Annotated in this window: 44 protein-coding genes, 1 tRNA gene and 1 rRNA gene (1 of these 46 running past the window's edge); 19 read left to right on the top strand and 27 right to left on the bottom strand. The window is 68.7% G+C overall.

Annotation, left to right across the window (positions count from 1 at the left end; genetic code table 11):
* Both AXK60_RS25090 and murA read right to left on the bottom strand, forming a co-directional pair.
* A 16S ribosomal RNA gene (locus AXK60_RS25090) occupies window positions 1-209 on the bottom strand; the annotation flags it as partial.
* A gap of 822 nt (window positions 210-1,031) precedes the next feature.
* On the bottom strand, window positions 1,032-2,285 hold the full coding sequence (gene murA / locus AXK60_RS25085) for a UDP-N-acetylglucosamine 1-carboxyvinyltransferase (protein WP_068575221.1): 1,254 nt from the start codon (window positions 2,283-2,285) through the stop codon (window positions 1,032-1,034).
* A gap of 48 nt (window positions 2,286-2,333) precedes the next feature.
* Between murA and AXK60_RS25080 the strand changes: the two genes are divergently transcribed.
* A complete protein-coding gene (locus AXK60_RS25080; protein ID WP_068575220.1) occupies window positions 2,334-2,906 on the top strand; it encodes a cob(I)yrinic acid a,c-diamide adenosyltransferase in 573 nt (190 codons plus the stop codon).
* On the opposite strand, the gene AXK60_RS25075 is transcribed toward AXK60_RS25080, so the two are convergent.
* The 11 genes from AXK60_RS25075 to AXK60_RS25025 form a co-directional block, all read right to left on the bottom strand.
* Window positions 2,903-3,325, bottom strand: coding sequence for a DUF2550 domain-containing protein (locus AXK60_RS25075; RefSeq protein WP_068575219.1), 423 nt, complete (start codon window positions 3,323-3,325; stop codon window positions 2,903-2,905). The two genes, AXK60_RS25080 and AXK60_RS25075, sit on opposite strands and share 4 nt — an antisense overlap.
* Before the next feature lie 93 nt (window positions 3,326-3,418).
* Window positions 3,419-3,802, bottom strand: coding sequence for a F0F1 ATP synthase subunit epsilon (locus AXK60_RS25070; protein WP_068575218.1), 384 nt, complete (start codon window positions 3,800-3,802; stop codon window positions 3,419-3,421).
* 6 nt (window positions 3,803-3,808) lie between these two features.
* Window positions 3,809-5,254 carry a F0F1 ATP synthase subunit beta gene (atpD, locus tag AXK60_RS25065; protein ID WP_068575217.1) on the bottom strand — a complete coding sequence of 482 codons (1,446 nt, stop codon included), beginning with the start codon at window positions 5,252-5,254 and terminating at the stop codon, window positions 3,809-3,811.
* 18 nt (window positions 5,255-5,272) lie between these two features.
* Window positions 5,273-6,190 (bottom strand): F0F1 ATP synthase subunit gamma, encoded by a 918-nt coding sequence (locus AXK60_RS25060; RefSeq protein WP_068575216.1) that lies wholly within the window; start codon window positions 6,188-6,190, stop codon window positions 5,273-5,275.
* Window positions 6,183-7,817: a F0F1 ATP synthase subunit alpha gene (gene atpA / locus AXK60_RS25055; RefSeq protein WP_068575215.1), complete on the bottom strand. Its 1,635-nt coding sequence runs from the start codon at window positions 7,815-7,817 to the stop codon at window positions 6,183-6,185. Before atpA ends, AXK60_RS25060 begins: the two co-directional genes overlap by 8 nt.
* Before the next feature lie 48 nt (window positions 7,818-7,865).
* Window positions 7,866-9,212: a F0F1 ATP synthase subunit B/delta gene (locus AXK60_RS25050; protein WP_068575214.1), complete on the bottom strand. Its 1,347-nt coding sequence runs from the start codon at window positions 9,210-9,212 to the stop codon at window positions 7,866-7,868.
* Window positions 9,213-9,734: a F0F1 ATP synthase subunit B gene (locus AXK60_RS25045; RefSeq protein WP_068575213.1), complete on the bottom strand. Its 522-nt coding sequence runs from the start codon at window positions 9,732-9,734 to the stop codon at window positions 9,213-9,215.
* 37 nt (window positions 9,735-9,771) lie between these two features.
* Entirely contained in the window at window positions 9,772-10,026 is a 255-nt protein-coding gene (locus tag AXK60_RS25040) for a F0F1 ATP synthase subunit C (RefSeq protein ID WP_068575212.1), read from the bottom strand.
* Between the two features lie 79 nt (window positions 10,027-10,105).
* Complete coding sequence (gene atpB / locus AXK60_RS25035) at window positions 10,106-10,852, bottom strand: F0F1 ATP synthase subunit A (RefSeq protein WP_068575211.1); 747 nt, start codon at window positions 10,850-10,852, stop codon at window positions 10,106-10,108.
* A complete protein-coding gene (locus AXK60_RS25030; RefSeq protein ID WP_068575210.1) occupies window positions 10,849-11,265 on the bottom strand; it encodes an ATP synthase subunit I in 417 nt (138 codons plus the stop codon). Before AXK60_RS25030 ends, atpB begins: the two co-directional genes overlap by 4 nt.
* A 206-nt stretch (window positions 11,266-11,471) precedes the next feature.
* Entirely contained in the window at window positions 11,472-12,629 is a 1,158-nt protein-coding gene (locus AXK60_RS25025; RefSeq protein WP_082778275.1) for a glycosyltransferase family 4 protein, read from the bottom strand.
* Window positions 12,630-12,954: 325 nt separating this feature from the next.
* On the opposite strand from AXK60_RS25025, the gene AXK60_RS25020 reads away from it, so the two are divergent.
* From AXK60_RS25020 to AXK60_RS24975, 10 genes are all read left to right on the top strand, one after another.
* Entirely contained in the window at window positions 12,955-13,812 is an 858-nt protein-coding gene (locus AXK60_RS25020) for an MlaE family ABC transporter permease (RefSeq protein ID WP_068575208.1), read from the top strand.
* Between the two features lie 7 nt (window positions 13,813-13,819).
* On the top strand, window positions 13,820-14,683 hold the full coding sequence (locus tag AXK60_RS25015) for an ABC transporter permease (RefSeq protein WP_068575207.1): 864 nt from the start codon (window positions 13,820-13,822) through the stop codon (window positions 14,681-14,683).
* A 72-nt stretch (window positions 14,684-14,755) separates the two neighbouring features.
* Window positions 14,756-15,832, top strand: coding sequence for an MlaD family protein (locus AXK60_RS25010; protein WP_231855631.1), 1,077 nt, complete (start codon window positions 14,756-14,758; stop codon window positions 15,830-15,832).
* Between the two features lie 14 nt (window positions 15,833-15,846).
* Window positions 15,847-16,872: an MCE family protein gene (locus tag AXK60_RS25005; protein WP_175400103.1), complete on the top strand. Its 1,026-nt coding sequence runs from the start codon at window positions 15,847-15,849 to the stop codon at window positions 16,870-16,872.
* The gene (locus AXK60_RS25000) at window positions 16,857-17,876 is read left to right on the top strand and encodes an MlaD family protein (protein ID WP_082778242.1); all 1,020 of its coding nucleotides are present in this window, start codon (window positions 16,857-16,859) and stop codon (window positions 17,874-17,876) included. Before AXK60_RS25005 ends, AXK60_RS25000 begins: the two co-directional genes overlap by 16 nt.
* Window positions 17,876-18,979, top strand: coding sequence for an MlaD family protein (locus AXK60_RS24995; protein ID WP_068575203.1), 1,104 nt, complete (start codon window positions 17,876-17,878; stop codon window positions 18,977-18,979). Before AXK60_RS25000 ends, AXK60_RS24995 begins: the two co-directional genes overlap by 1 nt.
* A gap of 32 nt (window positions 18,980-19,011) precedes the next feature.
* Window positions 19,012-20,025, top strand: a complete 1,014-nt coding sequence (locus AXK60_RS24990; RefSeq protein ID WP_175400102.1) for an MlaD family protein — start codon at window positions 19,012-19,014, stop codon at window positions 20,023-20,025.
* Complete coding sequence (locus AXK60_RS24985; RefSeq protein WP_068575201.1) at window positions 20,022-20,984, top strand: MlaD family protein; 963 nt, start codon at window positions 20,022-20,024, stop codon at window positions 20,982-20,984. The genes AXK60_RS24990 and AXK60_RS24985 overlap by 4 nt, the downstream gene beginning before the upstream one ends.
* A 73-nt stretch (window positions 20,985-21,057) precedes the next feature.
* Window positions 21,058-21,954, top strand: a complete 897-nt coding sequence (locus AXK60_RS24980) for a hypothetical protein (protein WP_068575200.1) — start codon at window positions 21,058-21,060, stop codon at window positions 21,952-21,954.
* Window positions 21,955-22,055: 101 nt separating this feature from the next.
* Window positions 22,056-22,682, top strand: coding sequence for a hypothetical protein (locus AXK60_RS24975; RefSeq protein ID WP_139058127.1), 627 nt, complete (start codon window positions 22,056-22,058; stop codon window positions 22,680-22,682).
* A gap of 1 nt (window position 22,683) precedes the next feature.
* On the opposite strand, the gene AXK60_RS24970 is transcribed toward AXK60_RS24975, so the two are convergent.
* From AXK60_RS24970 to rpmE, 4 genes are all read right to left on the bottom strand, one after another.
* Window positions 22,684-23,334, bottom strand: a complete 651-nt coding sequence (locus AXK60_RS24970; RefSeq protein ID WP_068575198.1) for an L-threonylcarbamoyladenylate synthase — start codon at window positions 23,332-23,334, stop codon at window positions 22,684-22,686.
* Window positions 23,331-24,170 carry a peptide chain release factor N(5)-glutamine methyltransferase gene (gene prmC / locus AXK60_RS24965; protein ID WP_068575197.1) on the bottom strand — a complete coding sequence of 280 codons (840 nt, stop codon included), beginning with the start codon at window positions 24,168-24,170 and terminating at the stop codon, window positions 23,331-23,333. Before prmC ends, AXK60_RS24970 begins: the two co-directional genes overlap by 4 nt.
* Window positions 24,171-24,177: 7 nt before the next feature.
* On the bottom strand, window positions 24,178-25,266 hold the full coding sequence (gene prfA, locus AXK60_RS24960; protein ID WP_068575196.1) for a peptide chain release factor 1: 1,089 nt from the start codon (window positions 25,264-25,266) through the stop codon (window positions 24,178-24,180).
* A gap of 84 nt (window positions 25,267-25,350) precedes the next feature.
* Entirely contained in the window at window positions 25,351-25,590 is a 240-nt protein-coding gene (gene rpmE / locus AXK60_RS24955) for a 50S ribosomal protein L31 (protein ID WP_068575195.1), read from the bottom strand.
* A gap of 285 nt (window positions 25,591-25,875) precedes the next feature.
* Here rpmE and AXK60_RS24950 point away from each other — a divergent pair, with 285 nt between their 5' ends.
* Entirely contained in the window at window positions 25,876-27,561 is a 1,686-nt protein-coding gene (locus AXK60_RS24950) for a serine/threonine-protein kinase (protein WP_139058126.1), read from the top strand.
* Window positions 27,562-27,831: 270 nt separating this feature from the next.
* On the opposite strand, the gene rho is transcribed toward AXK60_RS24950, so the two are convergent.
* From rho to argS, 6 genes are all read right to left on the bottom strand, one after another.
* A complete protein-coding gene (gene rho, locus AXK60_RS24945) occupies window positions 27,832-29,853 on the bottom strand; it encodes a transcription termination factor Rho (protein WP_068575193.1) in 2,022 nt (673 codons plus the stop codon).
* A gap of 334 nt (window positions 29,854-30,187) precedes the next feature.
* Complete coding sequence (gene thrB / locus AXK60_RS24940; protein ID WP_068575192.1) at window positions 30,188-31,198, bottom strand: homoserine kinase; 1,011 nt, start codon at window positions 31,196-31,198, stop codon at window positions 30,188-30,190.
* An 8-nt stretch (window positions 31,199-31,206) separates the two neighbouring features.
* Window positions 31,207-32,298 (bottom strand): threonine synthase, encoded by a 1,092-nt coding sequence (gene thrC, locus AXK60_RS24935; RefSeq protein ID WP_068575191.1) that lies wholly within the window; start codon window positions 32,296-32,298, stop codon window positions 31,207-31,209.
* Window positions 32,291-33,628 (bottom strand): homoserine dehydrogenase, encoded by a 1,338-nt coding sequence (locus AXK60_RS24930; RefSeq protein WP_068575190.1) that lies wholly within the window; start codon window positions 33,626-33,628, stop codon window positions 32,291-32,293. Before AXK60_RS24930 ends, thrC begins: the two co-directional genes overlap by 8 nt.
* Window positions 33,628-35,088, bottom strand: a complete 1,461-nt coding sequence (gene lysA / locus AXK60_RS24925; RefSeq protein ID WP_414930017.1) for a diaminopimelate decarboxylase — start codon at window positions 35,086-35,088, stop codon at window positions 33,628-33,630. Before lysA ends, AXK60_RS24930 begins: the two co-directional genes overlap by 1 nt.
* The gene (gene argS, locus AXK60_RS24920) at window positions 35,000-36,652 is read right to left on the bottom strand and encodes an arginine--tRNA ligase (protein ID WP_068575188.1); all 1,653 of its coding nucleotides are present in this window, start codon (window positions 36,650-36,652) and stop codon (window positions 35,000-35,002) included. Before argS ends, lysA begins: the two co-directional genes overlap by 89 nt.
* Before the next feature lie 76 nt (window positions 36,653-36,728).
* Here argS and AXK60_RS24915 point away from each other — a divergent pair.
* A tRNA-Arg gene (locus tag AXK60_RS24915) sits at window positions 36,729-36,801 on the top strand.
* A 19-nt stretch (window positions 36,802-36,820) separates the two neighbouring features.
* On the opposite strand, the gene AXK60_RS24910 is transcribed toward AXK60_RS24915, so the two are convergent.
* Entirely contained in the window at window positions 36,821-37,012 is a 192-nt protein-coding gene (locus tag AXK60_RS24910) for a hypothetical protein (RefSeq protein ID WP_068575187.1), read from the bottom strand.
* A 53-nt stretch (window positions 37,013-37,065) separates the two neighbouring features.
* On the opposite strand from AXK60_RS24910, the gene AXK60_RS24905 reads away from it, so the two are divergent.
* The 3 genes from AXK60_RS24905 to AXK60_RS24895 all read left to right on the top strand — a co-directional run bounded on the left by AXK60_RS24905 (window position 37,066) and on the right by AXK60_RS24895 (window position 39,773).
* Window positions 37,066-37,764 (top strand): hypothetical protein, encoded by a 699-nt coding sequence (locus AXK60_RS24905; protein WP_139058125.1) that lies wholly within the window; start codon window positions 37,066-37,068, stop codon window positions 37,762-37,764.
* Window positions 37,765-37,834: 70 nt separating this feature from the next.
* The gene (locus AXK60_RS27475) at window positions 37,835-38,104 is read left to right on the top strand and encodes a hypothetical protein (protein WP_068575185.1); all 270 of its coding nucleotides are present in this window, start codon (window positions 37,835-37,837) and stop codon (window positions 38,102-38,104) included.
* Between the two features lie 31 nt (window positions 38,105-38,135).
* Window positions 38,136-39,773, top strand: coding sequence for an FUSC family protein (locus AXK60_RS24895; protein WP_068575184.1), 1,638 nt, complete (start codon window positions 38,136-38,138; stop codon window positions 39,771-39,773).
* A 120-nt stretch (window positions 39,774-39,893) separates the two neighbouring features.
* Here AXK60_RS24895 and AXK60_RS24890 read toward each other — a convergent pair whose 3' ends face one another.
* Entirely contained in the window at window positions 39,894-40,607 is a 714-nt protein-coding gene (locus AXK60_RS24890) for an O-methyltransferase (protein WP_068575183.1), read from the bottom strand.
* Window positions 40,608-40,756: 149 nt separating this feature from the next.
* On the opposite strand from AXK60_RS24890, the gene AXK60_RS24885 reads away from it, so the two are divergent.
* On the top strand, window positions 40,757-41,209 hold the full coding sequence (locus AXK60_RS24885; protein ID WP_068575182.1) for a hypothetical protein: 453 nt from the start codon (window positions 40,757-40,759) through the stop codon (window positions 41,207-41,209).
* A 37-nt stretch (window positions 41,210-41,246) separates the two neighbouring features.
* Here AXK60_RS24885 and AXK60_RS24880 read toward each other — a convergent pair whose 3' ends face one another.
* Window positions 41,247-43,703: an HAD-IC family P-type ATPase gene (locus AXK60_RS24880; protein ID WP_068575353.1), complete on the bottom strand. Its 2,457-nt coding sequence runs from the start codon at window positions 43,701-43,703 to the stop codon at window positions 41,247-41,249.
* Between the two features lie 94 nt (window positions 43,704-43,797).
* On the opposite strand from AXK60_RS24880, the gene AXK60_RS24875 reads away from it, so the two are divergent.
* Together AXK60_RS24875 and AXK60_RS24870 are read left to right on the top strand one after the other, a co-directional pair.
* Window positions 43,798-44,286: an SRPBCC family protein gene (locus AXK60_RS24875; protein ID WP_244881172.1), complete on the top strand. Its 489-nt coding sequence runs from the start codon at window positions 43,798-43,800 to the stop codon at window positions 44,284-44,286.
* A 126-nt stretch (window positions 44,287-44,412) separates the two neighbouring features.
* Window positions 44,413-45,936, top strand: coding sequence for an acyl-CoA synthetase (locus AXK60_RS24870; RefSeq protein ID WP_068575180.1), 1,524 nt, complete (start codon window positions 44,413-44,415; stop codon window positions 45,934-45,936).
* Window positions 45,937-46,013: 77 nt separating this feature from the next.
* Here AXK60_RS24870 and AXK60_RS24865 read toward each other — a convergent pair whose 3' ends face one another.
* A protein-coding gene (locus tag AXK60_RS24865) for an AAA family ATPase (protein ID WP_068575179.1) crosses the window boundary here: on the bottom strand, window positions 46,014-47,060 show its end. It continues 1,593 nt past the right edge of the window; the window shows 1,047 of its 2,640 coding nt (coding positions 1,594-2,640); the start codon falls outside the window, past its right edge; its stop codon occupies window positions 46,014-46,016.

The following is a 47,060-nucleotide window of genomic DNA, read 5'->3' as shown; positions in this document are numbered from 1 at the left end:
AAAAGCTTTCCACCAAACCCCATGCAGGGAAAGGTCATATCCGGTATTAGACCCAGTTTCCCAGGCTTATCCCGAAGTACAGGGCAGGTCACCCACGTGTTACTCACCCGTTCGCCACTCGTGTACCCCGAAGGGCCTTACCGTTCGACTTGCATGTGTTAAGCACGCCGCCAGCGTTCGTCCTGAGCCAGGATCAAACTCTCCATAAAAAACACTAGAAACACAAGGTTTCAGCATAATCCAGGAAATCCTGAACAAAACGAAACCACTGACAAAAATCAATGATTCCAGAAATACATCTCGCAAAGAAATAAACGAGAAAAGCCACAACACAAACAACCAAAAATTTGATTGTCCATGCGTGCCAAAAAATTTTGGCACTGACAATTTCATCGACACACTGTTGAGTTCTCAAAGAACACGCCAAACGCGGCCGCCCACACCACACAAACCGAAGCCCGTGCCTATCGTGTGAACCGCACCTTCGCAGGCAGTCCATGTTACTCTCTCCAAACCACCCAGTCAAAAACCCTGGCCGGCCCGCTCGGAGCAACCGTTCAAGCTTAGCAGATCGGATTTCCGTGTGCAACTCGCTCTCGCGAGCCACCCTCGGAAGCACTTCGAACCGCTCAGTCCCACGCCAGAGCCCTCTCGACCGCGCTGGGCGCTCGAAAGTGGCTTGCTTTCGTGGGGCTGGCTGCTCGGAGCAACCGTTCTAGCCTAGCAGGTCGGAATTTCGTTCGCAACTCGCTCTCGCGGGCCGCGTTTCGGCATTCCGAACCGCTCACCACATGGAGGAACCACACGATCTCGCACAGCGAGTTCGAGGAGAAGGTTTCTCTTCCGTGGCGGTCAGCGCGATGATCCTTGCGAATCTTCCCGGTTTCCGAACTTCCGGCGGCACGTCGAGATCCAGATTCATTGGACTGCTGTGGGCCTTGCCGGGCGGCGCCTGGGCGCTGCTGACTCGATATAAGTTACACACGTCGAACTCCGAACACAAATCGGCAGGTGGTCCCACCGATCCGCGGTCAGGAAACGCGTTCGATCCGCCCGCCGAGCGCCGTCACGTTGCCGACGAAGTTCGGGTAGCCGCGGTCGATGTGGAAGACGTCGTGCACTTCGGTCACCCCGTCGGCGCAGAGGCCGGCCAGGACCAGGCCCACGCCGGCGCGGATGTCGGTCGACCACACCGGCGCACTCGAGAGCTGCTCCACTCCCCGGATCACCGCGTGATGCCCGTCCGTCCGGGCATCCGCACCCAGGCGCACCATCTCCTCGACGAATCGGAACCGCGCCTCGAAGACGTTCTCCGTGATCATCGACGTGCCGTCCGCGACGCAGGCCATCCCGATGGCCATCGGCTGCAGATCCGTCGGGAACCCCGGGAAGGGCAGGGTCGCCACGTTCACGGCGTGCGGACGCTCCGGCGACGCGATCCGGAACCCGTCCGCGCGTTCGGTCACCGTCGCCCCCGCGTCCTGCAGCTTCTGCAGAACGACTCCGAGCGTGTCCGGCGCGATGCCGTTGACGGTGATATCCCCCCGCGTCATCACCGCGGCGAAGCCCCACGTGGCCGCGACGATGCGGTCACCGATCACCCGGTGCTCCGTGGGATGCAGCTTCTCCACCCCACGCACCATCAGCGTGTCGGTCCCGATCCCCTCGATGTCGGCACCCATCTGCACCAGCATCGAGCACAGATCGACGATCTCCGGCTCCCGCGCCACGTTGCTGATCACGGTCAGCCCCGTCGCCAGGACCGCGGCCATGAGGATGTTCTCCGTCGCGCCCACCGACGGGAACTCGAGCGTGATCTCCGCCCCGGTCAGTGAATCCGCCTGCGCGACGACACAGCCGTGCTCGATCGAGCTGGTCGCGCCGAGCGCGCGCAGCCCGGACTGGTGCATGTCCAGCGGGCGCGAGCCGATCGCGTCACCCCCCGGAAGAGCCACCACGGCCCGGTGCTCGCGCGCCATCAACGGGCCGAGCACGCAGACGGAGGCACGGAACTGCTTGACCGCGTCGAAGTCCGCACGGTGGTTCAGCACCGCGGGCGTCGTGATGCGCGCCGTGTCCCCCTCGAGCTCCACCTCGGCGCCGAGCCCCCGGAGCACGTCCGCCATCAGCGGCACGTCCAGGATCTCGGGACAGTTCGTCAGCACCGAGGTGCCCTCGGCGAGCAACGTGGCCGCCATCAACTTCAGGACGCTGTTCTTCGCGCCACCCACGGTGACCTCGCCCGTCAGTCGGGCTCCACCGCGCACCAGAAACTTCTCACCCACACGGGTCAGCCTATGGCACGGCGCCACACCCTGTGACAGCCTGTGACCATGGCTGTCCACCTCACCCGCATCTACACCCGCACCGGCGACGACGGGACCACCGGACTGGGCGACTTCTCCCGCGTCCCCAAGTCCGACTCGCGCCTGCGCGCCTACGCCGACTGCGACGAGGCCAATGCCGCACTGGGGGTGGCGGTCACCGTCGGGAATGCCGAACCCGGCCTGCGCGACGTGCTGGTGCGGATCCAGAACGAGCTCTTCGACGTGGGCGCCGATCTGTCGAACCCGATCGTCGACGATCCCCAGTACCCGCCCCTACGCGTGACCGGTGATTACATCGAGCGGCTCGAGGCCTGGTGCGACGAGTACAACGCCGACCTGCCCAAGCTCGACTCGTTCATCCTCCCGGGCGGCACTCCCCTGGCCGCCTACCTGCACGTCGCGCGCACCGTCGTCCGGCGGGCCGAGCGTGCGGCGTGGGATGCGGTCGCCGAACACGGCGACTCCGTGTCGGTGCTGCCGGCGAAGTACCTCAACCGGCTCTCGGATCTGCTGTTCATCCTGTCCCGGGTCGCGAACCCGGGCGGGGACGTGCTGTGGGTGCCCGGAGGCGAACGCTAGCGCTGACGGCGCGGGCTGGGCCTGGACTCGAGCCAGGACTGGAACGCCGTCAGGCCGTCGCGGGCGAAGGCGAGCTCGGTCTCCCCGTCGGGTGTGACCGCGTGCACGATCACCATGTCGGGATCGATCACATCGAGCTCCGTGCCGTGCGGTGCCCGACGTCCGACGATCTCCGTCTCGCTACGCGGCAGCGTCCAGCTGGGACCGAGCCGCACACTGGAGAGCCGGTAGTACCGCAGTTCGTGATCGTCGTACCGGAGCGTCCCGTGCCGCCAGCCGTGCTCGTCCTGGGCGGGCAGGTACCGCAGGATGATCGGGACACCCGCCACGCGCAGGCTGTACAGGCGCAGGACGACGACCGCGCCGACGAGGACCAGCACGAGGACCACGACCGTCACGCCGAACACCACGGCGGCCATCGCGATCCTCCCTCACTCCGTCTCGGGTACGAATAGCAGAAAGCCGGCGGCCCGTTTCACCGGGCCACCGGCTTTCACGCTGCTACTTCCAGCCTACTTGTTCGCGAGGAACTCGATCGCGCGCAGTTGCCCCTGCGCGACCGCCTGCTCGTCCGAGCCGTCCGCGGCACTCTCGAGTGCGCGCCGGACATCGGTCTCGACCAGCGACGAGGCCCACTCGGCCCCGTCCGCCAGTACCGTCACCTTCTCGCCGGTCACCGACAGGAACCCACCGCGGATCGCCGCGGAGAGTCGCTCGCCGCTCACCGTGTCGATGGCGACGGCGCCACCGGAGATGAGCTGGCCGAACAGCGGCTCGTGGTGCGCCAGGACACCCAGCTCACCCTCCGTGGTCTGGGCGATGACGAAGGTCGCCTCGCCCGACCACAGCCGCTCCTCGACGGAGACGACCTCTACCTGAAACGCCGTGTCAGCCACAGAGAACTACTTTCCGGCGATCTTCTTCGCGGCCGCCTCGACGTCGTCGAGACCACCGCAGGAGTTGAACGCCTGCTCGGGCAGGTGATCGAACTCGCCCTTGCACACGCGGTCGAAGGCCTCGATGGTGTCAGCCAGCGGCACGACGGAGCCCTTCTCACCCGTGAACTTCTCGGCGACGATGAAGTTCTGGCCGAGGAACTTCTGGAGACGGCGAGCGCGCTGCACCGTGACCTTGTCCTCTTCCGAGAGCTCGTCCATACCGAGGATGGCGATGATGTCCTGCAGCTCCTGGTACTTCTGCAGGATGCGCTTGACCTCGTTGGCGACGCGGAAGTGCTCGTCGCCGACGATCGAGGCCTCGAGGATGCGCGAGGTCGAGGTCAGCGGATCCACGGCGGGGTAGATACCCAGCTGCGAGATCGGGCGCGAGAGCTCGGTGGTCGCATCGAGGTGCGCGAACGTGGTGGCCGGCGCCGGGTCGGTGTAGTCGTCGGCGGGCACGTAGATGGCCTGCAGCGAGGTGATCGACCGGCCCTTGGTCGACGTGATGCGCTCCTGGAGCTCGCCCATCTCGTCGGCCAGGGTGGGCTGGTAACCCACGGCGGAGGGCATACGACCCAGCAGGGTCGAGACCTCGGAGCCCGCCTGCGTGAAGCGGAAGATGTTGTCGATGAACAGCAGCACGTCCTGGTGCTGGACATCGCGGAAGTACTCGGCCATCGTCAGGGCCGAGAGGGCGACGCGCATACGCGTGCCCGGCGGCTCGTCCATCTGGCCGAAGACCAAGGCGGTGTCCTGCAGAACGCCCATCTCCTCCATCTCGAGGTGGAGGTCGGTGCCCTCACGGGTACGCTCGCCGACGCCCGCGAACACCGAGGTGCCCGAGAACTCGCGCGCGATACGGGTGATCATCTCCTGGATGAGGACGGTCTTGCCGACGCCGGCACCACCGAACAGACCGATCTTGCCGCCCTTGACGTACGGGGTCAGCAGGTCGATGACCTTGACGCCGGTCTCCAGGATCTCGGTCTTACCCTCGAGCTGGTCGAAGGCCGGGGGCTTGCGGTGGATGCCCCACTGCTCGCCGTCGCGGCCGAGTCCGGGGGTGTCCAGGCAATCGCCGAGGGCGTTGAAGACGTGGCCCTTGACGACATCGCCGACGGGGACGCGGATCGGGAAGCCCGAGTCGGTCACGTCGGTGCCGCGGACGAGGCCGTCGGTGGGCTGCATCGAGATGGCGCGCACCAGGTTGTCACCCAGGTGCTGCGCGACCTCGAGGGTCAGCGTCTTGGCCACGGACGGGAGGGTGATCTCCGCCTTCAGCGCGTTGAACAGGTCGGGAACGGCGCCGCGCGGGAACTCGATGTCGACGACCGGGCCGATGACCCGCGTCACGCGACCAGTGGCCGCAGCGGTGCCCGCCGAGGCGGGCTGCGTTGCTGTAGTCATGTGTCTGCTTTCCGGTTTCTAGTTCGCGAGGGCGCCGGCGCCACCGACGATTTCGCTGATTTCCTGGGTGATCTGCGCCTGACGGAGCTGATTCGCCTCGCGGGAGAGCGAGACGGTCAGATCGTTGGCGTTGTCGGTGGCCGCCTTCATGGCCGTACGACGGGCCGCGTTCTCCGACGCAGCCGAGTCGAGCAGCGCCGCGAAGACGCGGGTGGCGACGTACTTGGGGAGCAGGGCCGACAGCAGCGTGTCCGCACCCGGCTCGAAGGTGAAGTTGCGGTCCGGGGCGTCCGACGATGCCTCGTCCGACTCCTCCACCACGAGCGGCGCCATGCGACGCACCTCGGGGTTCTGGGCCAGCATCGACACGAAGCGGGTGTACACGATGTGCAGCTCGTCGACGCCGTGCGTCTCGACACCGTCGATCGTCACGTACTCCTGCGAGCCCGCCTCGAACAGCTTCACCAGCGTCTCGGTCGCAGCGGCGGCGTCCGAGTGATGCGGCAGCTGCGAGAAGCCGGTCCAGGCCCCCGCAACGTCCTGGCCGCGGAACCGGAAGTAGTCCAGCCCCTTCTGGCCCATCACGTAGAGCACCGGCTCCTTGCCCTCGTCCTTGAGCAGCTGGAGCAGCTCACGCGTCTCCCGCAGCACGTTGGAGTTGTAGCCACCGCACATGCCGCGGTCCGAGGACACGACGAGCACGGCCGCGCGCTTCGGGTTCTCCCGCTCGGTGAGGAGCGGGTGATCCAGCGAGCCGGTCTTGCTGGCCAGCTCCGAGAGCACCGAGGTCATCTCCTCGGCGTAGGGCTTGGCCGCGGCGACCCGCGCCTGCGCCTTGGTGATCCGCGAGGTCGCGATCAGTTCCTGCGCTTTGGTGATCTTCTTGGTCGAGTTGACCGACCGGATCCGCGAGCGCAGCTCTCGGATACTAGCCATTGCGCTTGACCTTGATCGTCTCCTGCTCCACGTCCTCGGCGGGCAGCGCGCCGGCCTCGGCCTCGTTGACGACCCGCGAGCCGTCGGAGGCCAGGAAGCTCTCCTTGAAGCGGTTGGTCTCCGCGACGAGCGCTGCGGCCTGGTCCTTCTCGAGGACCTTGCCGCCCGCGATCGACTCGTAGACACCGGCCGCCGCGTGGTGCAGGTGGCTCAGCAGCTCACCGTCGAACCGGCGTACGTCCTCGACGGGCACCGAGTCGTAGTGGCCCTCGCCGCAGAGGTAGATCGAGACGATCTCGTCCTCGACCGACGACGGGCTGTACTGGTCCTGCTTGAGCAGCTCGACCCAGCGGGCGCCGCGCGCCAGCTGCGCCTTCGAGGCGTCGTCGAGGTCCGAAGCGAAGGCCGAGAAGGCCTCCAGCTCGCGGAACTGGGCGAGCTCCAGACGCAGCGAGCCCGAGACCTTCTTGAGGCCCTTGGTCTGCGCGGCGCCACCGACGCGGGACACCGAGGTGCCGACGTTGATCGCGGGACGAACACCCTTGTTGAACAGGTCGGACTCGAGGAAGACCTGGCCGTCGGTGATCGAGATGACGTTGGTCGGAATGAACGCCGAGACGTCGTTCGCCTTGGTCTCGATGATCGGCAGGGCCGTCATCGAGCCGCCGCCGAGGGCGTCGGACAGCTTCGCCGAGCGCTCCAGCAGACGGGAGTGGAGGTAGAAGACGTCGCCGGGGTACGCCTCGCGGCCCGGCGGGCGGCGCAGCAGCAGCGAGATCGCGCGGTAGGCCTCGGCCTGCTTCGACAGGTCGTCGAACACGATGAGGACGTGCTTGCCCTGGTACATCCAGTGCTGGCCGATGGCCGAGCCCGTGTAGGGGGCGAGCCACTTGAAGCCGGCCGAGTCGGACGCGGGGGCCGCGACGATGGTGGTGTACTCCATGGCGCCGGCCTCGTCGAGCGCGGCCTTCACACCGGCGATTGTCGAGCCCTTCTGGCCGATGGCGACGTAGATGCAGCGGACCTGCTTCGTCGGATCGCCCGTCTCCCAGTTGGACTTCTGGTTGAGGATGGTGTCGATGCAGACCGCGGTCTTGCCGGTCTTGCGGTCGCCGATGACCAGCTGGCGCTGGCCGCGGCCGATGGCGGTCATGGCGTCGATGGCCTTGATGCCGGTGGCGAGGGACTCCTCGACCGGCTGGCGCTCGAGCACCGACGCGGCCTGCAGCTCGAGGACGCGCTGCTCCTCGGCCTCGATGTCGCCCAGGCCGTCGATCGGCTGGCCGAGCGGGTTCACGACGCGGCCGAGGAACTTGTCGCCGACGGGCACGGACAGCACGTCGCCGGTGCGGCGGACCTGCTGGCCCTCCTCGAGCTCCTCGTAGTTACCGAGGATGACGGCGCCGATCTCGTCCTCGTCGAGGTTCAGTGCCACGCCGAGCACCCCACCGGGGAACTCGAGCAGCTCGTTCGCCATCGCGCCGGGCAGGCCCGTGACGTGGGCGATGCCGTCGGCGGTATCGGAGACGGTGCCGATCTCCTCGCGGGAGGCGTCGGCCTCGAACGTCGAGACGTACTGTTCGATCGCGCCCTTGACGTCGTCGGTTGAGATCGTCAACTCAGCCATGAGTACTCGTTTCCCTCTGTGTGGTTCCGGGTGGAAGTTTGTGTGTGATTAGCGGGGCAGCTGGTCTGCGGCCCGGTCGAGGCGGGAGGCGATGTCACCGTCGATGACCTCGTTGCCGACGGTGATGCGCAGTCCGCCCAGGAGCTCGGGCGCGACCTCGGTCTGCACCGTGATCTTGCGCTGGTAGATACGGGCCAGCAGGTCCGCGGCGCGGGTCTGCTGCGCGTCCGTCAGGGCGACGGCCGACTCGACGATCGCGACCGACTCGCCGCGGCGGGCGGCGGCCAGATCCGCGATCGAGGCGACGCCCGCGTCGACGCGACCGCTGCGGATGAGGCGCACCGTCTGGCGGAGCAGGGCCGCGGTGAACTCGTTCACCTTGCCCCCGAAGACCTTGTCCAGCAGCGCGACTCGGCCGGCGGCCGGAACACGCGTGTCGGAGAGCATCGCGGTGAGCTTCGGCTCCGCTTCGAGGATGCGACCGGCACGGAACAGTTCGTCCTCGGTCTCGTCGAGCTTGCCGGCGCGCTCGGCGCCGAGCAGGATCGCGACGCGGGCCTGCCGCTCGACCGCGGTGGCGAAGTCCGCCGGAGCCGACCACTTGCTCGCCGCCGCGTCCTGGACGAACGCCACGGCGTCGTCGGAGATCTTGCCGCCGAACAGGTTCGCGACCAGGCTGCGCTTGCTCTCCGGCGCGTCCGAGGACTCGGCGAGGTGCTTGCGCAGCGTGGGCTGCTCGGTGATGACGCCCACGACGTTCGCGAGGTCCTCGGCCGTACGGGCCAGGGCCGCGTCGTCGACCGACGCGGTGCGCTGGTCGAATCCGGCGGAGAGGGCCCGGATCGAGTCCCGGCTCGAGGCGCGCATGGAGCGCGATCCGATCCGGTCGACCTCGGTGATCCGAGCATCGTCGGCGCCCTGCGACATCTGCTCGAGCTCGTCGAGCGAGCGGTCGACGGACGCGCTCTGGTTGGCCGGGTCGGCCAGGTGACCGCGCACCAGCTTCGCCGCGGCGTCGACCGCCTCGGCGCCCAGCCTCGCACGGAGGCCGCGGATCAGGTTGCTGCGGTTGAGCGCCGTCTGCCCCGCGCCGTGCTCGCCGATGCGCACGACCTCGCGCTCGGTCTGCGAACGCAGCTCGTCGCGGATCGAATCCGCGTCGCCACGGGCCTCGTCGCGGATGCGGCTCCCCTCGCGGGCCGCGTCCTCACGCGCCCGCTCCCCCGCCGCGCCGGCCTCGGCGAGCTTCGTGCGCGCGGCCGCGGAGGCCTCGAGCTCGAGGCGCACCGTCTCCTGACGCTGCTGCATCGCCTTGCGGACGACGGGGACGACCCACTTCCACAGGATGAACAGGACCAGGAGGAAGCCGACGAACTGTCCGATAAAGATTTCCATTTAGTTCTTCACCACCGAGTCGCGGTTGATCTGGTCGAGTTCAGCCTTCAGCTTCGGGTCCTGCGTCACGTCGAAGCCCAGCACGCGGCTGGCGAGTGTCGCCGACAGCGGCGCGAGATCGCCTCGCGCCGCTGCGGCCGAGGCTTCGCCTTCGCCGCGCAGCTGCTCGGTCTCCTGCCGAGTGAGAGCCTCCGCGTCGGCGGTCGCTCGCTGCTTCTGCTCCTCCATCGCGGCGCGACCGGTCGCCCGGGCGTCGTCGCGAATGGAACCGGCCTCGGCACGTGCGGTGCGGACACCGTCGTTGTACTCCGACTCGGCGTCGGAGAACCCCTTGGCGGCGCCCCGCTGGTCCTTGACCGTCTGATCGATCATGGACTCGCGCTCGTCCAGCACCTTGGTGATGGACGGGACGACGAAGAACCAGATGATCCCGAGCACCACCAAGAAGATGATGAGCTCGACGAAGAAGGTGCCGTTGGGGACGAGGAAGTTACTCTGCTTTTCAGCCTCAGCGAGCTGCATGACGTCAGTTCCCGTTTCTAGCGAGGGCGGTCAGGGTTTAGGACGCGCCCGGGGTCGCGAACACGAACAGAGCCATGAACGCGAGGTTGATGAAGTACGCGGCCTCGACCAGGCCGACGGTGATGAAGAACGGGGTGAAGAGGCGACCCTGCGCCTCGGGCTGGCGGGCGATGCCCGCGATCAGCTGAGCGCCGGCCAGGCCGTCGCCGACACCGGCGCCGATGGCGCCGCCACCCATGATCAGGCCGCCGCCGATGAGCGCACCCTGAACGATCTGCGGATCTGCTGCCATTGTTACTTTCCCTTTCGTTTCTGGTAGTACGCCTACCAGGGTCTGTGGTCGCGTCGGCCGGGCCGGCCGGGCGAGGTTTCTAGTGCTCTTCCGTCTCCATGGCCTGCGAGAAGTACAGGATGGTCAGGAGCGAGAAGATGAAGGCCTGGATCAGACCGACGAACAGGTCGAAGGACTTCCAGATCGCGTTCGGCAGCCACAGGATGTACGCCGGGAAGAGCGCGATGAGCGCCACCATGACGGTGCCCGCGAACAGGTTGCCGAAGAGACGGAGGGTGAGCGAGACCGGCTTCGCGATCTCCTCGATGATGTTGATCGGGGCGAGGCCGATGGCGTGACCCTTCACCAGTGCGACCGGGTGGCCGATGATGCCGCGCTTCTTGACGCCGGCGGCATGGATCCAGACGAAGACCACGGCCACGAGCGCGAGCACGAAGTTGATGTCCGAGGCCGCGGGGGCGAAGAGCTCACCCGACCCCTCCCCCTTGCCGTACTGCACCGGCAGCACCGCGAGCCAGTTGGCGACGAGGATGTAGACGAACAGCGTGACCGCCAGCGGCAGCACGAAGGGCGCGACGCGCATGCCGATCGACGACTCGATCTGCTGGCGCATCTGGATCGTGATCGTCTCCCAGAACAGCTGCACGCCCGACGGCACACCGGTCGAGGTGACCTTGGCCTTGAGCACGAACGCGAGAGCGATCACGACGAGTGCGGCGAGGACCGTGGACAGAATGGTGTCCGTGTTGAAGGTCATCCCGAGCCACTCGGCCTGGCGGTGATGTCCGGGCGAGATGGCGCCCTCGGCGAGGAGATTCGTGCTCATGACTGCTGACGTAGTCCTTTCAGAACAGGGATCACGGTGTTGAGGACGAGCACGATCTGTCCGACCGCGAGTCCGAAGATCATGCCCAGGCCACCGATGGACTGGAAGAAGTAGGCCGTCGCGAGCGCGATCACGGAGACCACGGCGAGCCGGACCACCGAGTTCACGGCGACGGGGGCCTTGCGCGGCTCGTCCTCAGCGGTCGCGTTGGCGACCTTGATGACGACCAGCTTGGCGTTGAGCAGGGCCAGCAGCCCGCCGAGGAAGAACCACGCGGCGAACCAGACCTGGCCGAAGGACGCGGCGATGCCGGCCACGACGACGGAGATGCCCGCGAGGATCACGAACGGGTTGGTGAACGTCACGACGCCGCGCGCGGCGGCACCATCGACCTCAGGGGCTGGCGTCGTCAAGGCCCCTCCTCAGGGTCGGGGTCGCACTGCGATGGGTTCGCGGCGACCGGGCGGCGTCTGCCGAATCCGTAGCGTGGGTCACATCACGGATTCTTTGTGATTAGCTGAGACTCTACCAAGAAGTAGGGGCGCTCCCCACATCGGGGCTCCGCCTGTATCCCGCCTATCAACTACACACGATAGTACAACAGGACGGGCGTTATGCGTTACCGGGTTCGATTGTTCGACGACGCATGTGACCTCGCGCTTTCGGAGTAGCGCTCCCGCAGGCGCGGCAGGATCCGCGGCACGACGGTGAACACGAGCGCGCACAGCAGGCCCGCTCCGAACAGCGGAGCGATCAGTGCCGGCCGCAGCATCGTCGAGGCCGCGGCACTCAGGCCCAGCACACCGACCCACAGGTAGATGACCACGACCACGCGGCGCTGACTGTGACCGAGGCCCAGCAGCCGGTGGTGCAGATGCATCTTGTCGGCCGTGAAGGGATGGACCCCGGCACGGGTCCGCCGGACCACCGCGAGCAGCAGGTCGAGCATCGGTACGAACATCACGGCGACGGCGAGCAGCAGCGGGAGCAGCAACGCGAAGATGTCCGTGCTGCCGTAGGCGTTCTGCGAGATCCGGCCCGAGGCGGACGTGGACGCCGCGGCCAGCGTCAGGCCGAGCAGCATCGACCCCGAATCCCCCATGAAGATGCGTGCCGGCTGGAAGTTGTGCGGCAGGAAGCCGACGCAGGCGCCGAACAACGCCGCGGAGATGAGTGCGGGAGGGTACGACGGCGCATCGCCGCCCGAGTCGAACATCAGCCCCACGGAGAAGATGAGGATGGCCAGCGCCGCGAGCGCCGCGACACCGGCGAGGAGGCCGTCGAGCCCGTCGATGAAGTTCATGGCGTTGACGGTCGCCACCGCGACCACCACGGTCAGGAGCCCGGCCTGCAGTTGGTCGAGGACCACCGTCGTATTGATCCCCGGGACGTAGACGACGTTCCAGGCCACCCCCAGCACCACCAGGAGCGCCGCGGCGAAGATCTGGCCCACGAGCTTGGTCAGTGCGTCGACGCCCCATCTGTCGTCGATGATCCCGACCACCACGATCACCGCTCCGGCGACGAGCACCGCGACCGCATCCTTGGAGTAGGCGAAGCCTCTTGTCAGAGCCGGCAGCTGGGCCGCCAGGAAGATCCCGGCGACCATCCCCGTGTAGATGCCGACGCCGCCGAGCCGGGGAGTGGGAACGACGTGCACGTCGCGCGCGCGGGGCACGGCGACGGCGCCGAACCGGGTGGCCACGACCCTGACCAGGGACGTGGCGAAGAATGTGACAACCGCAGCTGTCAGTCCCACTACCAGCAATTCTCGCATCGGTACCCCGGCAGACCCGGCCCCGATGACCGCCCCGCCCGACGCCTCGATGTGCACGCGTGCGAATCTACTCGCACCCCCGTCGCGCGCCGATCCCCCCGGCTCGGCGTTGCGATTTCATCTCAGCGGAACACGTTCTGACCTGAGACGATGGACGATCACCGCCGATCCATCGAAATGTTACTGACGAGTCGCTCACCCTGCGGTCGCGAAGCACGCCAATGACGCACATCACCCGTCGGGCCGTTATAGTGTCCTCGGTCATACACCTGAGAACGCAGTATGTGGGTCACAGCGTGGCCACAGTCGAGAGGAGACGTTCGCGGTGACGGAATCCGTTGTGCAGGGCGCAGGAAGCGCTAAGCGGCCAACCTATTGGTCGATCATCAGCAAGAACTTCTCCAGTACCGTGGTGGACTCGTTCCGCACCATCGGCCGGAACGTCCGGATGCTGATCATGACCCTGGTGGCGATGGTCACCGACACCGTCCGCGGGAAGCTCCAGTGGAAGGAGACGCTGAATCAGGTCTGGTACATGATCGGCGTCACTACCTTCCCTGGCATCCTGATCGCCATCCCGTTCGGCATCGTCATCGCGATCCAGGTCGGCAACATCATCGCGCAGCTCGGTGCCGATTCCCTCCAAGGCGCGGCCGGCGGCATCGCGGTGATCTCCCAGGGCGCCCCGATCGCGACCGGCCTGCTGCTCGCCGGCGCCGGTGCATCCGCCATCGCCGCCGATCTTGGCGCCCGCACCATCCGCGAGGAGACGGACGCGATGCGAGTGATGGGAATCAACCCCATCAACCGCCTGGTGGTGCCCCGCATGCTGGCCGCGTGGATCGTCGCGCCCTTGCTGAGCATTCTCGTGATCACCGTCGGCACCGTGGCCGGCTACCTCGTGGCCGTCGGCGCACAGGGTGTGACGCCCGGTGCGTACTGGCTGTCCTTCGGGTCCTTCGCGCACCCCGTCGACGTGTGGATCTCCATCTTCAAGTCGTTCATCTTCGGCACGGTCATCGCGTTGGTCGGCTGCCAGCGAGGCCTTGAGGCCCGCGGCGGTTCCCGTGGTGTCGCCGACGCCGTGAACGCGACCGTCGTCCTCTCGTTCGTCGTCATCTTCGCTCTGAACCTGCTGATCACGCAGATCGCGACGATGTTCTTCCCCATGCAGGTTGGCTAGGAGAGACATGGCAACCGTTTACCGCCCGCGGGGCACACGCTGGTTCTTCAACCTGTTCGGAACCTCCGGCTCCGCATGGAGTGTCTTCGACACAATCGGCCATGTGATGTCGTTCATCGCCGAGGTCATCCGGACGATTCCCCACGCGATCAAGCACTACCGCTCCCAGATCATGTTCATCCTCACCGACATCACCTGGGGCCGTGGCGCTCTCGTGGTCGGCGGCGGTACCGCCCCGGTTCTCGCGGTGCTCGGTATCACGGTCGGCGGCATCGTCGCCGTGCAGGGATTCGCGATCCTCAACATGCTGGGTATGGGTCCGCTCACAGCCGTCATCGCGAGTTTCGCCAACACCCGCGAGTTCGCCCCGATGCTCGCGGGCGTCGGCTTCGCAGCGCAGGCCGGCTGCCGTATGACGGCCGAGATCGGCGCCATGCGCATCAACGAGGAGATCGACGCGCTCGAGTCCCTCGGCCTGCGCTCCGTCTCCTTCGTCGTGACGACGCGTGTGATCGCCGGGCTCATCGCCGTGGTCCCGGTGTACCTCATCACACTGATCCTGTCCTGGGCGTCCTGCGCGTGGGTAGTCAAGTCCGTCTACGGCATGCCGTCCGGCACGTACGACCACTACTTCAATCAATTCGTCAGTGCCTCTGACATCACGTTCTCCGTGATCAAGGTGGCGGTCTTCCTCACCGCGGTCATCATCATCCACTGCTACCAGGGCTTCTTCGCCTCCGGTGGCCCTGAGGGTGTGGGCACCGCCTCGGGGCGTGCCATCCGCGCCAGTCTCGTGGCTGTCGTCGCGCTGAATCTCATCATGACGATCGTGCTGTGGGGCATCACCGCTCCCGTCTACTTCAAGGGGTAAGAAATGGGAGTCGTCTCCGTACCCGGTATGTCGATCGATCGATCGGTGCTTCGGCGCCGAGGATTGATCGTCGTGGCGGTAATCCTCGTGCTGGTCCTCGTCGGGTGGCTGATCAAATCGCTTCTGCCGAAGGACGAGTTCTCGTTCACTCTTCGATCGGCGGCGGTTGCCGCCGGCGTCAAAGACGGCGCGCCGGTTCGAATCCAGGGTGTCCAGGTGGGCCATGTCACCGGCGTGTCTGCGCTGGGTAACGGCCAGCAGGGCGTCACGGTCACGCTGACCAAGGCCGAGGCCGCATCCCTGACCAACAACCTGGAGGCCGCATACTCGGCCGGCAACCTGTTCGGTATCACCGAGGTCATCCTGACCCCGCACGACGGGGGCGGAGCGCTGCGTGAAGGCGCGCAGATCACGCCGACCAAGGCGATCACCGACAACACCGTGTCCAACATGATTGCCACGATCGGTGACGTCAACCGGGACGCATTGCGACCGCACATGAGTCAGATCCTGCTCAACTTCGACGCCTCGTCGAAGGCCATGCTGCCGCTGTTCACCGCACTCGGCAGCGTCGCCCAGGCGGTCCAGGACACCCAGAAGCTGTCTACCGCGCAGACCTTCCCGACCATCACGCAGTCGATCCAGAACGCCGATAGTGCGGTCACCGCGGTGATCCCGGCGATCAAGTCGCTGTACGACTACGGGAACGTGCACGACAAGGGCTGGGTCAACCGCGGCAATGCAACGATGAATGCGATCACCGACGAGAAGAACAGCCTCACGGCGGCCCTGCAGAAGATCCTGTCGCCTCAGGCGCTCGGCGGACTCAAGACCGCGACGCCGATGCTGGTGAACCTCATGCAGCCGATCCTGACGTCCTTCCCCAACGGGAGCGCCACCGGCGTCGGCATCCAGCTCGGCCAGCTCATGGACAACGTGCGCAAGGCCATGCCGAACACCCCGAACGGCCCTGTGCTGAACCTGCGTTTGTCGGTCGACTACCCCGCCATCGGCGCGATGCTGCCGCCCGCACCGACCTTCCAGTACATCCCGCCGAAACCGGGCGACAAGCCGGCCACGCCGAGCGGAGCACCGTCGTCCGCGAAGCCGGCTCCGTCGAGCACCCCGACCCCGAAGCCAGGGAGCTAGTCACGATGAAAGCAATGTCCAGGACCATTGTGAAGATCGCGGTGTTCGCCGTGATCATGATCTTGATGCTGGTAATGGTGATGCAGGCGCTCACGCGCCCGCCCGGGGGCAACCTGGAGACGTATCACGCCAAGTTCAAGGACGTCTCAGGACTCAAGGTCGGCGACGACGTCCGCATGCTCGGCGTACAGGTCGGCAAAGTTACGGACATCGAGGTCGCGCAGTCGTCCGATCACCGCATCTCGAACGCGGCTGTCTCGTTCACCCTGCAGGACAATCGCAAGGTGCGCGTGGATGACACGCTCGCGATCAGGTACCAGAACCTCACGGGCTCGCGCTTTCTCGAGGTGCAACAGAACCCGAAGAGCACGGGATCGAATGTCAAGCCGGGCGCGACCATCGACGAGAAGCACACCCAGGCGTCGTTCGACATCACCACCGTGTTCGTCGGCCTGAAGCCGGTGCTGTCGACACTGAACGCCGATGACATCAACCACTTGACCCAGTCGGTGCTCGGCGTCATCCAGGGCAACGGACAGGGTCTCGGTCCGCTGCTGGGGTCGCTCGACAAGCTGATGGCGGTCTCCAACGATCGGCAGAAGGTACTCACTCAGCTGATCACGAACCTGGGATCCGTGTCTCAGTCCATCGGCGGTGCTTCCCCCGGGTTGACCAAGGTGTTGCAGCAGCTCGACCTGTTCGCCCGAACCCTGGCGAGCAACGTGGATTCGCTGCGCGACTGGTCGGACAACACGTCGGGAGTCGTGAGCCGCGTCAATGCGCTGCTTGCAGCATTGGGATTGACGCAGAACGAGAACCCGCCGCTCGACGCGATCGTCGCCAACGCGATGCCGATCGCAGAGCAACTGGTCAACGCACTTGCGACGCTCCCCGGCATCGTCCAGCTCCTCAATGAGGGCACCAAGCCGCAAGCAAACGGTGCAGTTTCCCTTACTTGTTCGAACGGCCAGGCCAAGCTGCCCGGCATGATGAACCTGTTCGTCGCAGGCCAGAAGGTGACGGTATGCAATCAAAAGTGAGTTTGTTCAACCGTCCGATGCCGACGGCGGCCCAGGACCGTCGCTATCAGTTGAACTGGGGCATCGTGGGCGCCTTGATCGGCGTGATCGTCCTGACGATCTGCGGTTACCTGTTCATCTTCCAACCGGGCACCAAGGAGTACTCGGCCGACTTCACAGAAGCGCAGGCAGTGCGGACGGGCGTAGACGTCCGCGTCGCCGGCATCAGCGTCGGATCGGTGTCCGACGTCAAACTGCTCGACGACCGCGTGCGGGTGAAGTTCCGCGTCGACAACGACATCTTCCTCGGCGATGCGACCACGGTCTCGATGAAGATGCTCACGACGGTCGGCGGCTACTACATGGCGCTGACCCCGATGGGCACCACGGATCTCGGTGATAAGCCGATCCCGCCGGAGCGCGTGAACATGCCGTACAGCCTCCTCGAGACCTTCCAGCAGGCGACACCGAAGATCGACAAGATCACGTCGACCCCCATTCGGCAATCGATGAGCCAACTCAACGATGCACTTGAGAGTCAGCCCGAGTCGATCCGGAACACGGTCGGTACCTTCAACCGGATGTTCGACAACATTCTGCGCCAGCAGGATCAGGCCGGCGACTTCGTGAAGGTGATGGGCGAGTACTCGACGACTGTCAATAAGAACGGTGACCTCCTGCTCTCGCTGATGCGGAACATGGCGACGTTCTTCTCGGCGGCCGAAGTGAACCTGTCCGGCTTCAAGACCTACCTCTCCGGGCTCACCGAGCTCACTTCCCGCCTAGAACCGGTGCTGAACGTGTACCTCAATAACATCGATCCGCTGGCCAGCCGGTTCGACGCCCTGGTCGCCAAGGCCAAAGACGTCGTCAAGCAGATCGAGCCGGCGATCGCCAACGCCAAGGAAATGCTTGCCGGGCTGCAGAAGACGATCGCGCCGGACGGCACGATCCAGCTCAACCAGTCCGAGAAGACCTTCCTCGCCACCAATGTCTGCATTCCGTCTCCGGGGGTGACCTGCTGATGCGTAAGTTCCTCGCTTCGCGCGGCGCCATGTCCGCGTTCGTGGTCCTCGTGGCCGTGGCGCTGGTCTTGGGCGGCGTCGCCTTCAAGGGCCTGACCGAGAAGACAACGGCGTACTGCGCCGAGCTCGACAACGCCGTGGGCCTGTACAACGGTAGCAAGGTCGCCCAGTTCGGCTATCCGGTCGGTGAGATCACCAAGATCACTCCGAACGGTGCTACGACCCGGATCGACTTCGATCTTCCGTCCGACCGCAAGTTGCCCACCAATGTGGGTCTCGTTGCGATCGCGGATTCGCTGGTCGCCCAGCGTCGCCTCGAGCTCCTTGAGACCTACAAGGGCGGCCCCACCTGGCAGCCGAGCAAGTGCATCACCAACACCAAGACCCCGCTGTCGATCACGGAGTCACTGCAGGCGGTGTCCAAGGTCGTGGACGACCTGACGACCGCGGGGGGCGACGACGAGTTCCGCAGGGCGATGGCGTCCATCCCCGCGCTGAACAAGGCCACTGCGGGCACCGGCCCGCAGATCTCGGAGCTGACCAACAAGCTCGGAGAGCTCATGCGCAACCCCGGCCCCGGCATGGGTGACGTCGCGGCCATCCTCGACGCGTTCGCGCCGGCTTCGGACGGCCTGGTGCAGAACTGGGGCGAGATGCGGGACTTCCTGACCAAGTACGCCTTCCGCATCAAGAACGTCGGCGAGCCGCTGATGGACGTCGGAATCAACGCCTTCCCGAAGCTGGTCCCGCTGGTTCAGGTGCTGGCCAAGGTGCTCGACAAGTACGGTGCCTTCATCGCTCCCCTGCTCGAGGTGACGGTGCCCGCGACGACCCTGCTCGCGGCGACCTCCAAGCAGTTCGGTGACCTGCTCAACATCCTGCCACCGCTGATCCACGCCTTCCAGGTCAGCGTCGACAAGAAGACCCTTGCCACCAAGATCACGTACCGGCCGCCGTCAGCGCTGGTGCCGTCCAACAACCCCGCCCAGACCTGCAACAACCTGAACCGGTTCGCACCGGGCCAGTGCAAGGTCGCCGACGCGGGCCACGTCAACGTGGAGCTCATCTCCACGGTCCTGCGCGCGACGGGAGCGGCCTACTGATGCGCAAGCCATTCACCACACGATCAATGAAGATGGGCGTTGCGATCGCGGCGACCGTCACGCTCGCGGGGTGCTCGACATCCCTGATCAACCCCTCGGCGATCCCCGCACCGGGGCAGCCGGGCGGCGGCTCGGGTTACATCGTGCATCTCGACTTCACGAACGTGCTGAACCTCCCGGACCGCGCGCGGGTCGTCTTCGACGGCGTCGTGTCCGGCCGGCTCGACAAAGTCACGCTCGAGGACAACAAGGCCGTCGTCGACATCAAGATCCTCGACGGCGTCAAGGTTCCCAACACGGTGACCGCGACCCTGCAGCAGGACACGATCCTCGGTGACACCTACGTGGCCCTCAAGACCTCGCCCGGCAAGCCCGGCACGCCGCTCAAGGGTGGCGATACGCTACCCACCACCCAGACCAAGCCGCCGACGCAGATCGAGGACATCCTCAGCGACCTGGCGAACTTCCTGGGCAGCGGAAGCCTGATGCAACTCCAGGACACGTTCAGCCGGATCAACAACAACCTCCCGGCCGACCCGCAGAAGCTGTCCGGCCTCGTGAAGACGGTCTCGCAGACAGTCGTCGACCTCGGCAAGCAGAGCGACAACGTCAGCCAGGCGATCACGTCGGTCGGCAATCTGGTGAACACCGTCAACTCGAACGACGATGTCCTGGTGGCCCTGTTGAAGCCCCAGGATGATTGGCTCCCGGATGCCCTCAACCTGACGACCGGTGCGATCAAGGTGCTCAGCCGCCTGTCGGACACGCTGTCGCCGCTTGTCTTCACCGCGCCGCTGCTCGACTCGGCGACTGCGGTGGTGGCGACCGTAATCAAGCCGCTGATGTTCCCCGGCTGGCCCAATATGAACGGGCGCCAGGCCAACCTGGCGAACCTCGAGGATCTGCTCAAAAACAAGATCCTGCCGTTCCTGAGCAGCGGCGCCAAGGTCAATGTCAAGGAGCTGGGCACCAACGGGAACGTGCCCACCGCCGAGGCCGCCCGGCAGGCGGTCAACAACCTCCGGATGGTGGGAGCAGTTCCGTGAAAAAGAGCACCTTCTTCAGCCTCCTGACCTTCGCAGTGGTCATGGTGCTGGGTACCGCATATCTCGCCTTCTCCGTGGTGCAGTGGCGTCCCCTGACGGACTACCGCTCGGTCACGATGAAGCTCGATGACGCCAACCAATTGCTGCCCGGCTCCTCCGTGCTGGTGCGCGGCGTCAAGATCGGCGACATCGAGTCCATCGGCCGCGCCGACGGCAAGGTCGTGGTGAAGTTCCGGTATGACAGCAAGTACAAGATCCCCGCGGACACCAAGCTTCGGATCGAGCAGCTGTCGGCCGTCGGTGAGCCCTACGTGGACTTCCGGCCGGACACTCTGTCGGGTCCGTACCTTGCCGATGGGTCGACGATCGACATCGCCAAGGTCAAGCAGCCGCTATCGCTACCGGAGACGTTCAAGTTGATCTCCCAGCTGACCACGAGCATCAACTCGACCGATCTCGGCGGCATCACCGAGACGCTCTCCGATGCGACCAGCAACACGCAGGCATCGCTGCCGAACCTGTCTCAGGCAGGCGACCTCCTGGCGGCCACGATCACGTCGCGGATGCCGAACCTCCGCCGGATGTTCGAGAACACCCAGAACTACCAATCCGACATGAGCTGGCTCCCCGGCGCGATCGACGAGTTCGGCCCGTCGACTCGGACCTTCGTCATGAAGGACATTGGTGTGCTCAAGGCACTCGACACCCTCATGAAGGGCATCGACGGCCCGAACATGCTGGCCCAGACGGTGAATCCGAACCTGTTCAAGATCGCTCCGAACACCAGCAAGCTGCTCGCGAACCTGGGCCCGATCACGGAACCGCTGGTTCCGGTGGTGCAGGCCCTGACCGACGTCCTGCCGCAGATCGACATGGCCGCGCTACTCTCGCAGGCGTTGAACACTGTCGGTTCAGACGGTGCAGCGAACCTCACGGTGGTCATCCCGCCGCGGAAGTAGCGACCGGCCCGACCGCCCGCAATGGCCGCCCCGGCGGCCGAGACGAACCACGACACGATTGGCAACGCGACAAGTGACTGATTCCAACCCGGACGACAAGAACCTCGGCGACGAGGCCGCGACGACCGAGGAGATCGTGCAGGACGCCGCTGCGGAGGCCGTGGACGCGGCCACCACAGCGGAGGACGAGGCCGACGCGCCCACCGAGAAGGTCTCCACCGCCAAGAAGGCGGACGTCGTCGGCTCGGCTGTCAAGAAGCGCCCCGCTTCCCCGGTGGATGAGGACGACGACGAGGCGGAAACCGTCCCGGTGCGCCGGAGCCGTCCCGCTCCTCGCGCCGCCGCGGCACGGCAGGGCGCAGGCCTCGCCGCCGGTGCGACGGTCATGACTGTGGTGGCCACCGTCGTGGTGATCGCGCTGCTCGCCGGCACGATCGTGTTCGGCCTGCTCTGGAACAGCAAGCGCGGCGAGCTCAACGACCTCAAGACCGCCGCGGCGGACAGGGCGCAGGCCGAGAAGGTGGCCTCGGACTACGCCGCGGGCGCGTCGACCTTCGACTTCCACGATCTCGGACCCTGGCGCACCGCCCTCACCAAGGGCGTCTCCCCGGAGCTCAAGACCAAGCTCGAGGCCACCGTCGGTGCGATGAACCAGCTGTTGCAGCCGCTGCAGTGGGTGTCCAAGGGCACCGTCCTGGACGCGGTGGTCAACTCGGAGTCCGGACCGGTCTACAAGGTCAGCGCGTACGTCAAGGTCGAGGCCACCAACGTCCAGGCGGCGAGCGGCCGAGAGGTGATCACCGTCTACAACGTGACGCTGGACAAGAGCAAGGACTGGCAGGTCACCGATGTGGGCGGCGTGGGCGGTGGTGTGCCCGCCAGTGCCGCGGCCGAGTCGGCGGACCCCACTCCGGGAACCCCGACCACGCCCGGTGCGGCACCCGCGGCGACGCCGGCACCCGGCAACTGACGGACCGACGTTCCCCGGCGAAGCGCCGAGGCCCCTCCCGGGCCTCGGCGCTTTGTCGTTGCCGGAAGGCGTCGTCGGTGAGCATGTGCGACTATCTGATCGTGAACCAGCCACAGCCCCCGCCGCCAGGCTTCGTCCCCGCCGGGTACGGGAACCCCACTCCCCCACCGCGCCGCTCCGCCGGGCTCGTCGTCGGGCTGGTGGTCGCCTCGGTCCTGGCCGTCGCGCTCCTCGTGTCGACGGTGACCTTCGCCGTCCTCTGGTCGGGTGCGAACGGCCGCGCGGACGAGGCCGAGCAGAAGCAGCACGCCGCCACCGCCCAGCGCGATGCCCTCAAGCAGACCGCCTCCGACACGGCCCGCGCGGAGAAGGTCGCCGCCGACTACGCGGCCGGTGCCTCCACCTTCGACTACCGCGACCTGGCTCCCTGGCGCACCGCACTCGTCAAGGGCGTCTCACCCGAGCTCAAGACCAAGCTCGAGGCCACGGCGGCCGCGATGAACGACCTCCTCAAGCCGTTGCAGTGGGTGTCCAGGGGCACCGTGCAGGACTCGGTGGTGAACTCGCAGTCCGGCTCGGTCTACAAGGTCAACTCGTACGTGAAGGTCTCCTCCACGAACTCTCAGGCCACGGCGGGCCGGGAGATCATCACGGTCTACACCATCACGCTCGACAGTGCGAAGGACTGGCAGATCACCGACGTCGGCGGGGTCGCGCCCGGAAAGTAGCTCAGCCCAGGGATTCGACGGTGACGCCGAGGACCTCGGCGATCCGGGCCTTCGTGACCGCGCCCTCGCGCAGGACCCGCGGCTGCGGGCCGGACAGGTCGACGATGCTGGACGCGACGGCGTGCTCGGACGGGCCGCCGTCGAGGTAGACCTCGACCGAGTCGCCGAGCTGGTCCCGCGCCTCGTTCATGGTGGCCGCGGGCGGCCTGCCGGAGACGTTCGCGCTGGACACGGCCATCGGCCCGACCTCGCGGAGGAGTTCGATCGCGACGGGGTGCAGCGGCATCCGCAGCATGACGGTGCCGCGGGTGTCGCCGAGGTCCCAGGCGAGGCTGGGCGCCTGTTCGACGACGAGCGAGACGGCTCCGGGCCAGAACGCGCGGGTCAGCTCGCGCGCCTGGTCGCTGACGCGGCTCACGAGCCCGTCGATGGTGTTCCAGGAGCCGACGAGCACGCCGATGGGCATGTCGGGCCCCCGGTGCTTCGCGGCGAGCACATCGGCCACGGCGCGGCTGTCGAAGGCGTCGCAGCCGATGCCGTAGAGGGTGTCCGTCGGCATGACGACGAGGCGGCCCCCCTTCAGCGCGGCGCGGGCCGCGCTGATGCCCGCGGCGCGGGAGTCGGGATCGGTGCAGTCGTACGCGATGCTCACGCGTCCATCCTGCCAGTGACGTAGCGCGGCCTCCCCGCGAGGTCCCGGTGCTCCGCGACGTCGGAGAAGCCCGCCCGGCGCAGCAGCTCCGCGGTCCCGGCGCCGTTGGTGTCGTCGTGCTCGATCCCGACCTCTCCCCCGCCCGCCAGCAGACGGGCGGCGAGCGGTGCGAGATCGCGGATGAGGTCGAGGCCGTCGGGACCGGAGAACAGCGCGAGAGCGGGGTCGGCCGCGGCCTCCACGTCGAGCGGCGCGTCGTCGGGAACGTAGGGCGGGTTGCTCACGACCAGATTCACGGTGCCGAGTAGCTCGGTCAGGCGCGCCGGAAGTCCCGGGTCGCGGACGTCGGCGGCGAGCACCGTCGCCCCCGTTCCCGCGGCGTTGCGCCGGAGGTAGGCCAGGGCAGCGGGGTCGCGTTCGACGAGCACGACGCGGGAGTCGGGCACCGTCGCCGCGAGGTACAGCCCCAGGGCGCCGGAGCCGGCGCAGAGGTCGACGATGCCGGCTCCGCGGCCCGCCTGCCGGGCGGCCCGGACGGCGAGCAGCTCGGTCTCGGGGCGCGGGACGAAGACTCCGGGCCCCACGGCCAGCGTGAGCGGACCGAAGTACGCGCGGCCCAGGATGTGCTGGAGCGGCTCGCGCGCCGCCCTGCGGGCGATGAGGGCCTCGTACGCGGCCTCCTGCGCGGCGGTCGCGTCGTCGGCGACCGGGATGCGGCCCCGGTCGATGCCAAGGGCCTCGGCGAGCAGGATCTCCGCGTCGACCCGGGCGGACGGTACGCCGGCCTCCGCGAGGCGAGCCGTCGCGACCGCGGCGAGTCGGGTGGGCCTGCTCACGGGGGACCTACTCGGCCTCGAGGCGGGCCTGCCGGTCGGCGACCTGCAGGGCGTCGAGCAGCCCGTCGAGTTCGCCGTCGAGGACCTGGTCGAGGTTGTGCGACTTGTAGCCGATGCGGTGGTCCGCGATCCGGTTCTCCGGGAAGTTGTAGGTCCGGATCCGCTCGGACCGGTCGACGGTGCGGATCTGTGCGGCCCGGGAGTCGGACGCGGCGGCCTCGGCCTCCTCCTCCTTGAGGGCCTGCAGGCGCGCGGCGAGCACCTGCATGGCGCGGGCCTTGTTCTGCAGCTGCGAGCGCTCGTTCTGGCAGGTCACGACGATGTTCGTGGGGAGGTGGGTGATGCGCACGGCCGAGTCGGTGGTGTTGACGCCCTGGCCGCCCTTGCCGGAGGACCGGTAGACGTCGATGCGCAGGTCGCCCTCGTCGATCTGCACCTCCTCGACCTCGTCGGGCTCGGGGTAGACGAGCACCCCGGCGGCCGAGGTGTGGATGCGGCCCTGGCTCTCGGTCGCCGGGACGCGCTGCACGCGGTGCACGCCGCCCTCGAACTTCATCCGGGCCCAGACGCCGTCGATCGAGCCGTCGGCGCCGGGGCCGCGGGACTTGATCGCGAAGGTGGCGTCCTTGAAGCCGCCGAGGTCGGAGTAGGTGGCGCCGAGGGTCTCGACCTTCCAGCCGCGCCGCTCCGCGTAGCGCAGGTACATGCGGGCCAGGTCGCCGGCGAACAGGGCCGACTCCTCGCCGCCCTCACCGGACTTGACCTCGAGCACCACGTCGTCGGAGTCGTGCGGGTCGCGCGGGGCCAGCAGGTCGGTGAGCTGCTGCTCGAGGACGTCGATCTGCTCGGTCAGCGCGGTGACCTCGTCGGCGAAGGACGCGTCGTCGGCGGCCAGCTCCTGGGCCGCGACACGGTCCTCCCGGGCCGCCTCCAGCTTGCGGTGGGCGGCCATGATCGGCGCGAGTTCCGCGAACCGCTTGCCCACCCTGCGCGCCGCCCCGGCGTCGTTGTGCAGCGCCGGGTCGGACATCTGCTGCTCGAGACCGGAGTACTCGGCGAGGATGTCGTCGATGGCGGAGGGGGACGAGGCGCTCATGAGGGGACTTTCCGTGAGGGGTGAACGGGCCGTGAAACGCGCCGACGCCCGGCCTGCTGGGCAGGACGGGCGTCGGTGGGGCGACTACTCGGAGGCCGCAGCCTCGGTGGCCTTGCCCGCGCGCTTGCCGTAGCGCTTCTCGAACCGGGCGACGCGGCCGCCGGTGTCGAGGATCTTCTGCTTGCCCGTGTAGAACGGGTGGCACTGCGAGCAGACCTCGACGTTGATCCGGCCGTCGGCCTTGGTGCTGTGCGTCTCGAACGTGTTGCCGCAACCGCAGACGACGGTGGTGGCCACGTACTCGGGGTGAATACCCTGCTTCATGTTTGCCGTTCCTTCTCAGTTCAGTGGTCGCCGGGTCGACCCTGGCTGCGCCAGGACCGTGAACCGGAACCCATACCGACGTTCCAGTATGCCAGAACGCCCTGGCCGTCGAGAAATTCCCGGACGGATCCGGGGACGGTACGCGGCCGACGCCCGCGAGGCGCGACCCGTCGGTCCCCTCTTTGGTGGTTGACTGGCGCGCCGCAAGTCGCCCGGTGTTAGCTTCCAGCAGGAATCCACGCCGGTGCGAGCGGGCCGGACAGTCATGGAGCGGGAGTACAAGACGTGAGCGAGTCAGGGAGTGGATCGGCGGGCACCGAGCCCCCCGGCACCGTGATCGGCGGGTACGTGGTCGAGCGCCTACTGGGCGCGGGCGGCATGGGCGCGGTGTACGCGGCCCGGCACCCGCGACTGCCGCGCGTGGACGCGCTCAAGGTGCTGCCCGCCGCCTTCTCCGACGATCCGGTCTACCGCGCGCGCTTCGAGCGCGAGGCCGACATGGCCGCCGGCCTCGACCATCCGAACATCGTGCCCGTCTACGACCGCGGCAACGACGAGGGCCGGCTGTGGATGTCGATGAAGCTGGTCCCCGGCCAGGACGCGTCGGGGCTCCTCGCGAGCAATCCGCGCGGCCTTCCCGTCGACCAGGTCCTCACGATCGTCGACGGGGTCGCCGCGGCGCTGGACTACGCGCACGACGCCGGGCTGCTGCACCGGGACGTCAAGCCGGGCAACATCATGATCGACACGACCGGTGCGACGCCGCGGATCATGCTCGGCGACTTCGGCATCGCGCGGCAGCAGCAGGAGCACAGCGACCTCACGCAGGTGGGGATGGTCGTCGGCACCCTCGACTACGCCTCCCCCGAGCAGCTCGCCGGGGATCCGGTGGACGGCCGCAGCGACGAGTACAGCCTGGCCGGGACGACGGTGCAGCTGCTGACGGGCGCCAAACCCTACGGCGTCAGCAGCGGCACCGCGGTGATCCGCGACCACCTCATGGCGCCGCCGCCCGTGCCCTCGCGGTTGCGCCCGGAGCTACCGCCCGCCATCGACGCCGTGATCGCCCGCGCGATGGCGAAGCAGCCGCAGCAACGGTTCGCCACGTGCCGCGAGTTCGCGCACGCGCTGCGCGCCGCCGCGTACGGCACCTACGCGCAGGGGCAGGCACCGTCGAACCCGCACCGGGTGCCGACGCCCCCGCCGGGCCCCGCGCTCCGTCCCCCGACGCCCCCGCAGACGGCCCAGCTCTTCCAGGGCGCACCGTCGCAGCCCTTCCAGCGCCCGTCCGGCCCGATCCCGGGCCCCGTGCCGCAGGGCAACGGCACCTGGCAGGGTGCGCCCGTCGGGCTGGCCGCGCAGGGGCAGCAGCAGGCCGGTTCGGGTCCCAAGCGCGGCGTCCTCATCGGCGCGGTGGCGGCGGTCGCGGTCGTGGCGGTGGCGGGGATCTCCGTACTGGCGCTGCGCCTGTCCGGATCCGACGACGCCGCGGTGGCAGCGCCGAGCAGTTCGAGCAGCGCCGCCCCGGTCTCCACCACCACGCCCGTGCCCGTGAACAACACCTCCACGCTGCGCGACGGCTACATCGACCCGTGCCGCCTGCCCGCGGCCACGATCTCGACGCTGGGCATCAGCGCGCTCGTCGACGATCCCGGTCAGCGCTCCGCCACCGGCGTGAAGTTCGCGTGCAAGGGCTCGGACTCGAAGGCGAGCAACGCCGACGTGCGGTTCGCGACCTTCACCGACTCGAACGCGTGGGAGTCCGGCACGCCGGTCACGGTGCCCGGCACCACCAAGTGGCGCACGTTCACCGTGCCGAGCATCAACACGAGCACGCCCGACTACTGCGTGACCGCCTACAAGTCCCTGACCAACGGCGTGCTGTACGTGGGCCTGCAGAAGGTCGGCAACCGGGACTGCAGCCGCGGTACGGAGATCGCCACCGCGATCACGCCCTACCTGCCCCAATAGGATGCCCGGGCACCGTCGGCCCGCCCGACGGTGCCGCCGCTCCCGCAGTGCGGCGGCGCTCGCGCGGGTGTTGCCGGCTCCACAGTGGGTTTCCGACGCGTCGTCTCCGTTCCCGCGGGTGTTTCTCGCCGATCATCGGGTTGCAACCCGGGTGTTTGTGAGAACTCCCCGCGGGAAGGTGCATCGGTGGCCGTGCCGGCTCCCCTGAACGCACGACGGCGCCCCACTCCAGCGGAGTGGGGCGCCGTTCGCGTCCTGACGGGCGGGCGATCAGTCGTTGTCGGCGAAGCCGCTGTTCTTCTGCACCGTCATGAGGAACTCGATGTTGTTCTGCGTCTTCTTGAGCTGGCTGATCAACAGGTCGATGGCCTGCTGGCCGTCGAGCGCGGCGAGCAGCCGGCGCAGCTTGTTGACCACGGCCGCCTCGTCGGGGGCCATGATGAGCTCGTCCTTACGGGTGTTCGACGCCGCGACGTCGACGGCCGGGAAGACGCGCCGCTCCGAGATCTTGCGATCGAGCTTGAGCTCGGCGTTGCCGGTGCCCTTGAACTCCTCGAAGATCACGGTGTCGCCGGTGGAACCGGTCTCGACCAGCGCGGTGGCGATGATCGTCAGCGAGCCGCCGTTCTCGATGTTGCGCGCCGCGCCGAGGAACCGCTTCGGCGGGTACAGGGCCGTCGAATCGATACCGCCCGAGAGGATGCGGCCCGACGCGGGGCTCGAGTTGTTGTAGGCGCGACCGAGGCGGGTGATCGAGTCGAGCAGCACGACCACGTCCTTGCCGCCCTCGACGAGGCGCTTGGCGCGCTCGATGGCGAGCTCGGCGACCGAGGTGTGGTCTGACGGGGGCCGGTCGAAGGTGGAGCTGATGACCTCGCCGCGCACGCTGCGCTGCATGTCGGTGACCTCTTCGGGACGCTCGTCCACCAGCACGACCATGAGGTAGCACTCGGGGTTGTTGGTGGCGATCGCGTTCGCGATGTCCTGCAGCACCGTGGTCTTACCGGCCTTCGGCGGGGCTGAGATCAGCGCGCGCTGGCCCTTGCCGATGGGCATGATCAGATCGATGACGCGGGTGGTGAGGATGTTCTGCGCGGTCTCGAGGCGCAACCGCTGGTTCGGGTAGAGCGGCGTGAGCTTGTTGAACTCGGGCCGGTTCTTCGCCGAATCGACGTCCTGACCGTTGACGCTGTCCAGGCGCACCAGCGGGTTGAACTTCTGTCGGTTGTTCTGGTTACCGCGGCCACCGCCGCCGCCACCCTGGTTGCCGCCGCCGTCGTTGTTGTTGCTCTCGCCCTCGCGGGGCATCTTCACGGCGCCGGTGATCGCATCGCCGCGGCGCAGGCCGTTGCGGCGGATCATGTTCATCGACACGTAGACGTCGTTCGGCCCGGCGATGTAGCCGGACGTGCGCACGAAGGCGTAGTTGTCGAGCACGTCCAGGATGCCGGCCACGGGCTGCAGGACGTCGTCCTCGCTGACCTGCGGCTCACCGTCGTTCTGGCCCCGGTCACGACCGCGGCGACGCTCGCGGAAGCGGCGCCCACGGCGCCCGGTCCCGTCGCCGTCGTCCTCCGGGCCGTTGTTCTGGTTCCGGTTGCCCTGGTTGTTGCCCTGGCCACCCTGGTTGTTGCCCTGGTTCCGCTGGCGGTTCTCGCCCTGCTGCCGGTCGCCCTGCTGGCGGTCCTGGCGGTTCTCGCCCTGCTGACGGTCACCCTGCTGGCGGTTCTCGCCGTCCTGGTTCTGGTTGCGGCGCTGGTTGCGCTCGCGGCGCTGGCCGCCCTCGCGCTGCTGGCCCTGCTCCCCGTCGTTCTTCGGGGCATCGCCCTGGGGCGCGTCCTTCTTCGGGGCGTCCGACGGTGCCCGGTCCGCCTGGGGCGCCTCCGCCTTGTCGGCGTCCGCCTTGGGGGCGTCGTTCTTCGGCGTCTCGGCCTTCGGGGTGTCGTTCTTCGGCGTCTCGGCCTTGGGCGCGTCGGCCTTCGGGGCGTCGGTCTTGGGAGCGTCGGCCTTCGGGGCGTCGGCCTTCGGGGCGTCGGCCTTCGACGCGGCCTTGGTGGTCTTCGCCGCGGACTTGGCCGGTGCGGCCCCGCCGCCCTGCTGGGCCGTGATGGCGGCGATCAGATCTCCCTTGCGCAGGCCGGAGATGCCCTTGATCCCCAGCTCGCTCGCGATGCCGCGGAGCTCGGCCAGCACCATGCCGTTCAGGCCGGAGCGGCGCCGCTCGTCGGCGCGCGCGGAGCTGACCGTGGCGGTGCCCGCCTCCGGGCTGGTGGTCACGTCCGTTTCAGTCACGGAGTTCCTTTCACTTCCCCGCCCGCGCTGTGCGTCGGAGGGGGCCTACCGTGCTTCGCCGGGCCCACCTGCGTTGGTACACAGGCGTTTTCCGCGGGGCGACGCACGTCATCTGAAGGTGCTTGTCTGCGCTTCGGCTGCCGGAACCGCGATGTGGGGCGGGGATGGTGTCTCTCGGCCTGGAGCGGGTACCGGCGCGCCAACACGTCCGGGACTGGTCGTCAGACATGAGGTGGCAAGGTGCCGAAACAGCGTCCGCGCATTCGTCGGACACGTCTGCCATGATAGCCGCCCTGTCAACGCCCGGCAATCACTGGTTCCCGGCGAGTCCCGGTCAGGACCTGGACACCCCGTCGGCGATCGCGAGTTCGTGGACGGTGAAGCCCGCCTCCGTCGCTGCGTCCGACAGCCTCGTGGGCAGGACCTGCGGGGTCAGCGCGAGCACCGTCGGGCCCGCTCCGGAGACGGCCGCGGCGACGCCGGCGGCGCGCAGCCGCTCGACGAGTCCCGCCGACTCCTTCATCGACGCCGCGCGGTACCGCTGGTGCAGCCGGTCGTCGGAGGCGTCGAGCAGCAGGTCGGGGTGCTCGGTCAGCGCGAGCACCATGAGCGCGGCGCGGGAGGCGTTGAACGCGGCGTCGGCGTGCGGCACCAGCCGCGGCAGGAGACCCCGGGTGACCGAGGTCGAGGACTGCACGTCCGGCACGAACACGTACGCCCGGATGTCGGGGTGCACGTCCATCCGTCGGGCCCCGTAGTGCACGGGGGCCGACGGTGCCGCACTCGCCGCGGCGTGATCGCGGTAGCCGGCCACGTCGGGCACCGGGATCGCCGGCACCGTCCAGGAGACGACGCCGCCGCCGAGGACGCAGGCGGAGGCGTTGTCGGGGTGCCCTTCGAACTCGGAGGCGAGCTGCACCATCTCGTCGGTGGTGAGGGCGCGGGGCGCGTCGGCGTCGGTCGCCAGCGCCGCGGCGGCCGCGATCCCGGCGACGGCGGCGGCGGCCGAAGAGCCCAGTCCGCGCGAATGCGGAATCCGGTTCACGCAGGTCAGGCGCAGCCCCGCGGCGGAGACACCGAGGTATCCCAGGGTGCGGCGGAGCGCGACCACCACGAGGTGACGGTCGTCGGTGGGCACCTCATCGGCGCCCTCCCCCGTGATCGTGATCGTCAGGTCGCCGTCGACCTCGGGGTCGACGGTCTCGACGGTGACGTCGTCGTAGAGCCCCAGCGCCAGGCCGAGGGTGTCGAACCCCGGGCCGAGGTTGGCACTGGACGCGGGGACCGTCACGGTGGCCTTGAGGCCGACCGGGAGCACGAGCGGGGCGTTCGAAGCGGGTGACACGGCCGCGCTTACTCCGTCAGACCCATGGCGGCGGCCACGGCGACGGGGTCGATGCCCACGCGGGCGATCTCGGGCAGGCTGCTCAGCGCGGTGTCGGGGTCCTTGAGACCGTTGCCCGTCACGGTGCAGACCACGGTCGAGCCCTTCTCGATCCAGCCGTCCGCGCTGGCGGCGAGCAGGCCCGCCACGGATGCGGCGGACGCGGGCTCGACGAAGACGCCCTCCGTCTTGGCGACCAGACGGTACGCCTCGAGCAGCTTCTCGTCGGTGGCGGCGCGGAACTCGCCGTTCGACTCGTCCTTGGCGGCGACGGCCTGGTTCCAGGACGCCGGGCTGCCGATGCGGATCGCGGTCGCGATGGTCTCGGGATCCTTGACCGGGGCCCCGTTGACCAGCGGCGCGGCGCCCGCGGCCTGCACGCCGAGCATGCGCGGCAGGCTGCCGATGATGCCGTCGGCGTGGTATTCGCGGTAGCCGCGCCAGTACGCGGTGATGTTGCCGGCGTTGCCCACGGGCAGCGCGTGCACGTCGGGGGCCTTGCCGAGCGCGTCGACGATCTCGAAGGCTGCGGTCTTCTGCCCCTCGATGCGCACCGGGTTGACCGAATTCACCAGGGAGATGGTGTCGAACGTGGCGGTGGTCTTGCGCGCCAGCTCGAGGCAGTCGTCGAAGTTGCCGTCGACCTCGATGATCCGCGCGCCGTACATGACGGCCTGGGCGAGCTTGCCCATCGCGATCTTCCCCGCGGGCACGAGGACGGCGCATTCGAGGCCGGCGATCGCGGCGTACGCGGCGGCCGACGCCGAGGTGTTGCCGGTGGACGCGCACAGCACGCCCTTCTTGCCGGTGGCCTTCGCCTCGGTCACGGCCATCGTCATGCCGCGATCCTTGAACGAGCCGGTGGGGTTCAGGCCCTCCACCTTGAGGTACACCTCGCAGCCGGTGAGCTCCGAGAGCGCCCGCGCGGGCAGCAGCGGGGTCGCTCCCTCGCGCAGGGTGACGGGCTCCCAGCCCGGCTCCCACGTGTCGCACACGGGCAGACGGTTCCGGTACGCCTGGATCAGGCCGGGCCAGGGCTGGTGCACGGGGGTGCTAGTCATTGGTTCCCTCCACACGGAGCACGGAGGACACGGCGGTCACCACGTCCAGGTTCTTCAGGGCTTCGACGGTGGCCGACAGGGCCGCGTCCGGCGCCTGGTGCGTGAGGATCACCAGACGCGCGCCGCGCTCGGGGGTGTCGGCCTGCTGACGGACGGTGCTGATGGACACGTCCCGCGCAGTGAACTCGTTGGCGACCGCGCTGAGCACACCCGGCCGGTCCGCGACCTCCATCGCCACGTAGTAGCGGGTGAGCACCTCGCCGATCGGCGCGATGGGCAGCTTGGCGTAGGCCGAGTCGCGCGGTCCGCGGCCGGAGACGACCTTGTTGCGGGCAGCGGCGACGAGGTCGCCCATCACCGCGGAGGCGGTCGGGGCGCCGCCCGCTCCGGCGCCGTAGAACATCAGGCGGCCCGCGTTCTCGGCCTCCACGAAGACGGCGTTGTAGGCCCCGTCGACGCTCGCGAGCGGATGCTTGAGGGGCACCAGGGCCGGGTACACGCGGGCCGAGACCCGCTGGGAGCCCTTCTTGTCGGTGAACTTCTCGCAGATCGCGAGCAGCTTGATGGTGCAGTCGAAGGCCTTCGCCGCCTCGATGTCGGCCGCGGTGACGCCCGTGATGCCCTCGCGGTACACGTCGTCGGCCTTGACGCGGGTGTGGAACGCGATGGAGGCGAGGATCGCGGCCTTGGACGCGGCGTCGTAGCCCTCGACGTCGGCGGTCGGGTCGGCCTCGGCGTAGCCCAGGCGGCCGGCCTCGGCGAGCACCGTCTCGTACGCCTCGCCCTTCTCCGCCATGTTGGAGAGGATGAAGTTGGTGGTGCCGTTGACGATTCCGGCCACGAGCTCCACCGAGTCACCGGCCAGGGACTGCTGCAGCGGGCGGATCACCGGGATCGCGCCGGCCACCGCGGCTTCGAAGTAGAGGTCGGCGCGGGCCTTGTTGGCGGCGTCGGCGAGCTGGCCGGTGTACTCCGCGAGCAGCGCCTTGTTGGCGGTGACCACGGACTTGCCGGCCTTGAACGCGCTGAGCATCAGCGTGCGGGTGGGCTCGATGCCGCCCATCACCTCGACCACGATGTCGACGTCGTCACGGCCGACGAGGGCCTCCGCGTCGTCGGTGAGCAGGCTCTTCTTCAGGCCGAGTTCCTTGAGGCCGCGGTCCTTGCCGGTGTCGCGCACCGCGATCCCGCGGATCACGAGGTTCGCGCCGACGCGTGCCGCGAGATCGTCCGCGTTCTCCACGAGGATGCGCGCCACCTCGGTGCCCACCGTGCCCATGCCGAGCAGGGCGACGCCCAGTTCCTTGGCCTGATCAGTGTTTTCAGTCATCAGAGCACCTCCAGGCTCACCAGGTCGTCCACGGTCTCCCGGCGCAGGATCAACCGCGCCGCGCCGTCTTTCACCGCCACGACAGCCGGTCGCGGCTGCATGTTGTAGCGGCTGGACATCGAATAGCAGTACGCCCCCGTGGCGGCGACGGCCATGAGGTCGCCCTCCGCCAGATCGCCGGGAGTGAGCGTGTCGCGGACCACGATGTCGCCGGTCTCGCAGTGCTTGCCGACGATCCGCGACCGCACGGGCTCACCCTGCGGATCCCGGCTCGCGACCACGGCGGTGTACTCCGCGCCGTACAGGGCGGTGCGGATGTTGTCGGACATGCCGCCGTCGACGGAGACGTAGCGGCGGAAGCCCTGCGCCGCCACGTCCTCGGCATCCACCGCGACGTCCTTGATCGTGCCGACCTCGTAGAGCGTGATGCCGGGAGGCCCGGCGATCGCACGGCCGGGCTCGACCGCGATGTGCGGGGTCTTCAGTCCCAGCGCGACCGACTCGGTCTCGACGATGTGTCGTAGCTTGGCCGCGAGGTCCGCCAGCGGCGGCGGGTCGTCGTGCGCGGTGTACGAGATGCCCAGGCCGCCACCGAGGTCGATGGTGCTCAGCTGCGCGGTCTTCTCCGCGCCGAAGCGGGCGACCACGTCGCGCAGCAGCTCGAGCACGCGGCGCGCGGCGATCTCGAAGCCGTTGACGTCGAAGATCTGCGAGCCGATGTGGCTGTGCAGGCCCACGAGGCGCAGGTTCGGCGCCTCGAACACGGCCGTGACGGCCTGCATCGCAGGCGAGTCCGCTCCGCTGGTCGCGGCCAGCGAGAAGCCGAACTTCTGGTCCTCGTGCGCGGTGGAGATGAACTCGTGCGTGTGCGCCTCGACACCGGGGGTGAGCCGGATCAGCACCTCCTGCACGACCTTCCGCTCCCCCGCGATCGCATCGAGGCGCGCGATCTCGGACAGCGAGTCGATGACGACGTGGCCGATACGGGACTCCACCGCGATGCCCAGCTCGGCGGCGGACTTGTTGTTGCCGTGCAGCGCGATCCGCTCTGCGGGGAAGCCCGCGCGCAGGGCCACTGCCAGCTCGCCGCCGCTGCACACGTCCAGGTTCAGGCCCTCATCGCGCACCCAGCGCGCGATCTCGAGGGACAGGAACGCCTTCGACGCGTAGTGCACCGCGGCGTCCTCGCCGAAGGCCTCCCGCATACCGCGGCACCGCGCCCGGAAGTCGTCCTCGTCGATCACCAGCAGCGGCGTTCCGAAGTCGGCGGCGAGCTCGGTGGCGGACACGCCGGCGACGGAGACGGCACCGTCGGCCTCCCTCCGGGCGTGCGCGGGCCAGACGGCCCGATCCAGTTCGCTCACGACGTCCTCACATCCGGTCCGGGGCCGAGACGCCCACGAGGGCCAGGCCGTTGGCGAGCACCTGGCGGGTGGCGGCGCACAGCGCCACGCGGGCACGATGCAGATCGGTCGGCTGCTCGTCGCCCATCGGTAGCACGCGGCACTCGCCGTAGAACCGGTGGTAGGCCCCCGCCAGTTCCTCGAGGTAGCGAGCGATGCGGTGCGGCTCACGGAGATTCGCGGCGCCTGCGGCCACGGCGGGGAACTCCCCGAGGGTGCGCACGAGGTCGCCCTCGCGCGCGTGGTCGAGGAGTCCGAGGTGCTCCGTCGAGGGCTCGATGCCGAGCTCCTGGGCCGACCGCGCGATCGCCGAGAGGCGGGCGTGGGCGTACTGCACGTAGTAGACCGGATTCTCGTTGCTCGCCTGCGCGAGGAGGTCGAGGTCGAGATCGATGGAGGTGTCCACCGAGCTGCGCACCAGCGAGTAGCGCGCGGCGTCGACGCCCACGGCCTCGACGAGGTCGTCCAGGGTGATGACGGTGCCGGCCCGCTTGCTCATCCGGACGGGCTTGCCGTCCTTGACGAGGTTGACCAGCTGCCCGATGAGGACCTCGATCTGCGCCGGGTCGTAGCCCAGCGCCGCGGCGGCCGCCTTGAGTCGACCGATGTAGCCGTGGTGGTCGGCGCCCAGCATGTAGATCGCGAGGTTGAAACCGCGATCGAACTTGTGCTTGATGTAGGCGATGTCGCCCGCGATGTAGGCGGCGTTGCCGTCGGACTTGATGACGACGCGATCCTTGTCGTCGCCGTAGTCGGTGGCCTTGAGCCACCAGGCGCCGTCCTTCTCGTACAGGTTGCCGTTGTCCTTGAGCTGCTGGACGCTGCTCTCCACCAGGCCCGAGGTGAACATCTCGTCCTCATGGGTGAACACGGCGAAGTCGGTGCCGAACTCGTGCAGGGTCCGCTTGATGTGCTCGAACATGAGCTCGACACCGTCGGCCCGGAAGGCCTCGACCCGGTCGGCCTCCGGGAGCTCGAGGATGCCCTCGTGGCCCTTGACGACGGTGGCCGCGATGTCGTCGATGTAGTCGCCGGCGTAGCCGTCCTCGGGGGTGGGCTGGCCCAGGGCGGCGGCGTCCAGCGAGCGCGCGAACCGGTCGATCTGCGCGCCGTGGTCGTTGAAGTAGTACTCGCGGGTGACCTCGGCGCCCTGATTCTCGAGGACGCGACCGAGGCTGTCGCCGACCGCGGCCCAGCGCGCGCCGCCCAGGTGGACGGGCCCCGTCGGGTTGGCGGAGACGAACTCGAGGTTGATCAGCGCACCGTCGAGCGCGGTCCCGTGCCCGAACACACCGGCCTGCTCGAGGACGGTCGCGATCAGCTGGTTCTGCGCGTCCGCGGCGAGGCGGATGTTGAGGAAGCCGGGTCCGGCGACGGTGGCCTCGTCGACGCCGTCGGCGGCACCGAGCGCCTCGGCGAGCCAGGTCGCGAGGTCGCGCGGGTTCACGCCCGCCTTCTTGGCGACCTGCATCGCGAGGTTGGTCGCGTAGTCGCCGTGCTCGGGGTTGCGCGGCCGCTCGACGAGAACGCGTTCGGGCAGCACGGAGGCGTCGAGGCCGCGCTCGGTGAGCACGGTCGTCGCGGTGGCATGCAGGAGTTCCGAAAGGTCAGCGGGAGTCACCAGACCATCCTAGGGGGCGCCTGACCGCCCGGTTTCCGCCGGGCCCGCCCTATGCGCTAACCTTGCTACGCCCTGCGCCCCCGTAGCTCAGGGGATAGAGCGTTCGCCTCCGGAGCGAAAGGCCGCAGGTTCGAATCCTGCCGGGGGCACTCTCTCTTCTGCCTCATATCAGCAAGCGAATGTGTCCTTGTACACCAAGCATTTCGATGTGTAGCCGCCGTTACCTCGCGTGACGTCCTTCTCCTTCACGTCCGCCCACGGTTGCCAGATCATCAGCCCCAGCAGAATCATGCAGGTGCCGACGATCCAGGCCGCGGATCGGATGGATCTGGCCAGCGCCAGCGCGTGCAGATCGGTCATGCTCGGGAACGATAACAGCAGTCAGCACCAATAATGATGTTATCTTTCCCATCATGAATACCGCGCCGCGATGGCTGGCAGCCGGGCTCGTAGCCATCGCTGCGGCCTCGGGATGTGCGGCCGGCGACGAGGGGCCGGTGACGTACGGGCCGACGCTGCTGCCGTCGCCGCCGTCATCCTCTCCCGCCGCCTCGCTCCCTCCTGGCCTCACCCGCCTCACGACGGCGACCTACGGAATGATCGTCCAGCCCGCGGGTTCAGCGGCGATGTGCCAGCTCGGCGCCATCCTCGCGCGAGGAAATGGCGCTGATCAGGTCCGCTACGCCGTCGTGGGCAAGGACTGCGCGGCGCCGGTCGGAACCCGGATCCAGGACGTGGATCACAAGGAGGACACGCTCGGAACCGTCGCAGCCACCGTCACGGGGAAGGACGGTGCCTGGTCGGCGGTGGCGGTGCGCCTCGACGACGGCGCCGGCTTCATGTTGATGAGCCCGCCCGCCGTGGTCCGGTCCGGTGACGACGTGGGTGTCCACAACACCGGCGAGACATTCCGCGTATCGATCGATGCACGCGGACTCCTTCTGCTCGACGGATTCTCCTCGCCGTTCGGACGTTCGGGCGCATCCGTCTTCAGCACCAAGGGGCGCCTCGTCGGGATCTCAGCGGGCACCGGATCGCTCGCGGTCCCGATCGCCGAGCTGATACGAACCTTCGCGGCCATGCCGGGATTCGACGGCGTCAGGCTGCTGTGACGACGTCGATGAGTACCGCAGCCGGCAGCCGGACACTCGCAATGAACCACCCCCATCGCGTGGACCGCACGTGCTGAACCGACAGATCTTCGAGGACCCACCGCGCCCGCTCACGGAGCGACAGGAGTGGGACGCGCGGTACGAGGCTCGGCGCGCTGCGCGCGAGTCCCGCAACTCGCTCCGCACCGCACGGGGGCAGTACCGCCGGTACCGGCGCAAACTCGGTGCAACCCCCTACCTGGACTGGGCGCGCTGGAATGCGGAGTACGACAGGACCTATCGGACATCCGGCACCCGGATCCGGCCGGTGGAGGGTGGTCCTCCGACCGGGGTCTCCTGACGGGGCGACACCTCGGTGGTGGAATGGGTAGGTGAGCGAACCGGTTCCCGATCCCCTGCCCCGCGTCGCGCGCGTGCGCTCGCTCGTCTTCGCCGACGGTGCGCCCGTCTGGCGATGGCAGGCGGGGCTGCGGGCCGCGGCGGCGGTCGTGATCCCGGGCGCCGCGATGGTCGCGGCGGGACAGGCGCACGCGGCACTGTTCGTGACCTTCGGGGCGTTCGCTGTGCTCTACGGCGAGGGACGGCCGTACCGGATCCGGGCGCAGGTGGTCGCCACGGCGGGTGCGGCGTTGCTGCTCGCGGTCGTCATCGGCGCGCTGATCGGCGCCGCGGTGCCGGCGGGCGGGACGGCGCTCAAGATCGGCGCGGTGCTCCTGGTCGCGGCGCCCGCGGTGCTCGCCGTGTACGTCGTCGACGCGCTGCGCCTCGGGCCGCCCGGCGCGCTGTTCTTCGCCCTCGTCGGCTCCGGCGGGCTGATCGCGGTGGAGTCGGGCGCATCACCCGGGATGCTCGTGTTCGCGGCCGCATGCGGCGCCGTCTCGGCGGTCGTCGTGTCCATGGCGGGCGCCACCGTCGACTCGTCCCGCCCGCAGCGCGAGGCGGTCGGCCGCGCGATCGGTGCCGTGAACGGCCTTCTCGCGCCGGACGGTCCGCGATCCGCGGAGCAACGGCACGCCGCGGGCGCCGCACTCCTCGCCGCCTGGACCACTCTCGACGACGCCCGCTCGGCATCCCGCCCCGCCGACGCGGACCTGCTGATCGCGTTGCGGGAGGCCAATCGCCGCTTCGCCGCCGACTCGGACGACTCCCCCGACGCCGAGGTCGATCCCACGCGGCAGATCACCACGTCGCGGCTGCGACCGGCGGTCGGGCACCGGCTGCGCCGTTCACTGAACCGCTGCTCGCACGCGACGATCACCGCCACTCGCGTCGGGATCGCCTGCGTCGCAGCGGGCGCGGTGAGCATCGCACTCGGTTTCGATCGACCGCACTGGGCGGCGATCGGCGCACTCGTGGTGTTGCAGACCGGGTTCGACCGCGTCCGAGGAACCGTGCGGGCACTGCACCGGTTCCTGGGGACCGCCGTCGGCCTGATGCTGTTCGCGGGCCTGCACGCGCTGTCGCCGCAGGGGTACGCGCTCATCGCGGTGATCGGCGTGCTGCAGTTCAGTATTGAGATGCTCATCGTCCGGAACTACGCCGCCGCGGTCGTCGTGATCACGCCCGTCGCGCTGATGGCGAGCGGCGCCGGCGCCGTCACCGGTTCTGCGGGTCCGGTGATGCGGGATCGCCTGCTCGAGACCGTCGTCGGCGTGATCGTGGCGCTCGTGGTGATGTACCTACTAGCGCCGAACGCCCACCGTCGGACGTTCGCCTGGACCGAACGGCGAGTCCGGGACGCAGCGCTGCACCTCATCGACGTCGCGACCGCGATGCCCGTCGGCGCTGCGGAGGCCCGAGCAGCTGCACGGGATCTGCACTTCGAGCTGGAGGGCGGCGTGCGCGCGGGCATCGACTCGATGCACAACGAACCCGCGTGGACCGCGGAACGGTGGCCCGACCGAGCGGCCCTGGTCCACGACGGCTACGACCTCGCCTCCGCGTTCTGGACCACCCCGCCCGAGCTGCCCCTCGGTGACACGAGCTCCCTGCGTCGACGTTTCGAGTAGTCGCGGTGCCCGGTAGCGGGCACGGGCGCTGAGATGTCGCTCCCTGCGGCGCCGACCCCGCGGCACGCCGGGGCCCCGCCGCAGGGAGCGACATTTCAGCGGTCCCCGGGAGTAGCGCCGCTATCGTTTCCTGGAGATCTCCATGCCGCCGTTGCCTGGCACGGTGACGGAGGTGAACGGGCCGTCGGGGTCGCGAACGAACTCGAGGTACTCGCGGTACTCCTTTGCAGCCCCGACCACGTTGTCGCACACCACGAGAGCGCCGGGTCGGAGGTGCGGCGTCACGAGACGCAGCGCGGGCAGCGCCATCGGCACCCAGATGTCGACGAGCATGAAGTCGATCGGCCCGGTCAGATCGACGAGGGTCTCGCGCAGGTCGCCCTCGCGGATCTCGACGAACTCCTCGACGCCGGCCTCGCGCAGATTCCGCAGTGCGCGCTGCACCTTCGCCGGCTCGTGCTCGGTACCGATGACGAGCCCTTCACCGCCGTCATCGCGCTCGGCGAGGTTGTCACGGACCGCGGCTGCCAGGTAGATCGTCGACACCCCGAAGGACGTGCCCGCCTCCACGATCCGCGTCGCACCGATCGAGCGGCACAGCATGTGGATCAGCGCCGCCTTCGCCGGTGCGATCGCGACGAGCTTGTCGGCGACGAACCGCTTCCCCTCCTCGCCCTGGGTGAAGTCCGCGGTCCGATCCCGCAGCAGCGAGACCGCCATGCGCCCCGCGATCGCCGGCACGTTCGCGACGAGCTGCTTCTTGCTCTGCGCGTGCAGCCGGTCGGCCACGGCGGCGGCGAGCGGATCCAGCGGCGACGGTGCGAGCTTGTCCATGTTCCGACCGTATCGAAATTAGGTCTACCTAACAACCCGTCAACGACCAGGCCGCAGTGATCGTGTGATCATGAACATGTGAATGCCGATAGCACCGGAAGGAGTCCCGGCGGTACGACGCTGCGCGTACGGGACGACGGGGTGCCGCAGTGATCCGGGGCGATCACGACGAGGACTTCTTCGGCGACGCCGAAGCCGCCGCCGTGTACTCGGAGACGCAACGCAGGTTCACCACGCACCACCGCGCGCTGATCGAGAGCTACCGCGCTCCGGGTACACCTGCGGAGACGGCGCTGCTCGCATGCCTCCAAGCGCTCCGGGACGGCCGGATCACCGAGGAGTGGTCCGTCGGCGTGATCGACGCGGGTTCCCGGGGTGAATTGTTCTACGTCGTGTACCGCTGGTGGAGCGTGCCCCTCACACTGGGCTTCGCCACGGAGGCGACGATCTCACCGCTGTACGGCTCCCCCGACGATCCGGCCACCGTCGGCCGAGACGCCGCTGCGTTCTGCATCGGCGAACCCCTCGGGACCGTCCGCGATCACCTCGTCGGGGACGAGAACGACATCCACTGGTGGGGAACGCCGCTGCCCGCGCGATGACAGCCCTGCATGGTCCGGACCCGAGGAACCGAACCGTTCAGCGCTTCTTCGCGTAGCTGTGGAAGATCCGCGGCGCGAGCCGACGGAGCACCTCGACCAGCACGATCGCCACCCCGCCGAAGGCGAAGCCGATGCCCACCATCTCGGGGTCGCTGATGTCGAGGAAGAACTTCTCCTGTGCCAGCGGGATCGAGAACAGCACCACGTAGAAGGCCACGGACACGCCGACGAGCAGCACCTTCCACCACGTGTACGGCCGCGCCACGATCCCCAGCACCCACAACGACCCGACGAGCAGCGTGATCAGCGCCGCCGTCGACGCCTTGATCTGCTCCGGGCTCAGCGTGGCGGCCTTCGCACCGATCGAGGCCCCGGAGCCGCCCGGGTTCACCACGAGGTAGCACAGGAAGGTCGCCAGGCCGACCGCGATGCCCGACGGTGCCGCCAACTTCAGTACGCGGGAGACGAAGCCGGTCTGGGCGCGCTCGTTGTTGGGCGCCAAGGACATCACGAAGGCGGGGATACCGATGGTGAACCACGCGGCGATCGTCACGTGGATCGGCTGGAACGGGTACGAGATGGGCGCGAAGCCGAAGATCTTGGCGCCCAGGCCCGCCAGGCCCACGAGCCACGCGAGCAACACCGCGTACACGGTCTTGGTGAGGAACAGGTTCGCGACGCGCTCGATGTTGCCGATCACCCGGCGCCCCTCCCCGACGACGTACGGGAGGGTGGCGAACTTGTTGTCCAGCAGCACGATCTGCGCGACCGACCGCGCGGCGGAACTACCGGAACCCATCGCGACGCCGATGTCGGCGTCCTTGAGCGCGAGCACGTCGTTGACGCCGTCGCCGGTCATTGCAACGGTGTCGCCGCGGGACTGCAGCGCCGTGACCATGGCCCGCTTCTGGTCGGGGCGCACCCGGCCGAAGGTCACGTTATCGGTGACCACCTGCGCCAGCTCGTCGTTGTCTGCGGGCAACTTCCGGGCATCCACGGACGAGTCCGCCGAACCGAGCCCCAGCGAGTGCGCCACCGCACCGACGGAGACCGCGTTGTCGCCGGAGATCACCTTGACGGCCACACCCTGCGAGTCGAAGTAGTCGATCGTGCCCTGCGCATCGGGCCGCACCCGCTGCTCCAGCGCGATCAGCGCACGGGGCACCAGGTTCCCCGGCGCTTCGAGCCCGTCCACCTCCGTATCCACGGGCACATCGGTCGAGGCCACCAGCAGCACCCGCAGCCCCGTCGACCCGAGCTCCGTGGCGCGGCGGGCACCGTCGGACTCCGGATCGAGGAGGACGTCCGCGGCACCGAGGATCCAGTTGCCCTGCGGCGCATCGCCGTCCGCGAGGGAAATGCCGGACCACTTCTTGGCGGAGCTGAAGGGCGCGACGGCGGCGGCGCGCCAGCCCGGCGCGTCCGGGTACGCCTCGCCGATCGCCTGGACGCTGGCGTTCGGGCGGGGGTCCAGGTGGGCGATCGCGGCGAGGGCGCGCTCGATGTCGGCGCGGTCGCCGTCGAGGACGTCGAGCTCCGAGAGGCGCATGCCGTTCTCGGTGAGGGTGCCGGTCTTGTCGGCGCAGACCACGTTGACGCGGGCCAAGCCCTCGATCGCGGGCAGCTCCTGCACCAGGCACTTGCGCTGGCCGAGGCGCACGACGCCCACCGCGAACGCGATCGAGGTCATGAGGACGAGGCCCTCGGGGACCATCGGCACCAGGGCCGCGACCATGCCGAGGATCGCCTGGTTGAGCTCCTGCTTGGAGATGACCAGCTGGTTGAACACGGTGAGGATGCCGGCCGGGATCAGCAGCCAGGTGATCACCTGCAGGATCTTGTCGATGCCCGACCGGAGCTCGGAGTTGACGAGGGTGAACTTGCTGGCCTCGTCCGCGAGCTGCGCGGCGTAGGCGTCGGCGCCGACCTTCGTCGCCCGGTAGGCGCCCGAGCCCGAGACCACGAAGCTGCCGGAGAAGATCTCGTCGCCGAATTGCTTGTCGACGGGGTCCGCCTCGCCCGTGAGCAACGACTCGTCGACCTCGAGGGCCTCGAACTCGATCGTTTCGCCGTCGACGACGATCTGGTCGCCGGGGCCGATCTCGATCACGTCGTCGAGCACGACCTCGGACTGCGCGACCTCGATGGCGGCACCGTCGCGCCGCACCACCGGGTGGGCCTGCCCGACGATGGCCAGCGAGTCCAGGGTCTTCTTCGCGCGCAGCTCCTGGATGATGCCGATGCCGGAGTTGAACACGATGAGCAGGCCGAACAGCCCGTTGATCAGCGAGCCCGTGAACAGCACCAGCAGGAACAGCACACCGAGCATGGCGTTGATGCGGGTGAACACGTTGGCGCGGACGATGTCCCACGCGCTCCGGCCCGACCGGTTCGGCAGGGCGTTGACCCGGCCGTCGCGCACCCGCTCGGCGACCTGCGCGGCGGTGAGGCCCGACGCGGGAAGGCCGGATGTCGTGTCGGGTGCAGCAGTCATGCACGCGAGTGTAATGACGGCTTCGCCGGTCGGCGCTCGCTCGCCACGCTCGCTCGCCGCGCTCGGGCGGCGTCGAGGTCGTACGCTGACCGCCATGACCGCCATGACCGCCATGACCGCCATGACCGCCTTCACCGTGGCCCGATCCATCGAGATCGCCGCGCCCGCCGACACCGTCTTCGGCCTCATCGACGATTTCCACGAGTGGCGGCACTGGTCACCCTGGGAGGGCCTCGACCCCCAGCTGCACCGCGAGTACAGCGGCCCGCCCGAGGGCCCGGGCGCCGCGTACGAGTGGCGCGGGAACCGCAAGGCGGGCGAGGGCCGGATGTCCATCTCGGCGACGGAGCCCGGGCGGTCCGTGGACGTCGACCTCGAGTTCCGCAAACCGATGGCCGCGAACAACCACGTGCGCTTCGACATCGTCCCCACGGGCGACGGTGTGCGCGTCACCTGGACCATGACCGGCGTGACCACCGGGCTGTTCTCGCTCATCGGCAGGATCGTGCCGATGGACAAGTTCGCCGGCAAGGACTTCGAGAAGGGCCTCTCCGCCCTGAAGTCCCGCGCCGAGAACCGATAGCGCTGCCCGCCGGCGGGCGGCGCACCGTCGGACCTGAGAATCCGGCGAATCGCCCCCGGGCCTGCGCGGGGCCGGTCACGATGCACGTGCGTACAACGCCGTCGTCCCCGCCCGCAAGGAGGCACCATGCCCGCACGTCCCGCTGTCGACCTCGGATCCTGGATCGCGCGGCGCGCCGCGGTGAGCGGGGACCGCCCCGCGATCACCTACGGCGACGCGACGTGGAGCTACCGGGAGTTCGCCGACCGCGTCGACCGGCTGGCGGCGGAGCTCGTGGCGGGAGGCGTCGGGACCGGCGATCGCGTCGGCTACGTGGGCTTCAACCACCCCGACTTCCTCACCACGATGTTCGCCGCGTCCCGCGCGGGCGCGGTGTTCGTGCCGCTGAACTTCCGCCTCACCTCAGCTGAGCTGGAGTACATCCTCACGGACGCGGGCGTCCACACGCTGATCGCCGACGCCGACCGCGCGGCGGTCGTGGAGCCGGTCCGGGCGTCGTCCGGGCTGACGCGGGCGATCGCGCTCGAGGCCGTGGAGGGCTGGGAGCAGCTCGACGGGTTGCTCGCGGGGCGCGCGCCCATCGCCGAGCCGCAGTCGCCCGGGGAGGACGATCTCGCGCTGATCATGTACACCTCCGGCACCACGGGGCGTCCCAAGGGCGCGATGCTCACGCACGGGAACATGTTCTGGAACAACATGAACGCGCTGCTGAGCCTGGACACCGTGTCGGCGGACATCAGCCTCGTAGCGGCTCCGCTCTTCCACATCGGCGGCCTGAACGTGACCACCCTGATCACCCTGCAGAAGGGCGGGCAGCTCGTGATTCTGCCCGCCTTCGACCCCACCGCGGCACTCGCCCTCATCGAGAAGCATCGCGTCACCAGCATGTTCGGCGTCCCCGCGATGTTCCTGTTCATGAGCCAGGTGCCGAGCTTCGAGACGACCGACCTCAGCACCGTCCGCCAGTTCATCTGCGGCGGTGCGCCCGTCCCGGAGCCGCTCATCGCGCTGTACAACGGCCGGAACATCCCGTTCTGCCAGGGCTACGGGCTCACCGAGACCGCGCCGCTCGCCCTGGTCATGGACGTCTACGACACCGCCCGCAAGATCGGCGCTGCCGGCCACCACATCCTTCCCCTCTCCGAGGTCGCGCTCCTCGGGCCCGACGGTGCGCCCGTCCCCGACGGCGAGCGCGGCGAGGTCTGCGTGCGCGGGCCGCAGGTGACGCCGGGCTACTGGCAGAACCCGGCGGCGACCAGCGCCGCGATCGACGCCGACGGCTGGTTCCACACGGGCGATGTCGGCGAGCAGGACGCGGACGGCTACGTCACCGTCGTGGACCGCGTGAAGGACATGGTGATCTCCGGCGGCGAGAACGTCTACCCCGCCGAGGTCGAATCCGTGCTCTACCGGCACCCGTCGATCGCCGAGGTCGCGATCATCGGTGCGCCGCATGAGAAGTGGGGCGAAGCGGTCGTCGCGGTCGTCGCTCTCAAGCCCGAGGCCACGCTGACGCTCGAGGAGGTCCGCGAGTTCGCCAAGGACTCCCTCGCGCCGTACAAGCTGCCCCTGGCCCTGCACGTCGTGGACGCCCTACCCCGCAATCCCGCGGGCAAGGTGCTCAAGTTCAAGCTGCGCGAACAGGTCTGATCGCAGCCGCAGTGTCGGCAGTGATTCTGTCGGTTCGCGGTGTGCATGCCCGATCGCCGACGCGATCCGGTCAACGATCAGGCGCCCCCGAGTGCCACTTCGGTGACGCCGTCGCGGCCGCGGAGGGCGTCGAACCGGCCGGGGACGCAACTGAAGACGATCACCTGGGCGCCGCGGCCGGCCTCGACGAGGGCGTCGGCCATCGCGCCGAGGCGGGTCGGGTCGCTGTGGCCGAGGGCGTCGTCGAAGATGACGGGGGCGCCGTCGGCACCGTCGACCAGACGGGCGCACGCCAGCCTGCTGAGCACGCCGAGCTGCTCCTGTGCACCGCCCGACAGGGACTCGAAGGGCACTGTGACCCCGTCCACGGTGCGCGAGGCGATCGTGAGGTCGTCGCCGACGGTGATGGTGAGCGGATCACCGAAGACGGTGCGGCCCAGGCCCTCGAGCGCCCGCTGATACGGCGCCTGCACCCGGGCGCGGCGGGCGTCGCGGTGCGCGGTGAGCGTGTCGTGCAGCAGCGCCGCCGCCCGCGCACGCTCCTCGACCGAGGTGAGGGCCCGCTCGGCGTGGACGTGCTCGGCCGCGGCCGCGTCGAGCCGGTCGCGACGGCCGTCGGCCTGGAACAGCTGCAGCTGGCCGTTCAGCGCGGACAGCTCGTCGCGGGCCGCAGCCTCCGCCGCCTGCGCCTGCTCGGCCTGCGCGCGAGCCGCGCCGAGCCGGGCGGCGAAGCCCGCGACATCGGCCTCCTGGGCAGCACGATCATGCGCGGCGGCCTCCGTCGCAGCCGACTCCCGGGCCGCGACGGCGGCATCCGCGGCGATACCCAGCGCATCGTCGGCCGCCTCGGCGCGCGCCCGTTCCAACTCGGCCGTCAGCTCGGAGGCCCGGCTGTCGAAGTGCTGCAGCCGATCCGCCGCGACCTGCGCATCGGTCGTGGCGCGGTGCAGCTCCTGGTGCTTCTGCCCCAACTGCTCGCGGGTCTGCTTCTCCTCGCCCCGCGAGGACACCTCGGCCTGCGTGGCCTCCATGAGGTTGGCCTTGGCACACTCGGGATCCACGGCGAGCAGCTCCGGATCGACCGCCGCCTCCAGCGCGACGATCCGCTCGGCCGACTCCTCCGC

Origin of the sequence: Tsukamurella pseudospumae (assembly GCF_001575195.1) — a bacterium.
GTDB classification, from domain to species: domain Bacteria; phylum Actinomycetota; class Actinomycetes; order Mycobacteriales; family Mycobacteriaceae; genus Tsukamurella; species Tsukamurella pseudospumae.
Note: the sequence above shows the minus strand (reverse complement) of the source record. Positions and strands in the feature narration are given on the sequence as shown.

Bases quoted from the DNA above. Each gene is read 5' to 3' on its own strand.
- AXK60_RS25005 (WP_175400103.1), top strand. From the start codon at position 15,847: ATGTCCAGGACCATTGTGAAGATCGCGGTGTTCGCCGTGATCATGATC.
- AXK60_RS24880 (WP_068575353.1), bottom strand. From the start codon at position 43,703: ATGACTGCTGCACCCGACACGACATCCGGCCTTCCCGCGTCGGGCCTC.
- AXK60_RS25080 (WP_068575220.1), top strand. From the start codon at position 2,334: ATGGCTGTCCACCTCACCCGCATCTACACCCGCACCGGCGACGACGGG.
- AXK60_RS25075 (WP_068575219.1), bottom strand. From the start codon at position 3,325: ATGGCCGCCGTGGTGTTCGGCGTGACGGTCGTGGTCCTCGTGCTGGTC.
- rpmE (WP_068575195.1), bottom strand. From the start codon at position 25,590: ATGAAGCAGGGTATTCACCCCGAGTACGTGGCCACCACCGTCGTCTGC.
- AXK60_RS25025 (WP_082778275.1), bottom strand. From the start codon at position 12,629: ATGCGAGAATTGCTGGTAGTGGGACTGACAGCTGCGGTTGTCACATTC.
- AXK60_RS24890 (WP_068575183.1), bottom strand. From the start codon at position 40,607: ATGGACAAGCTCGCACCGTCGCCGCTGGATCCGCTCGCCGCCGCCGTG.
- AXK60_RS25045 (WP_068575213.1), bottom strand. From the start codon at position 9,734: ATGCAGCTCGCTGAGGCTGAAAAGCAGAGTAACTTCCTCGTCCCCAAC.
- AXK60_RS25060 (WP_068575216.1), bottom strand. From the start codon at position 6,190: ATGGCTAGTATCCGAGAGCTGCGCTCGCGGATCCGGTCGGTCAACTCG.
- AXK60_RS24905 (WP_139058125.1), top strand. From the start codon at position 37,066: ATGAATACCGCGCCGCGATGGCTGGCAGCCGGGCTCGTAGCCATCGCT.
- AXK60_RS25040 (WP_068575212.1), bottom strand. From the start codon at position 10,026: ATGGCAGCAGATCCGCAGATCGTTCAGGGTGCGCTCATCGGCGGCGGC.
- AXK60_RS24990 (WP_175400102.1), top strand. From the start codon at position 19,012: ATGGGCGTTGCGATCGCGGCGACCGTCACGCTCGCGGGGTGCTCGACA.
- AXK60_RS24995 (WP_068575203.1), top strand. From the start codon at position 17,876: ATGCGTAAGTTCCTCGCTTCGCGCGGCGCCATGTCCGCGTTCGTGGTC.
- thrC (WP_068575191.1), bottom strand. From the start codon at position 32,298: ATGACTAGCACCCCCGTGCACCAGCCCTGGCCCGGCCTGATCCAGGCG.
- AXK60_RS25000 (WP_082778242.1), top strand. From the start codon at position 16,857: ATGCAATCAAAAGTGAGTTTGTTCAACCGTCCGATGCCGACGGCGGCC.
- atpA (WP_068575215.1), bottom strand. From the start codon at position 7,817: ATGGCTGAGTTGACGATCTCAACCGACGACGTCAAGGGCGCGATCGAA.
- AXK60_RS24870 (WP_068575180.1), top strand. From the start codon at position 44,413: ATGCCCGCACGTCCCGCTGTCGACCTCGGATCCTGGATCGCGCGGCGC.
- atpD (WP_068575217.1), bottom strand. From the start codon at position 5,254: ATGACTACAGCAACGCAGCCCGCCTCGGCGGGCACCGCTGCGGCCACT.
- AXK60_RS24910 (WP_068575187.1), bottom strand. From the start codon at position 37,012: ATGACCGATCTGCACGCGCTGGCGCTGGCCAGATCCATCCGATCCGCG.
- AXK60_RS24930 (WP_068575190.1), bottom strand. From the start codon at position 33,628: ATGACTGAAAACACTGATCAGGCCAAGGAACTGGGCGTCGCCCTGCTC.
- atpB (WP_068575211.1), bottom strand. From the start codon at position 10,852: ATGAGCACGAATCTCCTCGCCGAGGGCGCCATCTCGCCCGGACATCAC.
- prfA (WP_068575196.1), bottom strand. From the start codon at position 25,266: ATGAGCGCCTCGTCCCCCTCCGCCATCGACGACATCCTCGCCGAGTAC.
- AXK60_RS25050 (WP_068575214.1), bottom strand. From the start codon at position 9,212: ATGGAAATCTTTATCGGACAGTTCGTCGGCTTCCTCCTGGTCCTGTTC.
- AXK60_RS25015 (WP_068575207.1), top strand. From the start codon at position 13,820: ATGGCAACCGTTTACCGCCCGCGGGGCACACGCTGGTTCTTCAACCTG.
- AXK60_RS24875 (WP_244881172.1), top strand. From the start codon at position 43,798: ATGACCGCCATGACCGCCATGACCGCCATGACCGCCTTCACCGTGGCC.